The organism is Aminobacter sp. NyZ550, assembly GCF_025628925.2.
In the GTDB taxonomy this organism is placed as follows: domain Bacteria; phylum Pseudomonadota; class Alphaproteobacteria; order Rhizobiales; family Rhizobiaceae; genus Aminobacter; species Aminobacter ciceronei.
Genome location: NZ_CP114190.1, coordinates 111,538 through 166,796 on the forward strand (window position 1 = coordinate 111,538; position 55,259 = coordinate 166,796).

Here is a 55,259-nt window from a genome sequence, read left to right on the forward strand (position 1 = left end):
ATGATGTTGAGCGCGCCGAGTTGGGGATAGAAGGCCAGGAACATCGCCGGGATGATGGCGAAGTATTTGGCGATGTCGTTGGCGATGGAAAAGGTCGTCAGCGCGCCGCGGGTCATCAGCAGTTGCTTGCCGATCTCGACGATCTCGATGAGTTTGGTCGGATCGCTGTCGAGGTCGACCATGTTGCCGGCCTCGCGGGCGGCGACCGTGCCGGTGTTCATCGCCACGCCGACGTCGGCCTGGGCGAGGGCCGGGGCGTCGTTGGTGCCGTCGCCGCACATGGCCACCAGCTTGCCCTTGGCCTGTTCCTCGCGGATCAGGCTGAGCTTGTTCTCAGGTGTCGCCTGGGCGAGGAAGTCGTCGACGCCGGCTTCGGCAGCGATGGCGGCGGCCGTCATCGGGTTGTCGCCTGTTATCATGACGGTGCGGATGCCCATCCGGCGCAGCTCGGTGAAGCGTTCCTTGATGCCGCCCTTGACGATATCCTTGAGGTAGATGACGCCGAGCAGGCGGGCATCGCGGACAACCGCGAGCGGGGTGCCACCGAGCTTGCCGATTTCGTCGGAGATGGCCTGGATGCCACGCACCGCTTCGGCATCGACCCGTGCGCCCGAGGCCGAGGCGGCGCCCGACTTGACATGGTTGAGCACCGAGTCGACGGCGCCTTTGCGGATGGAAGAGCCGTCGAAATCGACGCCGCTCATCCGGCTCTGAGCAGTGAAGGGCACGAAATGGGCATGCAGCGAGCCCATGTCGCGGGCGCGGATGCCATAGCGTTCCTTGGCGAGCACGACGATCGAGCGGCCTTCCGGCGTTTCGTCGGCGAGCGAGGCAAGCTGGGCCGCGTCGGCGAGCTCCTGCTCGGTTACACCCTTGACCGGACGGAACTCCGTGGCCTGGCGGTTGCCGAGGGTGATGGTGCCGGTCTTGTCGAGCAAAAGCGTGTCGACGTCGCCGGCGGCCTCGACGGCGCGGCCCGACATGGCGAGCACGTTGAAGCGCACTAGACGGTCCATGCCGGCAATGCCGATGGCCGACAGCAACGCGCCGATGGTGGTCGGGATCAGCGTCACGAACAGCGCGACAAGCACGATGACCGGAATGTAGCCGCCGGCATAGGTAGCGAAGCTCGGGATGGTGGCGACGGCGAGCACGAAGATCAGCGTCATGCCGGCAAGCAGGATGTTGAGCGCAATTTCGTTCGGCGTCTTCTGGCGCTCGGCGCCCTCGACCAGCGAGATCATGCGGTCGAGGAAGGTCGAGCCGGCGGCCGCCGTGATACGCACGCGGATCCAGTCCGACAGCACCTGGGTGCCGCCTGTCACGGCCGAACGGTCGCCACCGGATTCACGAATGACGGGCGCGGACTCGCCTGTTATCGCGGCTTCGTTGACCGAAGCGACACCTTCGATGATTTCGCCATCGGAGGGGATGATGTCGCCGGCCTCGACCAGGACGACCTGGCCGACCTTCAAGCTGGTGCCCGGCACCATCTTGTAGGCGGTGCGGCTTTGGCCCTCGAGCAGCTTGGCCTGGGTTTCGGTGCGCGCCTTGCGCAGCGAGTCTGCCTGGGCCTTGCCGCGGCCTTCGGCGACAGCCTCGGCGAAGTTGGCGAACAGCACGGTGAACCAGAGCCACAGGATGATCTGGAACGAGAAGCCGAGCCCGCCCGCACCCGTGACCAGGTCCTTGATGAACAGCACTGATGTCAGCGCCGTGACGACGGCGACGACGAACATGACAGGGTTCTTGGCCAGGCTGCGTGGGTCGAGCTTCCTGAACGCGTCGCCTATGGCGGGAAGGATGATGCGAGCGTCGAGCAGGCTCGCAGATTTGTGGGCACTCATGTGAGAGACTCCAGTCGTTTGGTTTTGCGGCGCTGCATCAGAACGTCTGGCCGACGATCATGGCGAGGTGCTCGACGATCGGGCCGACGGCGAGCGCCGGGAAGAAGGTCAGGCCGCCGACAATCAGAATGACGCCGACAAGCAGGCCGACGAACAGCGGGCTGTCGGTGGGGAAGGTGCCAACGGAAGCGGAAACCGTCTTCTTGGTGACCAGCGAACCGGCGATGGCGAGTGCCGGTATGATGACCAGGAAGCGGCCCATCAGCATGGCGAGACCAATTGTTATGTTGTACCAGGGCGTGTTGCCGGTGAGACCGCCGAAGGCCGAGCCGTTGTTGGCCGCGCCCGAGGTGTAGGCGTAGAGGATCTCGGAGAAGCCGTGCGGACCCGGCGTGCCGACTGAAGCCACGGCACTCGGCAACAGCACGGCGATGGCCGTGAAGCCGAGCATGGCGAGCGGCAGGCACAGGATGGCAAGCACGGCCATCTTGATTTCCTTGGCCTCGATCTTCTTGCCGAGATATTCCGGCGTGCGGCCGACCATCAGGCCGGCGACGAAGATGGCAATGACGACGAACATCAGGATACCGTAGAAGCCGGCGCCGACGCCGCCGACGATGACCTCGCCGAGTTCCATGTTGATCAGCGGGATCATGCCGCCGAGGGCTGTGAACGAGCCGTGCATGGCGTTGACCGCACCGCAGGAGGCAGCCGTAGTGATGACGGCGAAGAGCGACGACAGGACGATGCCGAAGCGGGCTTCCTTGCCTTCCATGTTGCCGCCGTCGATGCCCAGCGCGTGCACCAGCGGGTTGCCGGCAGCCTCGGCCCAGTAGGTGATGGCGACGCCGGCGACAAACAGGATGCCCATGGTGGCGAAGATCGCCCAGCCCTGGCGCTGGTTGCCGACCATGCGTCCGAAAACGTTGGTGAGTGCAGCACCCAGCGCGAAGATCGAGACCATCTGGATAAAGTTGGAGATGGCGTTAGGGTTTTCGAACGGATGTGCGGAGTTGGCGTTGAAGAAGCCGCCGCCATTGGTGCCGAGCATCTTGATGGCGAGCTGCGAGGCGACTGGTCCCACAGCGATGGTCTGCTGAGCTCCCTCGACGGTGGTGGCAGCGATGTAGGAACCGACCGTCTGCGGCACGCCGAGCCAGACATAAGCGAGCGTGAGCACCATGCAGAGCGGCAAAAGCACGTAGAGCGTGGTGCGCGTCAGATCGACCCAGAAGTTGCCGATCGACTTGCCCGAGGCGCGGGCGAAACCGCGGATCAGCGCCATACCGATGGCGATGCCGGTGGCGGCCGAGACGAAGTTCTGCACCGTCAGGCCGGCCATTTGCACGAGATAGGACATCGTGCTTTCGCCGCCGTAGTTCTGCCAGTTGGTGTTGGTCATGAAGCTGACGGCAGTGTTGAAGGCGAGCTCGGGCGGCACAGCACCCATGGCTGCCGGGTTGAAGGGCAGCGCGCCCTGGAACCTCTGCATCGCATAAAGCAGCAGGAAGCCGGCGATGTTGAAAGACAGCATGGCGGCGGCATAGCCAGTCCAGTGCTGGTCCTCGCGCTCGCTGGTGCCGGCAAGCCGGTAGAGCACGCGCTCAACCGGGCCGAGCAGCGGCGACAAGAACGTGCGCTCGCCAGTAAAGACGCGGGTCATGTAGCCGCCGAGCGGCTTCACGAGCAGAATGATGACCGCGCAGAATGCGGCGATCTGTATCCAGCCATTGATGGTCATTTGAGAAGCTTTCCGTGCGAGCGCTGAGCGGTCAGAACCGTTCGGGGCGGATGAGCGCGTAGGTCAGATAGGCAAGCAGGAACACGGTCACTGCGCCGCCGAGGATGTATTCGAGCAACATTTGGCGTTCCTTCAGAGGATGTCGCAGGCTTTGACGTAGGCGAAGCACAAGGCGAAGAAGACCACGCCTATGGCGAGAACGAAGATGTCCATCTTCGAAAACTCCTGTTCCGTTGAAACCTTAAGCCGAGGGCGTAAGGACCATCCCCACGCGCCAAACGACGGCGTCAGGCATGCTGACGACGTTGGCCGGGTCTGGATTTCGCAAAGGAATATGGCTCCGAACCACATTAAGGTTCGAGAGAGCGGGGCGGACAAAGAAATAGGAATGCCATAAAGAAAACGACCCCAAGGCGTGAGCCTCGAGGCCGTCAATAATCAAGTCTGCAATTGCCGGTTCAACAGCGGCGGCAGTTGCTGGAGCCGGAGATCAGGCCAGGCCTTCAGCGCGCAGGGCCTTCTGCACGGCCGGGCGGGCAGCCACGGTGCCGAGATAGCGCTGGATGTTGGCAAAGGAAGACAGATCGATGCCGACATGCTTGGCCCAGCCGAGGATCGTCCAGAGATAGGCGTCAGCCGCAGTGAAGGCATCGCCCATCAGATAGGCGCGGCCGTCGAGCTTGCCGTCGACATAGGCCAGGCGCCTGGCGAGCAGCTCGCGGTTGATCTCCTTGGTGGCCTCGGGCGTGTTGGGCTTGAAGAAGGCGCCGAAGACCTTGTGCAGTTCGGTGGCGACGAAGGCCAGCCACTGCTGAACACGGTAGCGCGCCATGTCGCCGGCCTTGGGCATCAGGCCGCTCTCGGGCTTCTGGTCAGCGAGGTACTGCACCAGGACGGAGGATTCGGTCATCAGCTCGCCATCGCCGAGCACCAGCGCCGGCACATAGCCGTTGGGATTGGTGGCAAGGAAGTCCTGCTGGGTTTCAGTGGTCTTGGTCTTGCCGTCGACCTTGACGAGTTCGAGGTCGATGCCGACTTCGTTGGCGACGATGTGCGGGGCCAGCGAACAGGCGCCGGGCATGTAGAAAAGCTTCATGTCTTGGAGAACTCCGGATGGTGGTCGACCCTCACCTCGCATGCGCGTGCGGGGTGGCCAAGCATCCATCCGGTGAACACTCTGTTGCAGCCGGCGCAGACCCGTCAGCGAAAAGATCGCCGGGGCTCAGACCGTGACTGTCCTGAGCCTTTCGGCGATCAGTTGGGCGAGCCGCTCGGCGACCTCTTCCTTGGGCAAATCAGGCCATTCGTCGACGCCCGCCTTGCTCACGATCTTAACCCGGTTGCGGTCGCCACCCATGACGCCGCCTTCGTGGCTGACATCGTTGGCGACGATGAAGTCGGCGCCCTTCCTGGCCAGCTTGGCCTGGGCATTTTTGAGAACGTCCTGGGTCTCGGCAGCGAAACCTATGACCAGATAGGGACGCTTGGCGTGGTGGCCGACGCCGGCGAGAATGTCGGGGTTCTCGACCATCTGCAGCGCCGGCGGCCCCTCGCCCACCACCTTCTTGATCTTCTCATCGGCAGAGGCGGCTGTGCGCCAGTCGGCGACGGCGGCGACAAAGATGGCGGCATCGGCCGGTAGCAGTTGTTCGACCGCATCGCGCATCTCGCGCGCGCTTTCGACATGCACCGTCTTCACACCGGCAGGATCTGGAATGGTCACCGGGCCGGAGACGAGGCGCACATCGGCGCCGAGCCGGGCGAGCGAGGCGGCGAGCGCATGACCCTGCTTGCCCGACGAGCGGTTGGCGATGTAGCGCACGGGATCGATGGGCTCGTGCGTCGGGCCTGAGGTGATGATGATCTTGCGGCCCGACAGCGGCTTCGGCCTGATGTCGAGCAGTTCCTCGACCGCTCCGACGATCTGCAAAGGCTCGGCCATGCGGCCCTCGCCTGCCTCGTTGCTTTCGGCCATCTCGCCTTTCATCGGGCCGATGAAATGGATGCCGTCCTTTTCCAGCGTGGCGCGGTTGCGGCGCGTCGCCGGATTCGACCACATGCGCGGGTTCATGGCCGGCGCAAACAGCACCTTCTTGTCGGCGGCAAGCAGCACGGCAGAGGCGAGGTCGGAGGCATGGCCGTTGGCGAGCTTGGCCATCAGGTCGGCGGTGGCCGGGGCAACGACGATCAGGTCGGCCTCGCGCGCCAGCCTGATGTGGCCGACATCCTGCTCGTCCTGGCGGTCGAAGAGATCGGTGAAGACGTGGTCGGCGGTGAGTGCGCCAACCGACAGAGGCGTGATGAACTCCTGGGCGGCAGAGGTCATGACCGCCCGGACGGATGCGCCGCGCTCGCGCAACCGACGGATCAGGTCGAGCGACTTGTAGGCCGCGATGCCGCCGCCGATGATAAGCAGGATGCGCTTGCCGGAAAGGAACATGCTTGGCCCTCAAGCCGGCTTCAGCGCCGGCACGATGTCGGTATGGATGAAATCATCGCCCTTGAAAAGCGTTGGCACGTTCCGGGTTTTGGCGAGCAGCCGAGTACAGCAGTCGCCGAAGTTGAGATTGACCGCATGGCTCGAACCCTTCCCGAAGCGGCGATGCGCGTCTGACGCAAAAGTAGCGCCGACGGGGGGCGCATTCAATGCCGGCACTGCCAGCAATGCCGGCATTGTCCGATCAGAGCAGTTGCCAGGCGATGTAGACCAGCGTCAGCGCAATGACCCACAGCGCAATGCGACCGGAGCGGGTGTGGCGCGCTTCGGCCTTGCCGATGGCGCGCGCCGTCGCCTCGTCGAAGCGCAGGCCGTTTTCGGCCATGGCGTCGATCTCGCGCGACAGCCTTTCGGCGCGGGCGGAGAGGTCGGGGGCTTGGCGGGCCAGCGACAGAAGCGCGCCAAGACCGTCACGGGCATCGATCATCAGGCCGCGCGGGCCGAGATTTCCAGCGATCCAGTTGCCGACCACGGGTTCGGCCGTCTTCCACATGTTGAAGGCCGGGTCCAGCGTGCGGGCAACACCCTCGACGACGACCATGGTCTTCTGCAGCAGCACCAGTTCGGGCCGCGTCTCCATATCGAACAGCTCGGTGACCTCGAACAAAAGGGTCAAGAGCTTGGCCATCGAGATGGTTTCGGCCGGCTGGCCGTGGATCGGCTCGCCGATGGCGCGGATCGCCTGGGCGAAGGCCGCGACATTGTGGTGGCGCGGCACATAGCCGGCCTCGAAATGCACTTCGGCGACACGCATGTAGTTGCGGGTGATGAAGCCGTAGAGGATCTCGGCAAGGAAGCGCTGCTCCTTCTTGCCGAGACGGCCGGAGATGCCGAGATCGACGGCAACGATGTCGCCATTGGCGTCGACGAACATGTTGCCGGGGTGCATGTCGGCATGGAAGAAGCCGTCGCGCAGCGTATGCCGCAGGAACGACTGTACGAGCGTCGCGGCGATCGCCTTGAGATCGAAGCCTGCGGCGCGCAGCCCTTCGATGTCGTTGAGCTTGACGCCGTCGATCCACTCCATGGTGAGCACGTCGCGGCCGGTGCGCTCCCAGTCGACAGACGGCACGCGGAAGCCGGGATCATCCCTGGTGTTTTCGCCAAGTTCGGAATAGGCCGCCGCCTCAAGGCGGAAGTCCATCTCGATCTTGGTTGTCTGGGCCATCGTCTCGGTGATCTCGACCGGACGCAGGCGGCGGCTCGACGGAACGAAACGCTCCTGCAGCCGGGCTGCCAGGAAGTAGCTTTCGAGATCCTGGAAGAAGCGGCGGCGCACGCCGGGGCGGATGACCTTGACGGCGACCTTGCGCGGGCCTTCCGGCGTCGCAACTTCGGCCGGGTGGACCTGGGCGATGGACGCGGCGGCAATCGGCGCGCCGATGCTGAGATAGAGATCGGAGACCTTGCGGCCGAGAGAACCTTCGATCGCCTCGACGGCTTCCGACATCGGGAAGGTCGCCATGCTGTCCTGGAGCAACGCCAGGTCGAGCGCGATGTCGTCGCCGACGACGTCAGGGCGGGTCGCCAGGAACTGGCCGAGCTTGACGTAGGACGGACCAAGGCGGGCGACCGCCTTGGCAAGGCGATCGCTGCGCACGCTCTTGCGGGCGCGGCGCCGGGTCAGCAGGCGCGCCACCTGCCAGCCGATCTTCGGCAGGCCCTCGAGCTGGTCGCCGGGCAACGCCGCGACCACGCCTTCACGCACAAGCACCCAGCCCGCACGCGCGAGCCGGAACGACGCTCCGAGACTGCTCATCGCGCGCCGTCCGTCAAAGCTTCCAGCCCGAGTGCAGTGCTGCGATGCCGCCGGTGTAGTTGCGGAAGGTGACGCGGTCGAAGCCGGCGCGGGTGATCATTGCGGCAAAGTTCTGCTGGTTGGGGAACTTGCGGATCGATTCGACGAGATAGGCGTAGGGCTCGCCGTCGCCTGTCACGGCCTGGCCGATGCGCGGAATGGCATTGAACGACCAGGCTTCGTAGATCTTGTCGAGCAAGGGCATCTCGACCTCGGAGAATTCGAGGACCAAAAGGCGCCCGCCCGGCTTCAGCACGCGCCAGGCTTCCGACAGCGCCACATCGATGCGCGGCACGTTGCGGATGCCGAAAGCGATGGTGTAGGCGTCGAAGGTCTCGTCGGCGAAGGGCAGTTCCTCGGCGTTTGCCTCGACGAAATCCGTCTTGTCGGCAAGGCCGCGCTTTTCGGCGCGCTCGCGGCCGACGCCAAGCATCGAGCCGTTGATGTCGAGCACGGTGGCATGCGCGTTGCCATGCGAGGCGTCGACGATGCGGAAGGCGATGTCACCGGTGCCGCCGGCAACGTCGAGCACCTTCCAACCCGGACGCCTGGGCGGGTTGAGCCAGGCAACCATTGCGTCTTTCCAGATACGGTGCAGGCCGCCCGACATCAGGTCGTTCATCACGTCATAGCGGTCGGCGACCTTGTGGAAGACCTCGTTGACCAGGCCCTGCTTGTCGCCAGCTCCGACATTGCGGAAACCGTAGGAGGTTTCCATGCCGCCGACAGCCGTCGTCCGTTGTTCTGACATTTTGTTGTCCAATCAAATCCGGCGGGACCATAGCCGATCACACCAGCGGGCGCTATTGTTTGAGGCGCGGTTTTAGGCCGCGCCCGCGCCGACAACACAAGGAACAAGGAATGCCTTTGAAAGCCGAGCTGCACTGCCACATAGAAGGTGCGGCGGCACCCGAACTCGTCGTCCGCCAGGCGCAGAAATACGGCAAGGACGTCTCACCCTTCATCCAGAACGGCTCCTTCGTCTGGAACGACTTCACCTCGTTCCTTGCGGCCTACGACTTCGCCGCCGACCTTTTCCGCACCGAAGAGGACTACGCCCGGCTTTCAGAACACTACCTGACCAGCCTCGCCCGTGACGGCGCGATCTATTCGGAAGTATTCACTTCGCCCGACCATGCCATCAAAGCCGGGCTGTCGCCCAAGGCCTATACCGACGCGCTCGGCGAAGGCATGCTGCGGGCCAAGGCCAAGACCGGCATCGAGGGCCGGATGATCGTCACCGGCGTGCGCCATGTCGGTGTCGAATCGATCGAGGCGGCGGCACGCTTTGCCGCCAGGTGCAACCATCCACTGGTGACCGGCTTCGGCGTCGCCGGCGACGAGCGTATGGGCGAGTTCGAGGATTATGTGCGCGCCTTCGAGATCGCCCGCGAGGCCGGCCTCGGCATCACCATCCATGCCGGCGAACTGCTGGGCTGGGAGAGCGTGGCGCAGGCGCTCGACCACATCAAGCCATCGCGCATCGGCCATGGCGTACGCGCCATCGAAAACCCCGATCTGGTCAAACGCATCGCCGACGAAGGCATCGTGCTGGAAGTCTGCCCGGGGTCGAACATCGCGCTCAAGGTGTTCGACAGCTTTGCCGACCACCCCTTCCCCAAGTTCCGGGCGGCTGGTTGCAAGGTGACGTTGAGCTCCGACGATCCGCCCTATTTCTGGACCAGCCTGAAGCGCGAATATGACATTGCCACTGAGCATTTCGGCATGAACGACAAGGCGCTGATGGCGACGACCCGCACGGCGATCGAGGCCGCTTTCGTCGACAGGAAGACCAAAGCAGCACTTCTTGCCCGTCTCGACGGCCATAAACGCTGAATTTGGCCGACAAAACTGTGGTTCAAGGCTGGCGCGACATTGGTCGGCGGCGCGCCAGCCGATAGAATGGCCTGAATTACCCGAGTTTCAGGAGCGTAAGCCATGACCGTGACCGTCGTCGACCATCCGCTTGTGCAGCACAAGCTGACCATCATGCGCGACAAGGAAACCTCGACGGCCGGCTTCCGGCGGCTGCTGCGCGAGATCTCCCTGCTGCTCGGCTACGAGGTGACGCGCGACCTCGAACTGACCACCAAGATGATCGAAACGCCGATCGAGACGATGGAGGCGCCGACGCTCGAAGGCAAGAAGCTGGTGTTCGCCTCGGTGCTGCGCGCCGGCAATGGCCTGCTCGAAGGCCTGCTCGACCTGGTGCCGGCAGCCCGCGTCGCCCATGTCGGGCTTTATCGCGACCACGAGACGCTGGAGGCGGTGGAGTATTTCTTCAAGGCGCCAAGCGACCTCGGCGACCGCCTGGTGATCGTCGTCGACCCGATGCTGGCCACCGCCAATTCAGCGATCGCGGCGATCGACAAGCTGAAGGGCCGCGGCGCCACCAACCTGCGCTTCCTGTGCCTGCTGGCCTCGCCCGAAGGCATCGAGCGCTTCACCAAGGCGCACCCGGATGTTCCGGTGTTCACCGCCTCGATCGACCGCGAGCTCAACGAGCGGGGCTACATCATCCCCGGCCTCGGCGACGCCGGCGACCGTATGTACGGCACCAAATAGGCCTTAACCCACGGTTTACCGCCTTTGACATCGGGATGGCTGCGTTAAAGCCACGATCACCTTGTCGGGACTATCGTGACGCCTCAAATCAGGGCGTCACATGCTGCGCAAGCTCATCATATTCGGTGTCTGTGCCGGCGCATCCGCGTCGGTGCCCATGCTGTGGGACAAGGACGGTGAGAAGTTCAAGGCTTTGACCGAGATGGCGACGGGCACCATTACGCCGGCGCCCAAGCCCGTCGAAGTCAGTGCTGCGACTGCCTCCACCGCCGGACGCAGCGTCAAGATCGACGCCGACATGCGCGGCCATTTCACGGCAAGCTTCAAGATCAACGGTCGCTCGGTCGACGCAATGGTCGACACCGGGGCGACGCTGGTGGCGATCAACGTTTCGACCGCGCGCAAGGCCGGGGTGAAAGTCGCGCCGGGGGATTTCACCCAGCAGGTCAACACGGCAAATGGTGCTGCGCGCGCAGCGCTTTCGCGCATCGACAGGCTGCAGATCGGCCGGATCAGCGTCGACGACGTGCCGGTGGTGGTGCTCGAGGACAAGGCCCTCGACGGCACGCTGATCGGAATGAGCTTCCTGTCGCGACTCAAGAAGTACCAGGTCGAAAATGGCGCGCTGCTTCTGGTGCAGTGAGCCTCAGGCCGCGGTTTGCTGATCCGCAGTCCTGAAGTGGCCGGGCGGATGGCCGATAACGCGCTTGAAGGCGCGGCTGAAGGCAGCTTCCGAATCGTAGCCCAGCCGTGACGCCACGACCGAGATGCGCAGGCGGTCGCGGACCAGCCACTGCCGCGCCTGGTGCATCCTGACCTGAGTGACGTAGCGCGCCGGCGTTTCGCCGACGATCGCCGCGAAGCGGTCGGCGAAGCCGGAGCGCGATGCGCCCATCATCCGAGCCAGCGCCTCGACCGTCCAGTTGTGGCTCGGTTCGAGATGGATCGCGGCCAGCACTTTGCCGATCTTGGGATCCCTGACCGCGGCGATCCAGCCGCTGGAATCGCCGCAGCCGCGCTCGACCCATGAACGAATGATGATGGCGGCGAGCACGTCGGCGAGCCGGGCGACGATGCCGGCGGAACCGACGCGCTCGAGCTTGACCTCGCGGGCCATGGTTTCGAGCATGTGAGTGATACCGGGGTCATGCGCCTCGAGTTCGGTCGTGCGCATGACGTCAGGCATCATGCCGAGCAGCGGGTGCAGGCCGTCGAGGTTGAAATACATGCTGCCGCAGAACAGCAGCGTGCCCGGCCGGCAGCCCTCGGTCGAAAGACAGAAGACCTTCTCGCAGATCTGCTTGATCTCGTAGCCATTGATCGGCGACGATTTTGCGCCTGGCTCGCTGGCGATCACATGGGCCACGCCGCGCGGCAGGAGCACGGCGTCGCCGCAGCGAAGCTCGACCCATTCGCCCGAGGGCTGGCGCAGCCAGCACGCCTTCTGTCCGACGAAGTAGAAGCGTGCCGTTGCCTGGGCCGGGAATTCGATGTTCCACGGCTCCTTCAGCTCCCAGCGGCCATACTCGACGCCTTCGAGGCGCAAACCCCTGAGGATATCGGTCAGCGGGTCGGCGGCAAGTTTGGACGAACGATCATTCATACTGGCGTTTCTAGCATGGAAACGCCAAATCGTCACCCCCATGTTGCACCGCACTGCAATCGGAGAGCCTCCCAAATGAACGATATCGCAACCGCAACGCTGGACGGCATTCCGATCCAGAAAGCGAAGGCCGAGGAGCGCGCGGAACCCCTGTGGGGCGCCGTTCTGTCGTTGTCGCTCGGCGTGTTCGGCCTTGTGACGGCGGAATTCCTGCCGGCCAGCCTGCTGACGCCGCTGGCGCAGGATCTCGGCATCACCGAAGGCACCGCCGGACAAGCGGTGACGGCGACTGCCGTCGTCGCCGCGATCGCCGCGCCGACAATGGCGATCGCGACAAGGAAGATCGACCGACGGCATGTGATGATCGGATTGTCGCTGTTGCTGGTCGTGTCGAGCCTGCTCGCGGCAACCGCCTGGTCACTGCGGTCGCTTTTGTTCGCGCGTGTGCTCCTGGGCGTGGCACTCGGCGGCTTCTGGTCGATGTCGGCGGCCATCGCGATGCGGCTGGTGCCCAGCGAGGTGCTGCCGCGCGCCATGTCGATCATCCTGACCGGCGTTTCGGTGGCGACCGTCTGCGCCGCCCCCGTGGGCGCCTATGTCGGCGACGTCTGGGGTTGGCGCAGCGCCTTCATCATCGCTGCCGGCGTCGGTCTGGTCACGCTGATCGTGCAGTTCGCCACGCTGCCCAAGCTTCCGCCCATCAGCATCGCCAGCTTCGGTGCCCTGCGTGACGTCTCCCGCAACCCGATGATCCGCGTCGGGCTGCTGCTGGTCATCCTGACCGCGTCCGGCCATTTCGCCGGCTTCACCTATTTCCGAGCCTTTCTCGAGCAGGTGCCGGCACTCGGCATCGAGACCATATCGCTGATGCTGCTGGCCTTCGGCATTGGCGGCTTCTTCGGCAACCTCGCCGGCGGCTTCATGGCCGAGCGCAGCCTGCGGTCGGCGGTGACGCTGGCGCCGTTGCTCATCGCCATCTCGGCGCTGGCGCTGCTGTTGGCGGGTTCGTCGGCCGGGATCGCGGGCGTCGCCATCGCCGTGTGGGGCTTTGCCTTCGGCGCGGTGCCGGTGGGCGTGCAGACCTGGATGGTACGCGCAGCGCCCGACCAGGCTGAAAGTGCCGGCGGCCTGATGGTCGCGACCTTCCAGGTGGCGATCGCGCTGGGTGCGGTGTTCGGCGGCGTGCTGGTCGATACTGCAGGCGTCAACAGTGCCTTCATCTACAGCGGTGCCGCGACCCTGCTGGCCGCAATCGCCGTTGCCTGCTTCGGCAGGAAGCACGCAAGCTGACCTCAAGGGAGGTGACTTGCGCCGCGTGGCTTCCTAGCTGCGCGGCGCAATGCGTCTGGCGACCACCTTCGCCGCCACTGGCCTGGCTTCATCCAGCGTGTAGCAGGCAAGCACCGATGCGGCAGCCGTCTCCGCTGCAAGCGGGCTGCGGGCATGGATGCGGGCGAGCGCCTCACCGGCCCTCACTTCGGCACCGACAGGAAGCAGCCCGGTAATGCCGACGGCATGGTCGACCTTGTCCTCGGGCCGGGTGCGGCCGCCGCCCAGGGCGACGACCGCAAGGCCGATGTCACGGGTTGCGATTGCCGAGACGAAGCCGCCGCGCGGGGCTTTCACCACCAGTTCCACATCTGCCTTGGGCAGATATTTGGCCGCGTTCTTCACGAAATCCACGGGGCCGCCGAGCACAAAAACCATGCGGCCGAAGATGTCGGCGGCGGTGCCATCTTCGAGCGCCGTGCGTGCCCGCTGAAGCCCCTCGCGCTGCGCGCTCGCCCGGCCGGCGGACAGCAGCATGTCGGCGGCGAGCGCCAGCGTAACCTCTTCGAGGCGCGGGTCGCGGAAGCGGCCGGTGAGGAAATCGACGGCGTTCCGGACCTCGACCGCGTTGCCGGCGGCGGAGGCCAGCGGCTCGTTCATGCCGGTGATTAGGGCTGTGGTCCTGAGGCCCGCGCCATTGGCGACCTCGACGAGGCTGGTGGCCAGTGCCGAGGCGTCGCGCGCGCTTTCCATGAAGGCGCCGTTACCGATCTTGACGTCGAGCACCAGCGAGCCGAGGCCGGCAGCAAGCTTCTTGGACAGGATCGAAGCGGTGATGAGCGGCACCGATTCGACCGTCGCGGTGACGTCGCGAATGCTGTAGAAACGCTTGTCGGCAGGCGCGAGGTCTGATGTCTGGCCGATGATGGCGCAGCCGGCTTCGCGCACCGTGCGCCGGAACAGCGCAAGGTCGGGCTGGCTGGCGTAGCCCGGGATCGAATCCATCTTGTCGAGCGTGCCGCCGGTGTGGCCGAGGCCGCGGCCCGAAATCATCGGCACATAGGCGCCGCAGGCGGCAACGATGGGCGCCAGCATGAGCGAGACATTGTCGCCGACACCGCCGGTGGAGTGCTTGTCGGTGGCGGGACCCGGCAGGTCGGACCAGTCGAGCACATCGCCGGAATCACGCATGGCCGTGGTCAGCGCCACCGCCTCGTCGCGACTCATGCCGTTGAAGAAGACGGCCATGCCGAAAGCCGCGATCTGGCCTTCCGAGACGGCGCCAGAGGTGATGCCGCCAACGAAGGCGGCGATTTCGGCCGGGGCGAGAGCCTTGCCGTCGCGCTTGTGGCGGATGATTTCCTGCGGGAGCATCAGATGGCGCTCGCGGCCGGCGAAGCTTGGCGCTCAGCGTTCTCCGCGGTCGCCGCCCTGCCCTCAGCCATCGATCGGGCCCTTCTCGAACATCTTGCGCAGGACGGTGGCGAGGCGGCCGCCGCCGATGGGGGCCATGTCCTTGGTTTCGCGATGCGACAGCTCGGCCCCGGTCATGCCGGCGGCGAGGTTGGTGATGACCGAGCAGGCGAGCACCTTGAGGCCGAGGAAGCGGGCGATGATCGCTTCCGGCACCGTTGACATGCCGACCGCATTGGCGCCGAACATGCGGGCCATGCGGATCTCGGCCGGCGTCTCGAAGGACGGGCCGGAGAACCACATGTAGACGCCCTTGTGCAGGTCGATGCTTGCTGCCGCGGCGGCGGTCTCGAACGCCTTGCGCAGACCGGCATCATAGGCCTCGGTCATGCCGACGAAGCGGCGGTCGGTCGGCTCGCCGAACAGCGGATTGGCGCCGGCGAAATTGATGTGGTCCTCGATCAGCATGATCGAGCCGGGCAGCATGCCGGGGTCGACGGAGCCGGCGGCATTGGTCAGCACGAGCTGGGTGACACCGATGCCGGCGAGCGTCTCGAGCGCCGGACGCATGACCGAGGCATCGCCATGCTCGTAATAATGCGCGCGGCCGGCCATCATGATGACCGGCTGGCCACCGAACAGGCCGGCAACGAGCTCTCCGGCATGGCCGGTCACGCCGCTTCGGGGGAAACCGGGCAAGGCGGCGTAAGGGATGCGGACGGCGTCTTCGACCTCGTCGACGAGGCCGCCAAGGCCGGAACCCAGCACCATGGCGGTCGCCGGCGCAAGACCGTCGAGCTGCTCGACGAGACGATCGACGGCTTCCTTCATTTCAGGATCTCCCCCTGGAACCCGTAGGGCAGCATCTGGCCCATGGTGACAGTTTCGACGATGCCGGCATCGTCGCAGAGATAGAGTTTGGTGTCCGGACTGGTGAATTCGGCCAGGCGCTGGCGGCAGCCGCCGCAGGGTGTGATGCGGGCCATGCGCTCGGCAACGACGGCGATCTCGGTGATCTTGCCGCCGCCGCCCATGATGTAATGGCCAAGTGCGGTGGTCTCGGCGCACCAGCCCTCGGGGTAGGAGGCAACCTCGATGTTGGCGCCGGCGAAGATGCGGCCATCCTCGGTGCGCAGTGCCGCACCGACAGGGAACTTCGAATAGGGCGCGTAGGCCTTGGCCATGGCGGCGGTCGCCGCCTGGAAGAGATCATGCATTGTCTGTGCTCCAGAGGTGGATTTTCCGGGGACTTGCCGGGTCTATCCGAAGAAGGACTGTGCCTCCCACCTTCGGCGTGGAAAGAAGATTGCTGGTGACTTGGCCTGTATGTCGAGTCCCCTGAAGATTGTACTCGACAGTGAGCCAATAGCTCACCGTGTCTCCACCCCCAATATATGCCCTATCCACTATCGTGGCTGGAACAAGCGGCCAATCCTGCGAAGCATGGAATGCCAACCGGTTTTGTCGGGTGGCCATGATTAGGGCCAAAACGCAAAGTCCAACCAGCCCATAATGAAAATAGGCGGTCAAGTCAGACACAGGCTTCAGCGCTCCTTCACATAAGGCACGCCGCCGGCGCGTGGCGGGATGGCCTTGCCGATGAAGCCGGCGAGCAGGATGACGGTGAGGATGTAGGGCAGCGCCTGCATCAGTTGCACCGGCACCTTGCCGATGATCGGCAGGGGCGAGCCCTGCAGGCGGATCGACAGCGCATCGAGGAAGCCGAACAACAGGCAGGCAAACATCGCCGGCACCGGCTTCCATTTGGCGAAAATCAAAGCAGCGAGCGCGATGTAGCCCCGACCGGCGGTCATGTCCTTGACGAAGCCGGCGTTCTGGGCGAGCGCCATGTAGGAGCCGGCAAGACCAGTGAGGATGCCGGTGCAGATGACGGCGCGGTAACGCAGCCAGGCAACCGAGATGCCGGCGGTGTCGACGGCAGCCGGGTTCTCGCCGACGGCGCGCAGGCGCAGGCCGAAGCGGGTACGGAACAGAACCCACCAGGTGAAGGGCACGGCGAGGAAGGCGACATAGGTCAACAGCGAGTGGCCCGACAGCAGGCCGGAATAGAGCTGCCCGATAACAGGCACGTCGCGCAGTGTATCGGCGAAGGGCAGGTTGATTGCGCCGAACCGGCCTTCCGGCGGCAGCGACGGCGTGCGCCCGCCCTGCTGGAACCAGGCCTGGCCGAGGATGATCGTCGAGCCGGCGGCGATGAAGTTGATCGCGACGCCAGAGACGATCTGGTTGCCGCGATGGGTGATCGAAGCGAAGCCGTGGACGAGCGCCATGCCGACCGAAACCAGGACGGCGATGAGCAGGCCGATCCACGCCGAGGCGAAGACGGCGGCGGCCGCAGCACCGGCGAAGGCGCCGGCCAGCATCTTGCCTTCGAGGCCGATGTCGAAAACGCCGGCGCGTTCGGAATAGAGGCCGGCGAGGCAAGCAAGCAGCAGCGGCACCGAAACGCGGATTGTCGAGTTCAGGATGTTGATGAGCGCGTCGATGAATTCCATGTCAGGCGCGCTCCCCTTTGGTCGCCGTGATGCCGACGGATCGCGGGCTGAAGCTCGCGAAGATGCCCTGGATAGCCGGGCGGAACATGTGCTCGAGCGCGCCGGCAAACAGGATCACCAGGCCCTGGATGATGACGATCATGTCGCGCGAAATGTTCGGCATCTCGAAGGCCAGTTCAGCGCCGCCCTGGTAGAGCATGCCGAACAGGACCGCCGCCGGCACGATGCCGGCCGGGTGCGAGCGGCCCATCAGCGCCACCGCGATGCCGACGAAGCCGGCGCCGGAGACGAAATCGAGCGGCACGTTGTGCTGGTCGCCCATGATCGGGTTGAGCGCCATCATGCCGGCGAGCGCGCCCGAAATCAGCATGGTGACGATGATGATGCGGGTTTCCGAGATGCCGGCGTAGCGCGCCGCCTTCGAGCTGAAGCCGAAGGTGCGGATCTCGTAGCCGAGCTTGGTGCGCCAGATCAGCACCCAGACCAGGAAGGCCATGACCAGCGCCAACAGGAACGAGATGTTGAGCGGCGCCGAGGGCCGGACGGTGAGGCCGAATTCGGCGAGCAGCCAGCCGAGCTTGGGCAATTGCCCGCCTTCGACGAACTGGCGCGTCTGCGGCGCCATCGAGCCGGCCGGCTTCAGCACGTTGACCAGCATGTAGACCATCACCGAGGCGGCGATGAAGTTGAACATTATGGTGGTGATGACGATGTGCGAGCCGCGCTTGGCCTGGAGATAGGCCGGAATCAGCGCCCACAACGCGCCGAACAGTGCCGAGGCGATGATCGCCATCGGAAAGACGACCCACCAGGGCAGCGTGCTGTCGAAGGCAAGGACGACGATGGCGATGCCGAGGCCGGCGATATAGGCCTGGCCCTCGCCGCCGATGTTGAACAGGCCGCAATGGAAAGCGACCGCGACGGCCAGGCCGGTGAAGATGAAGTTGGTGGCGTAGAACAGCGTGTAGGCGAGGCCCTGGCCGCTGCCGAAGGCACCTTCGACAAGGATGACGGCGGCGCGCAGCGGGTTTTCGCCGACAAGCAGCACGACGAGGCCAGCGACGACGAAAGCGACGAGCAGGTTGATCAGTGGAATGAGCCCGTAGTCGGCCCAGGCCGGGAGTTTTGCGTAAGGCGTGCTCATTCGGCGGCCTCCTTGTGTTCGACGCCAGCCATCAGAAGCCCAAGCTCGCCTTCGCTGGTTTCGGGTCCGCGCTCGCCGACGACGCGGCCGGCAAACATCACCAGGATGCGGTCGGAGAGCGAGCGGATCTCGTCGAGCTCGACCGAGACCAGCAGCACCGCCTTGCCCTGGTCGCGCATGGCGATCAGGCGCTTGTGGATGAACTCGATGGCGCCGACATCGACGCCGCGGGTCGGTTGGCCGACGATCAGCACGCCGGGGTCCTGTTCGATCTCGCGGGCGAGCACGATCTTCTGCTGGTTGCCGCCGGAGAAATTGGCGGTCTTGAGCCGAGGATTGGCCGGGCGGATGTCGTATTTCTCGATCTTTTCCTGGGCGTCCTTCTGGATCGCGTCGAGATTGAGGAACGGTCCTTTGAGATATTGCGGCTTGTCGTGATAGCCAAGGATCGAGTTCTCGCTTTCGTCGAAGGCGAGCACCAGGCCGACATGGTGGCGGTCCTCAGGCACATGAGCCAGCCCACGGTCGCGCAATTCGCCGGGGTCGGCCTGGCCGGTCAGGTCGATCGGCTTGCCGTCGAGCATGACGGTGCCGGAGACGGCCTTGCGGATGCCCGAAACGGCTTCCATCAGCTCCGACTGGCCGTTGCCCGCGACACCGGCGATGCCGACGATCTCGCCGGCGCGGATGTCGAAGGAAACGTCGTCGACCATGGTGACGCCGCGCGCATCCTTGACCGTCAGGTTCGTGACCGAAAGCTTGACGGCGCCGGGCTTGGCCTCGCCCTTTTCGACGCGCAGCAGCACGCGGCGGCCAACCATCAGCTCGGCCAGCTCCTCGACGGTGGTTTCCCTGGTCTTGCGGGTCGCCACCATCGTTCCCTGGCGCATGACCGAGACGTTGTCGGTGATGGCCATGATCTCGCGCAGCTTATGAGTGATCAGAACCACCGTCTTGCCCTGCTCCTTCAGCTGCTGGAGGATGCGGAACAGGTGATCGGCTTCGGCGGGCGTCAAGACGCCGGTTGGCTCGTCGAGAATGAGGATTTCGGCGCCGCGATAGAGCGCCTTGAGGATTTCGACACGCTGCTGCAGGCCGACCGGCAGCTCTTCGATGAGCGCATCGGGATCGACCTCGAGGCCATATTCCTGTTCCAGCCGGCGCAACTCCGAACGCGCCTTGGAAATCGAGTTCTTGAGCAGAGCCTCGCCTTCGGCGCCGAGGATGACGTTTTCCAGCACCGAGAAATTCTCGACCAGCATGAAGTGCTGGTGCACCATGCCGATGCCGGCGGCGATGGCATCGTTGGGTGTCTTGATGCTGGCCGGCTTGCCGTTGACGCGGATTTCGCCGCTGTCGGCCTGATAGAAGCCGTAGAGGATCGACATCAGCGTCGACTTGCCGGCGCCGTTTTCTCCAATGATGCCGTGGATCGTCCCGCGCGGTATCTCGAGCGCGATGTCGCGGTTGGCGCGGACAGCACCAAAACTCTTGTTGATGCCGATCAGTTCGATAGCTGCTTCCGCCATACGACCGTCCCACCTCAGGTTCTTATGTTCTTGTTATGGCTTGCCGAAAGAGCTAGCACGCCGATACTGCCCTGCCAATCGGCTCGCCTGGTGACCCCAAGGAATTGACCGCGCTGTGGCCGATTTCGAGGCAACGACCGATATGACGGCCCAATGAGGATCGCCCCAATGAGGATCGACCATGACCACGCCAGATGACCGGCTGACGACGCTCGAAATACGCGCCGCTGAGCAGGAGCATACGATCGAGGAGCTTTCCGGCCAGATCGCCGAACAGTGGAAGACCATCGAGCGGATGCAGAAGAAGCTCGACGCCCTCACCGAGCGCTTCCTGGTGCTCGAGGAGCAGACGGCACCCGACACGCCGGTGACCAAGCCGCCCCACTGGTGACGCCGCGCCAGAGCCAAGCGTCAGGCCAGACCCGCCGCTTCGGATGGTTGCCACAGCTCGATCGGATTGCCCTCAGGATCGTGAATCCGGCAGAACCGGCCGACCTCGGAGTCCCACTCCGCCCGCGTTTCCACCGCGATGCCGGCTGCCTTCAGCTCGGCCATCGCGGCATCGAGGTCATCGACGCGCAGGTTGATCAGCCATTGCTGCTCTGGACGGCCGAAATATTCGGTGTCGCGACTGAACGGCGCAAGGATCGTCGGCCCCGCCTGCTGCTTCCAGACAGCGCGCGAGATGTCTGAAATGCCGAGGTGCTGTTCGTACCAGGCAGCGAGCGCCTGAGGATCCTTGGCGCGAAAGAAGAAGCCGCCAATTCCGGTCACGGTGAACATCGATTGCCGTCCCGAGGACTGGCCCACAATGATCGACGCCGCCGGACCAGGGTCCGGCGGCGCGTTTCATTCAGGCAGGGATCAATAGGGGCACTTGTCGTCCGAGGTGTAGTCATGCACCTGGATGGTGCCGGCGATGATGTCGGCCTTGGCCTTTTCGACGGCTGCCTTCATCTCGTCGGTGACGAGCGCCTTGTTGTTATCGTCCATGGCGTAGTCGACGCCACCTTCCTTGAGGCCGAGATTGTTGATGCCGCCTTCGAACTTGTCGTTCTTGGCATCCATGAAGGCGTTGTAGACGGCGACGTCGACGCGCTTGAGCATCGAGGTCAGCACCTTGCCCGGCTGCAGGCCGTTCTGGTTGGAATCGACGCCGATGCCGAGCTTGCCGCCGTCAGCAGCAGCCTGGAGCACGCCGACGCCGGTGCCGCCGGCCGCGGCGTAGATCACGTCAGCGCCCTGCGAGATCTGGGTCTTGGTGATTTCGCCACCCTTGGTCGGGTCGTTCCAGGCGGCAGGCGTGTCGCCGGTCATGTTCTGGATGACTTCGGTCGCACCGGCAGCCTTGGCGCCGCCGACATAACCGCAGCCGAACTTGCGGATCAGCGGAACGTCCATGCCGCCGACGAAGCCGACCTTCTTGGACTGCGAGGCAAGGGCTGCCATGACGCCGACGAGGTAGGAGCCTTCATGCTCCTTGAACACGATCGACTTCACATTGGGCTTCTCGACGACCATGTCGATGATGGCGAACTTGAGGTCCGGATAGTCGGCAGCGACCTTGGCGAGCGCCTCGGACCAGGCAAAGCCGGCCATGACGATCGGGTTGCGGCCATCCTCGGCGAAGCGGCGCAGGGCCTGGTCGCGCTGCGAGGCGTTGGAGACTTCGAACTCGACATAAGGAATGCCGGTTTCGGCCTTGAACTTCTCGGCGCCGTTGTAGGACGCTTCGTTGAACGACTTGTCGAACTTGCCACCGAGATCGTAGAGCAGCGCCGGCTGAACATCAGCGGCGAGCGCCGGAAGGCACATGGCGGTGGCCGCCAGAAGGCCGAGGACGATACGTTTCATGTGATCCACACCCTGTCGGTTGTCTTTTTTGCAATCGCCGCGCGAGCCGTTCCTCCGGCTGCCGCACGGCCCATGGCGAGGATCTCTCCCCCCGCGCATGGCCATATCTTGCACGGGCCAAGACAAAATTCACGCGGAATCTTGACCTTTTGGAAAAATGCACAGGCATCGCAAATGGCGTCTGAAACGAATGTCTAAACGGCCGCCTTGTCGGGGATCGCGCAAGCAACGCCGGTGCCCTTGAGGCCACAATAGCCATAGGGATTCTTGGCAAGGTATTGCTGGTGATCGTCTTCGGCGAAGTAGAACTGAGGCGCTGCGGCGATCTCGGTGGTGATCTTTTCGCGTCCGGCAGCCTTGAGCGCTGCCTGATAGGCATCGCGCGAGGCAACCGCCTCGGCCTGCTGGCTGTCGGAGAAGGTGTAGATCGCCGAACGGTAGGTGGTGCCGACGTCGTTGCCCTGGCGCATACCCTGGGTCGGATCGTGCGCCTCCCAGAAGATCTTCAGCAACTCGCCGTAGCTGACCTGTGCGGGGTCGTAGACCACCAGCACGACTTCGGCATGACCGGTAAGGCCGGTGCAGGTCTCCTGATATGTCGGATTGGGCGTGAGCCCGCCGGCATAGCCGACTGCCGTGACCCACACGCCGGGGATCTGCCAGAACAGGCGCTCCGCACCCCAGAAGCAGCCCAGGCCGAACAGCGCCTGCTCGAAGCCTTCGGGATATGGCCCCTTGAGCGGGCGCCTGGAGACGTAGTGCTTCGATGCGGTCGGAATCGCCCGCGCGCGGCCGGGCAGCGCTTCGCCAGACGTCGGCAGCTTGAGCTTCTTGTTCAGCATGTCGCTCAGGAAAAACATCTGCCTTCCCTCCTCGTCGTTGCGTCGAAGCTTGCTGGCGTCGCGTCAGACCTCGCCGGTGAAGCGGCCGGCGCGGCGCCGGTGGCCGATTGCGTAGAGCAGGAAGGCGAGCACGGCAAAGACCGCGAAGCCCGGCTGGTTGAGCACCGGCACGACGACGCTGTCCCAGACAGCCGGGCCAGTCTTGTCACGGACGAATGTCTCGGTCGCGGCGAGGGTATCGGGCGAGGCCGTCGACCAACTGGTATCGAGCGGCGTCATCACCAGCCGTGACACGGCGACGGTGCGGGTGGCGTCGAGCACGGCCATGATGACGGCGACCGAAAGCGCTATTGCGGCGGCAAGACGGAACACGAAGCGGATCATCGGCGGTCCTGGATATCGATTATGAACGAGAAATAGGCCGCGCCGCCGGTGGGTGCAATCGAAGACACGGCTAATTGACAGACGTTTGCGGCGGGACTGGCGGCTTCGGCTTGCGGCGATTGGCCCGCCAGACGGCGAAGATGCCGCCGGCAACCGCGCCGACCAGCAGGCCGCCGAGGCCGATCAGCACGACGAAATAGCCGCAGGCGCCCTCGAAGCAGCTCATATCGGTGGCTTCGGAAATGCCCGTGCCCAGCGCGAGCCCGACACCCGCGCCAAGTGCTGCACCGACGATGACGCCGAGGATGGCGGCGACGATCGAAACCAGCAGACGGGGCCGCTCGTGCGGGCCGCTGCTCAACAAGGCTTGTGGCTGGTCCTGTCGGCCAACCAGCCAGATCATGGCAAGGCCGATGGCGACCTCGCCGCCGTCCCAGGCAAGACCGACGAGGCCAAAGGCGAAATTCGGCATGACAAGAACATAGACCTGCTTGAGGACGAGGAAGGCGATGATCGCCCATTGCCAGATGGTGAAGGCGCGCCGGAACCTGCGATCGCGATTGTAGGCGAGCACGAGCAGGTAGATGCCCCAGCCGATCGTCACCGCGCTGAAGGCGACCGAGACATAGATCAGCCCCAGCACTGCCGACGGCATCGAGAAATCCAGCATGATGGCGAAGCTGGCGTCGATGCCGCGCGCGCTGAGCGCCATGACAAGGCACAGCCAGGCCACCGGCAGCCAGCGCCAGATGTCCCAGCCGGACGGTTCGCTCTCTGACGACATCGAATCTCCCCCTGCCCTTCAAAGCAGTTTGTGACAGAGCGCCAGGCACTTGCAAGAAGGGCGGCGACGGTGCCAGCAAGGCGCCTCGTCGCTGCGGATCGTGGCTTTGCCGGCGCTGCGCAGCACGACGATCGTTTTGCCTGATAACATTTGCCACGTCAGCGCTTGGCAAGCGGCGCAGGATCGACTAGATGAGCCCCGCAGCCGGACGCTAATGTGTTCGGTGGCAGGCGATGGGTGCCCGGCAGGTTGGCTGCACCCGAATGACGGCTCGACGAGCCGACGCCAAGGAGATGCGCGCACTCCCAACCTGCCCGGCATAACCAGCCGGCGCACAGCGCGCATGCGGAGAGGTGGCCGAGTGGTTGAAGGCGCACGCCTGGAAAGTGTGTTTACGGGAGACCGTAACGCGGGTTCGAATCCCGCTCTCTCCGCCAGACTTTCACGAAGTCATTTGTTTTTGTTGTATTTTTCTGAACATCCTGATTACCATCCCACACATTATCCCACATTATTTCAGGATTGCACTGGATCGCTCCGGACGTCCCAATTCAACTTGGAGCGGATCGCACGCGAAAATCGAAAGACAGCTTTGCGCCTCGTCTCGGCCGCAGAGATAAGCTTTGCCGTTGCCCGAAAGCGGACACTACCGGCGCCCTCGCTGAAGGTCGCGGACCATCGGCCCGGATCGCGCCGTGGGTTTATTCCTCGAAGCTCTCGGTTCCACCGGCGGATACGATGCAGGATTTTCGGTTTCTTTCGACGTGTTGCGGCCAGATGAACTTCAGTTCAGGTCCTTGTCTCGGCAGTACCTGCGCTCGCGAGCGGGACGCTTGCCTCGAATCCGGTCTGGCAGCCTGGGCGCGGCGACCTGAGCGTCAGCGCGCCACCCATGCGGTCTGCGATGGTCGAGACGATGGACAGGCCGATACCGTTCCCGCGGCCCGCCGCGCCGCTGCGCTCGAAGCGGTCCGCTAGCCTCGCCAGTGTCTCAGCGGGCACGACGGGGCCGTCGTTGGACACCGTCATAAGGCCGTTGGAGGAAAGGGCCACCTCGACGGGGGAAGACCGGCTTCCGTGGCGCAGCGCGTTCTCGACCAGGTTGCGGCAGAGGATTCCGACCGCGTCGGGATCGGCGGCTGACATGACGGGCGTGTCGGGCAGCCTGAGTAAGATGCGCCCAGTCGACTCGTTCCGGCGCATGTCTCCGATCACGACGTCCAGTGTATCGCGCAGGTCGGACTCCCGGTCCAGGTTCAGCCGTCCTCCCTCCGCCCGCGCCAGTTGCATGAGCCGCTCGGCGCGCGCCGTCAGCCGCTTCAACGTCGCCTCGATGTCGGCTCCGCGCTGGGCCGTCTGAGGCTCGGCGGTTTCCTTTCGGATGCGCTGGGCCTGGGCGATCGCTCCGGCGAGCGGTGTCCTGAGTTCGTGGGCAGTGTTGGCGGTAAGGCTGCGCTCCGCCTCGAACGCTGCTCGAAGCCTCTCGATCAGTGCGTTCATGCTAGCCGCCATCGGGGCGACCTCGCTCGGCAGGTCGCCGGAGGCAACCGGGGCGAGGTCTTTCTCGCTGCGGGTCTCCAACTGGTCCCGGAAGGCCCGCAGCGAACGGGTGCTCTGTCTCACCGCGAAGGCGACAGCCGCAAACGCGGTGGGAATCACTAGCAGGACGGGCAAGCCGAGGCCCATCTGCATTTCGCGAATAACCGCGTCCTGATGTGCCAGCGACTTCGCAACCGTGATGCGGATCGTGCCCTGCAGAGCTTCTTCGCTGTAGAGGCGGTGCGTTGCGGTCCGGCCGAAGCCCGCTCCTGTATATGGCGGGAAGGTGGAGAGGTCGGCCGCGTGTGACCGGAGCAGGACCTTGCCCTTGTCGTCGCGGACCACGTAGGTGAAAAGCTCGTCATGGCTTCGGACCGCTCCGAGTCTCTGGCTGGCAGTGTCACCATCCTCGCGCCCGACGATGTCAAGGACGGCAAGCGGAAGCAGGCGCTGCGCGGTTTCCTGCAGGGAGGAATCGAAGACTTCTTCGATCTCGTGCCTCAGCAGGACGGCGGTAGCCCAGGCTGCGGCGATCCAGACCACGAGCAGGACTGCTCCGAGCGACAGAAGGAGCCTACCCTGGAGGCTTCGCGCCCCCCTCATGCCCGCGCAAGCCTATAGCCGAGGCCGCGCTCGGTCTCGATGAGGTTGGTGCCCAGCTTCTTCCGAAGGCGGCTCACATGGACCTCGATCGTGTTGCTCTCGATCTCGACGTCGAAGTCGTAGAGCTTCTCCTCCAGCTGCGGCTTAGACAGGAGCTGGCCGGGACGCGCCAGGAAGGCCTCCAGCAGTGCCCATTCGCGCGAGGTAAGCTGAACGGGCTTGCCCTCCCGGAGCACGCTCCGCCGCGCGAGGTCGATATTGAGCGCACCATGCCGGATGATAGGGTTCGGGTTGCCCGAATAGCGGCGGGCGACGGAGCCGATGCGGGCGGAAAGCTCATCGAGGTCGAAAGGCTTCACGAGATAGTCGTCCGCTCCGGCCTTTAGGCCCTCGATCCTGTCGGAGACCTGGTCGAGCGCGGTGAGGATGATGATGGGCGTGACGTCCCCCGAATTCCTCAGCGCCTTGAGGAAGACGATGCCCCTTCCGTCGGGCAGCATGAGGTCGAGCAGGATGAGGTCATAGCCCGCGCTCGCCATCACGTCGCGTGCCCCGTCTAACCTGATGACTCAGTCGACCGAATGGCCGTCCCCAGCGATTTGGTCGCGCACGGCGGCGCCCAGCACGGCGTCGTCCTCTACAAGCAGGATTCGCATGTTCACACCTGTTCCGCTGCCGTTGCCTTTACTATCAGATTTTCCTGACGGGTTGCTGAAGCGAATAGAGGGCTAACTTCAGGGTGCCGTAAGGTTGGCCCTGCAGGTTCAGCGCAAATCCAGGTGAACGGAGTAATTCGCCATGCGGCTCGTCCTGACAATTCTCGCATTCGTCGCGGCCTTCCCGGTCGGCAGCGCGATGGCCGATGACGAGTGCTTCGTGCCGATGGCCGACTGGAAGCCGAGGGAGGCCGTTGCCGCCCTGGCGGCGCAGCAAGGCTGGACGGTGCGACGGATCAAGATCGATGACGGCTGTTACGAGATCGACGGTACCGATCTCAGGGGGCAACAGATCGAAGCGACAGTTCATCCGGCAACCCTCGAGATACTGGAAATCGAACACAGGGACGGCGATCGGCGTCGCGAGGGAAAAACCCACAATAACGATCAATGACCTGCCATCGCCCGCGACGGAGTCGCACAGAACCCCGCCCACCGGGTCGGGGTATGGGACCGCTTGTCCGCATCTTCCACTGGTCGGTGCCTTCGCCACGGCTTGGCTCACCGCCGAGGAGATACAGCCGGTTCACGAGTTCGCGGGCTAAGTGGTAGCGGCGCTGGTCGGCTTCCGCATCGCTTTCGCAATCGTGTGGGGTCTTGTCGGGAGCCGCTACGCCCGTTTCGGTCAGTTCGTCCGGAGTCCCGCCGCCATGCTCACCTACGTCGCCCATGTCGCCAGGGGCGAGAGGTGCGCTACCTGGGCCACAACCCGGCAGGCGCGGCCATGATCATCACACTGCTCGTGACGTTGTCCGGAACGGCCTTCACAGGATGGCTCATGGAAGAGCCGGCCCGCGCCGCAGCCGCAACCCACCTGCTGCAGTTCGTGGCCCCGGTGCTTGCGGACGATGACGACGGCGAGGGCTTGGCCAGGGAGACGTCGACGCGGAAGGCGAGGCCAAAGGGCCACTCAAGGAGATCCCCAAGACGCTGGCGAACGCCATGTTGCCCCTTGTCGCCTTGCACCTCGGGGGCATGGCGCTCGCGACGTTCCGCCACCGGGAGAACCTTGCCTGCACCCTGGTTACGGGCCGGAAGAGACCTGCTGGTCCTGGCGATATCGTCTGATCCCTCGTCCGGACAAGCAGGTGCTTTCCGAGGCCTCGCCATTGCGGCGGGGCCTTTAGATTCCTGACGGCAAGCTGAAGCAGAAACTCCGTTTCCGTCAGGAAGGGATCAGGCGAGGCCTTCAGAACGAAACCATCAGAAAAGGAGACCCTGCCATGAAGAAGACATTCACCATCCTGTTCGCATCGACTGCGCTGGCCGTGGGCGCTGGCATTCCGGCGTGGAGCGCCATGCATGACGCAGCGCGGCCTCACGCATCTCGCGAGACCGTCGAGGACGCTTCCGATGAGGGCGCCAACCTGCTGTTCGCCAGCGATGACGGCCGCCTTGACCGGGATCATGGACCCCGCCTCGGCCGTGGCGACGATGACGACGGTCATCACGAAGGCGATGACGACGACGACAGCGACGATGATGACGACGGATACCGGGGCGGTGCCGCGGTCGGACCCGCTCGGGCGGGCACAGTTGCCCCGCCGAACAACGGCCTGTTCGGCAGCGGCGCAGCGCCGAAGGTCAAGGTGAACTGAGCCACCCGCCACCTTTCCCGCAAATCCTGGAGACTTCGTCATGAGAACGATATTCGCCGCCCTGGCGCTCACCACCGCACTCACCCTTCCCGGCATAGCGATGGCGCGGCCGGTGACGCTGACGACCACCCTGAACAACTACGGCGGCGATGGAGCCTATCTCGCCATCTATGTCACCGATCCAAAGGGCGCCTATGCGGGCACCCTCTGGATGGCGGGGGGCAAGTCCAAATACTACGAGCATCTCAGCGACTGGTACCGAGCGACGCGCGGCAACATCGCCGAGATCAACGGCATAACGGGGGCCAGTGTGGGGGCCGGTCGCAAGCTCGAGATCACGCTCGACCTGGCTGACGCGCTTTTCGACGCCGGCTACACGCTGCACATCGATGCCGCGGTCGAGGACATGCGCGACAGCCCCAACGAAGTCGCGGTGCCGCTCACGTCCAAGGGCGCCGGCCAGTCCGTCAAGGGCCGACGCTACGTCGCCAGCTTTGGCTACGGCATGTGAGGGCGGACGCATGATCCGAGCTCTTCACCGCTGGCCTGGGCTTGTGGCTCTGGCCTTGGTCTGCCTGCTCGCGCTCAGCGGGGCCGCCCTTTCGGTCTTCCCGGCGGCGGAGCGGCTGGGCGCGCCGCAGGCTGAAGCTACGATGAGCGTTGCCGATCTCGCGACCCGCATCCATGTCGTCTATCCGGGGGTGGAGCAGATTAAACGCTCCCCCTCGGGACGCATCACGGCCTACTGGTTCGACAACGGAACGCCGGGTTCGGCGGTGGTCGATCCTGCCACGGGGGCGGGTGTCGCCTCTGCCGACGCGAACCCGGTCGAACGCTGGCTGACGAACCTGCACCGCTCGCTGTTCATGGACGACGCCGGCCGCTTCGTCTCGGCTGCCGGGGCGGTAGCCATGCTCGTCCTTGCCGTCTCGGGAACGATGCTCGTCGCCCGCCGCGCCGGAGGCTGGAGGCGGTGGTTTGCCCCGCTGCGGGGGCCGATGACGGGACGCATTCATGCCGAGCTCGCGCGCGGGGCCGTGCTCGGCCTCCTGCTGTCCTCGGCGACCGCGATCTGGATGACGGCGTCGACCTTCGGGTTCCTTCCGGACCAGGCTGTCGTCCCGGATTTGCCGTCCACGGTGAGCGGGGATACAGGCATGCCCCTGGCCGGGATGCCCATGCTCGTCTCAACCCCCGTCTCCAGCCTGCGCGAACTCAGCTTCCCCTATCCAGGCGATGCGAGCGACGTCTTCACGCTCAAGACCGACCTCGGCACGGGGTACCTTGACCAAGGGACGGGAGCGACGCTGGGCTGGTCCAACCTGAGTGGCTGGGAGCGTGCCTCCGAAACAATCTACATGCTGCATACCGGACAGGGTGCCGCGGTGCTCGGCCTGCTGCTCGGACTGATGGCGCTCGCGGTTCCTGTGATGGGCGCTACGGGCGCCGTCATATGGCTGGCAGGACGCCGCGGGCGACCGCGCATCCGCGGCAACGTCCCGCCGTCGCGCGGCGAGACGGTCATACTGGTTGGGAGCGAGGGCTGCAGCACCTGGGGCTTTGCAGCGACGCTGCACGATGCGCTCACTCGGGCCGGGCATCCGGTTCACGTCGCGCCAATGTCGGCCTTCGATCCGGCGCGGACCCCCGCTGCTCGCCGCTACGTGGTCCTCGCTGCGACCTATGGCGACGGCGATGCCCCGGCGTCAGCGAAGGGGTTCCTCGACCGCCTGGCCAGGCTGTCCGTCGCCCCCTCAGCGCCGCTGGCGGTGCTAGGCTTCGGTGACCGCGGCTTCCCGGCCTTCTGTGGCTACGCCCAAGCAGTCGAGGCGGCGGCGAAGGCGAAGGGATGGCCGACGCTGCTTCCGCTGGACACGGTGGACCGCCAGTCGCCCCAGGAGTTCGCGCGATGGGGGCGTGCGCTCGGCGAGGCGCTGGCAATTGAACTGGAACTCGACCATCGGCCCGTCCGCCCCGAGACAACTTCCCTCAGGCTCACCTCGCGGCGCAACTACGGCCAGGACGTCCAGGCGCCCACGGCGATCCTGCGTTTCGCGGTACCACGCCTGTCCCTCTGGCAGCGCCTCACGCGGAAAGGATTCGCCAGGTTCGAGGCGGGAGACCTCCTCGGCGTCGTGCCGGAGGGCTCGACCAATCCGCGCTTCTATTCGCTGGCATCGGGTAGCGGCGACGGCTTCGTCGAGATCGTGGTGCGCAAGCATGTCGGGGCCTGTGTTCAGGCGCGCTGATGGCACTCGAACCGGGCGACACGCTTGCTGCCTTCCTCCACCGCAACCCGGCCTTCCATGCGGGCACGGACCGTGCTCCGCTGATCCTCGTCGGAGCGGGCACGGGGCTTGGACCGCTGGCGGGCTTCATCAGGGCCAACAGCGGGCGCAGGCCGATTCACCTGTTCTTCGGCATGCGTCATCCGGAAAGCGACTTCCTGTACCGTGAGGAACTGGAAGCCTGGGCGGTCGAAGGCAGGCTCTCGCGCCTGTCCACCGCGGTTTCGCGCGGCATCCGGCCCCACTACGTGCAGGATGCTCTCGCTTCCGAACACCGGCAGGTCATCGGCGCGATCCGCAACGGCGCGTGTGTGATGGTCTGCGGCGGCCGGGACATGGCGGCAGGGGTCGCCGAGGCGATGGCACGGATGCTGGAGCCCCTCGGCATGTCGCCAGCGATGCTCAAGGCGGAGGGACGCTATGTCGAAGACGTCTACTGAGTTCGTGCGCCACGCGCTCAACGGGCCGACCATGGGCACGCGCTGGTCGGCTCTCTTCTTCGCGCCACCAGGGTTCGATGCCGAAGCCGCCCGCAAAGCCCTCCAGACGGCGGTCAACGAGGTCGACGCGCAGATGTCGACATGGAAGCCCGACAGCGACCTGATGCGGCTCAACCGTGCGCCCGTAGGAGAACGGGTGCCTGTTCCGGCCATGATGATGGAAGTTCTGAGGCTGGCGCTGGCGGTCGGCAAGGCATCGGGCGGTGCTTTCGACATCGGGGTGGGCGATGCGGTGACAGCCTGGGGCTTCGGCCCATCCGCCGCTGCGCCCAACCTCATCCGCACCGCCATGACGCCGCGCCGCATTCCCGCGCATGTGGCGATCGAGGCGGGCGACGGGGAGGTACGCACGCGTGTGCCCATTGCGCTCGACCTCAACGGCATCGCCAAGGGCTTCGGGGTGGACCGGCTGGCCGAAACGCTAGCCACCCTCGGAGTCCGTGACGCACTGGTCGGCATAGACGGCGAAATGCGGGCCATGGGACTGAGGCCGGACGGCGAGCCCTGGACGGTCGCCGTGGAACTGCCCGATCCGGACCGGCGGGCGCCGCATTCGGTCCTGTCCCTGCAGGACTGCGCCGTGGCCACCTCGGGCGACTATCGGCATTGGGTCGAAGTGCAGGGACGGCGACTGTCCCATACGATGGACCCGCGCCGGGGCGCGCCGCTCCTTGATGCACCTGCCTCCGTCACAGTTCTTGCCCCGTCCTGTGCCGCCGCCGACGCCTGGGCGACGGCCCTGATGGTGCTCGGCCCCTGCAAGGGCGGGGAACTGGCGCGGAAGGTCGGGATCGATGCGCTGTTCCTGCTTCGGGGCGAAGGAGATAGCATCGACGCATGCCGCGTCGGGCGGGTATTCGGGGACGAACAACCGGCGACCGGAAACGCAGAGGGCTGATTGCATGGAGCATTCGAACGGAGACCGGTTGAAGACCGCGCTGTTGCTGGCTGCCCTGGGCGGGCTCCTGGGTGGGCTTGCCCTCTACTTCGGCGGACGGCCGCACCTGGCCTCGACGGTCTGGCTTGTGGGCGTGCTCCCCGTGCTCGCCGCCCTGCTCCTGGAGATCCTGCGCAGCCTGTGGCGCGGCGAAATGGGGCTGGACATCGTCGCCGCACTTTCGATGTCGGCCGCGCTCCTCTTCGGAGAAACTCTGGCGGCGGCTGTCGTCGCGCTGATGTATTCCGGCGGCACCTTTCTCGAAAGCTTTGCGGAAGGGCGGGCGCGCCGCGAGATACGCGACCTGCTTGCGCGTGTGCCACGCACTGCGACCCGGCATCGGAACGGCGGCCTGGAAGAAGTTCGGCTCGACGACATCATGCCCGGCGACCGCCTGCTTATCCGTCAGGGCGACGTTGTCCCGGTCGACGGCACGGTGGCGTCCGCCTCTGCCTTCCTCGACACGTCCGCCCTGACGGGCGAATCCCTCCCGATCCGTGCGGAGAACGGAGGCGATGCGATGAGCGGTTCCACAAACGCAGGCGACGCGTTCGACCTCGTCGCGACGCGTCCTGCAAAGAACAGCACATATGCGGGCATCGTACGGCTCGTGGACGACGCCCAGCGGTCGAAGGCGCCCATGTCGCGGCTGGCCGATCGCTGGTCGCTCGGCTTCCTGCTGGTCACGGTCGCCATAGCCTTCGCCGCATGGTGGTTCACTGGAGACCCTATCCGGGCAGTCGCGGTCCTCGTGGTGGCCACGCCATGCCCGCTGATCCTGGCGGTTCCGGTGGCGCTTGTGGCGGGCCTTTCGCGGGCGGCGCACTTCGGCGTGCTGATCAAAGGCGCGGGTCCTCTTGAGGCCATGGCCAGGACACAGACGCTCATCCTCGACAAGACCGGCACGCTCACCGACGGCAGGCCGCAGATCGTAACGATCGACAGCTATAGCGGCATGGACCCCGACGAGGTTCTTCGATTGGCCGCGGCGCTCGACCAGGCCACGAAACACCCCGTGGCGCAGGCGATCGTCGCCGCGGCACGGGAGCGCGGCCTGTCGCTCCCGGTTCCGACGAATGTGGCCGAAGCTCCCGGCGAAGGGCTGACAGGCAAAGTCGACGCCAGGTCCGTTGTGGTCGGCGGGCACGGGTTCGTCACCGGCCGTGTTGGCGAGGCTGCAGTGGAGCATCCGGCACTCGCCGCCGGGTCGCTCCTCGTGGCAGTTGGTGTCGACGGGCGGCTGGCGGGCGATCTGGTTATGGCAGACCCACTTCGTGAGGGGACGCAGGACATGCTGGCCAGGTTAGGGGATAGGTCGGATCCTGCTGGCGACAGGCGACCGTCAGGAGGTGGCCGAGCGCGTGACCCAGGGCCTCGGGCTCGACGGCATCCGTGCCGGTCTCACGCCCGACCAGAAGGTGCTGCTGGTGCTTAGCGAACGCAAGCGCGGCCCGGTCATGATGGTTGGCGACGGCGTAAACGACGCTCCGGCTCTCGCCGCGGCCGATGTGGGCGTCGCCATGGGCGCACGTGGTGCGGCCGCCTCTGCCGAGGCAGCCGACGTGGTCCTGTTGGTTGACCGCGTCGACAGGCTCGGACCCGGGATCGAGATCGCCCGCGGCGCTCGCCGCATCGCGCTGGAAAGCGTGATCACAGGCATAGGCTTGTCGGTGATGAGCATGGTCGCGGCGGCGCTGGGCTACCTCACGCCCGTCCAAGGGGCGCTCATTCAGGAGGCGATCGACGTGGCCGTGATCCTCAACGCGCTCCGTGCGCTTCGCATCTCTCCGGCAGAGACATGGTCACCCAGGTCTACCGCCACCGGACACCAGCCGACCCTATTGTAAGGAAACCAGACATGAGCCGCCTTTCGCACTCCGAAATCCACATGGTCCACCGCATCGGCTGGCTGCGTGCGGCCGTGCTCGGCGCTAACGATGGCATTGTGTCCACGTCGAGCCTCGTGGTGGGTGTTGCGGCTGCCGGATCTGGCTCGATCGAAATCCTCATCGCCGGCCTTGCTGGCCTTGTGGCCGGAGCGATGTCCATGGCGGCGGGTGAGTATGTCTCGGTGAGTTCCCAGACCGACGCCGAGAACGCCGATCTCACCCGGGAACGGCGGGAGCTTGCAGAAACGCCAAAGGCCGAGCTGGAAGAGCTGACGCGGATCTATGTCGACCGCGGGCTCGACAGGGAACTGGCCGAGCGGGTCGCAGTCCAGCTGACCGAGCGAGATGCGTTGGGGGCGCACGCCCGCGACGAACTCGGCATTTCCGAAACGGTCACCGCCCATCCCGTGCAGGCAGCTGTCGTATCGGCCCTGACCTTCGCGGCGGGCGCGGTCATTCCGGTGCTGGTGGCGCTCGCCTCCCCCGTTGAGACAACCAGTGTTCTCGTAGCCGGAACCACCGTGGTTGCGCTTGCCATCCTCGGTGGCCTCGGCGCTACGGCCGGAGGAGCGGGCGTGATGCGGGGGGCGGTCCGCGTTACTTTCTGGGGTGCGCTTGCCATGGGCGTCACCGCCATGGTCGGTGCGGTCTTCGGAGTGAGTGTCGGCTAGACCCACACAAGAATACATTGTGGGCGCGACCGTGTAGTTTCCGCCATTCTGTCAGGACTTTGAAGCACGAACGGGATGTCGGCCACTACTCAGTGGGACTGAATTTCCTTACCACGTTCCAAATTTGATAAGAATCAAGGGACGGGACGAGGCAATCTGTAGGACTTCTGCAATCTCGGCGGAGACCGGAGCGTGCATGCAAGTCCGTGAACGAGAGGCAACGAATCCAGCGACACAACCTCAGGCCCCCGTGTTCGTGGCCAGGGGGTTGACCAAAGTCTATGGATCAGGCGATGCGCAAGTCATAGCGCTGAAGGATGTCAATCTCGATATCCGGCTAGGCGAATTCATCGTTCTTCTTGGGCCCTCCGGCTCAGGCAAATCGACCTTACTCAATATTCTCGGCGGGCTGGATGCTCCAACGTCAGGAACGGCAACCTGGCGGGACCACGAACTGACCGGCGCCGGCGACGAGGAACTCACGACCTACCGGCGCGAGCATGTCGGGTTCGTGTTTCAATTCTACAACCTGATACCGAGCCTCACCGTTGAAGAGAACGTGCGGCTGGTCGCGCAAATCGCCAGCAACCCTATGAGGCCAGCCGAGGCGCTTGAACTCGTTGGGCTGACGCATCGCGCCAGTCACTTTCCCTCGCAACTTTCGGGCGGCGAGCAGCAGCGCGTTGCGGTGGCCCGCGCTATCGTGAAACGGCCGGACATCCTGCTTTGTGATGAACCGACCGGCGCGCTCGACGTAGATACCGGCCGACTGGTTCTTGCAGCAATCGCAAAGGTCAACGCGGAACTAAGCACGACGACCGCGGTCATCACCCACAACTCCGCAATTGCTGGGATGGCTGATCGCGTGTTGCGATTAAGCGGTGGGCGCATCGTCAAGGAGGAACCGAATCCGAAACGAATACGGGCCGAGGACGTGACGTGGTGAACGTGCTCGATATCAAGGTCCTGCGCGATCTTTGGTCGATGCGGCTTCAGGTCCTCAGCATCGCGCTGCTCGTTGCCGCCGGCGTCGCCGTCTTTGTAATGTCCCTGTCGAACTACCTGGCGCTGGTAGGCGCCATGGAGGCGCACTACCGCAATGAACGGTTCGCCGACGTTTTTGCGAGCATTACGCGCGCGCCGCTCGTCATCGTCGACCGGCTGCGCGAAATTGACGGCGTCGGCATTGTGGAACCGCGCGTCGCGAAGGCAGTGCGCGTAATCCGTGAGGACACAAACCTCCCGATCTCGGGGCGCGTTATCTCGCTTCCAGCCTCGGGGCAGCCGTTGCTCAATCGCCTCCATCTCGTGCGGGGACGTTGGCCCGATCCGCTGCATCCGGAGGAGATAATCGTCAACGCGGCTTACGCCGAGGCACGCGCCGTGCGGACGGGTGACACCATCGATGTGGTTCTGAACGGGCGATTGCAGGACTTCCGAGTGGTTGGCTCCGCCCTGTCGCCCGAGTTCGTCTTTGCAACACGCGCCGCCGTGCCACTGCCGGACGATCGGAACTTTGTCGTACTGTGGGCCAGTGAGGATGCGGTAGCCAGCGCATTCGACATGCAAGGCGCATTCAATGACGTGTTGATGACACTGGCACCTAACGCAAGCGTGCCGCATGTCCTGGAAGAGGTCGATCTTTTGCTCGCACCATACGGCGGAACGGGAGCCTACGATCGGAGTGATCAGCCTTCGCACCGCTTCCTGAAAGACGAACTGGCGGAGCAGGAAACCTTGAGCATAGTGATGCCGTCGGTCTTCTTCGGCATCGCGGCATTCCTGCTCAACGTCGTCGTCGGCAGGATGGTCGAGGCGCAGCGGGGACAGATCGCTTCGCTAAAGGCACTGGGGTTCAGAAACCTCACCATTGCGCTTCACTACTTTAAACTGGTTTCCGCCATTGCGTTGCTGGGAACGGCGATAGGTCTTGCCCTGGGGCGCTGGTTTGCGGTTGGAGTCGTCGGAGCCTATCGCGCCTTCTTCCGTTTTCCGTTGCTGGAGGCGCAGCTTGAGCCGTGGCTGCTCGTTGTTGCGATGCTTGTCAGCGTCGCCGCGGCTAATCTCGCGGCGGCGACGGCGGTATATCGGATAGCCATGCTTGCTCCCGCCGAAGCCATGCGACCCGGAACGCCGCCCGCGCTACGCACATTTGGCTGGCTGCAGACTATTGGAAGCAAGCAAATCCCGCTCCAGTATGTCATGGCGGCGCGCACCATCCTCGGACGGCCGTTGAGAACGCTCTTGACAACCGTCGGCATCGCTCTGGCCATTCCGCTGGTTCTGTTCGGGCTCTATTGGTTCGATGCAATCGACCACATGATCGATGTGAGCTTCGGGCGCATCGAGCGTGGCGATGCATTCATTACCTTTACGGAACCTGTCTCGGCGGATGCGCTCTACGAACTGCAAGCGATCCCCGGCGTGCTGAAAGCTGAGTTCCAGCGAGTCGTGCCGATCAGATTGCGGGCCGGCCACCGAACCTATCGCACATCGGTCACGGGTCTGGAATCTGGCTCTGAACTCAAGATTCCGAGAGACAGCGCGCTGCAGCCAATTGCCGTTCCCTCCGACGGCATCATGCTCAGCCGGACAATCGCGCGGCAGCTTGATCTCGACCTGGGCGACAGTGTCACGATCGAAGTGCTTGAAGGAAACCGGACCGTGAGGGACGCCGCCGTTCGCAAGATATCGGACGATATCCTTGGGGCATCGGTGACGATGGAGCGCACGGCACTCAATCGCTTGATGCGGGAGGGTGATGTCGGCAATGTCGCGACCCTCAGGATTGATCCGCGCCAATCCGAACTGCTCTGGTCCAGTATAAGATTGATGCCGAAGGTCGAGGGAAGCTCCGTGAAGGCCCTGTGGCTTGCGTTGTTCAACGAGACGATCGGTGGAATGGTGCTGGTCGGGGCGCTAATTCTTGCGGGGTTCGGAATGCTGATTGCGATAGGGGTAGTCTATAACAGCGCCCGCATCGCCCTGCAGGAGCGCGCCTGGGAACTGGCTAGCCTCCGAATAGTGGGGCTGACAAGGCGTGAGGTATCCGCTGTCATTTTCGGTGAGCTCGCCGTGGAACTCATTGTGGCCGTTCCTGCTGGGCTCCTTATTGGATGGTACTTGATCGAGTTGATCGCGTCGGCGCGTGCGAGCGAGTCATTTCAGATCCCCGCTGTGATCGATCCAAGCAGCTACGCCATAGCGGCGCTTTTGGTGATCGGTGCAGCTGTCACCAGTTTCATTGCGATTCGCCGACGGATCGACACGCTCGATCTGGTGGCAGTCCTGAAAGCGCGGGACTGAATATGAAGCTTCGAACAACTTCGATCGTCGGCGGACTGGTATTGGCGCTTGCAGCGCTTGGCCTCTACTGGATCCTGATGCCGCAGCCGATCCTTGTCGAAACCGGCGAGGTAAAGACCTCACACTTCCAGGACGCGATCGAAGAGGACGGCCGCACGCGCGTGCGGGACCGCTATCTGGTGTCGGCCCCTCTGTCCGGACGCCTACAGCGGCTGGCGCTCGAGGCGGGTGATGCCGTGCAGGCGGGGCAGATGCTCGCGACCATCACGCCGCCTGTTTCTCCGCTTCTTGATCCTCGCGTGCGGCTGGAACTCAAGGCCCAGGTCGGCGCCGCCGAAGCGGCAGTCGAGGAGGCGGAATCGCTTCACGAGCAGGCCAAAGTGCTTCTGGCCCAAGCCAGTGCAGACCTCGAACGCACCAGATCGCTCGCCAAGCGGAATGTGGCGCCTGCGGCGCAATTGGAGCGTGAGGAGTTCCTGTTTCGCTCCGCGGAGAGACAGGCGTATGCAGCCGAGCGCCGCTGGCACGCGGCGACACATGTTCTGGAGCAGGCTCGCGCGGCATTGACGTCCGCAGGCAACTCGGAGGCTAGCGAGGCTTTCCCGGTATCTTCCCCCATAAACGGTCGGGTTCTCAGGATACTCCAGGAGAGTGAGACCACTGTCGCGCAGGCCGCCCTATTGGTCGAGCTGGCCGATCCTGGAGATCTCGAAATCGCGGTTGACGTTCTGACGACCGATGCCACCCGCATCAGGGAGGGCGACAAGGTGATCATTGAGCGATGGGGCGGTCCCACCGATTTGCAGGGGGCCGTGCGACGCGTCGAGCCCTCCGGCTTCACCAAAGTCTCCGCGCTCGGCGTCGAAGAGCAGCGCGTCTGGGTCGTCGTCGACATAACCTCGACGCCGGAGATGTGGACCAGCCTGGGGGACGGCTACCGTGTCGAGGTCAGGATCGTGGTCGACGAAATCGACCAGGCAATCGTCGTGCCGATCGGAGCACTGTTCCGGCGCGGCGATGCCTGGAGCGTCTTCGTTGTGGAGGGGGGCCGCGCGCAGTTCCGAGAGGTAGAGATTGCGCGCCTCTCGACTCGCATTGCCGCCGTGGCGCAGGGCGTTCGTCCGGGCGAAATCGTCGTCGTCTATCCGCCCTCCAGCCTTTCCGACGGGAGTAGGATCAAGCTCCGGTAAGAGGAATCGGCCGCGCGCCACCCACGCCGCATCCTTTTGATCCAGGTCAATGCATGGGAAGTCGAGTTGGCTTGTTGTGAGGACAACGACAAGGGGCAGACAGCATGCACACTCGATCTTCCTCCGAGATACAGGTCTGGGATCCATTCGTCCGAATGGCCCATTGGCCCTTGCCCTTGGGTTCTTCGTTGCCTACCTGACGGAGGACGTGATGACCGTGCACGTCTGGACGGGCTACGTCGTCGGCGTGCTGGTTCTTGCACGTATCGTGTGGGGATTTCTCGGCCCGCGCCATGCGCCATCGGCATAACGGCCTGCTGCCTTCGTCTGTCTCACTTGCACGGCTGTTAGTGCCTTTCCAGGATGTCGCCCCTGGCTTTTCACGCTCCGCCCAACTCGTTACCCCACATTATAACCCACAAACTATCAGCGATGGCGGCGGATCGCAATGGACGCCGCAGGACGGGCGCAATAGAAATCTACAGAGTATCAAATAGTTGTTGGACTGTATTGGATTGAGCTGCACGCTAGTTGGGCGGGCGCTCTCTCCGCCAGCAACTTTGATCACCTAGGCCGTTGATCTTATATCTGTTTCTTACTTCTTGCCGGCTGCGCGCTCGCGAACGGTAGACGGACCGGCGGCAAGCTCGGTGGCTTCCCTTTCCAGCCGCAGAGCGCGCAAGCGCAGCGTCTTTTCCTCGCGCTGCTGAACGACCGCGTCAATCTCCGAGTTGATCCGGTTGCGGGCAAGAGATTGCGATTGCGTCTTGCCGAAGGCTGACTCGGCTTGCTCTCGTGCCTTGCTCCGGGAATCAGTCATGCTTGTTATCCCTACATTCTCGAAAAGAGGACTGAACGCTGCCAACAAAAAAGCCAGGCAAACTGCCTGGCTTTTGTAAGTCGATCGCGCCCTGTGACGGTGCCAGTACATCCGTGGTCACCGAAGGGCACCAAGACCGATCAGGCGGCCTGCAACTGGCCGGCAGACATCTTGCCCGACTTGTTGTCACGCTCCATCTCGTAGGCGATCTTCTGGCCTTCGACGATTTCACGCATGCCGGCCCGCTCAACCGCGGAAATGTGGACGAACACGTCCGGACCGCCGTTGTCAGGCTGGATGAAGCCGAAGCCCTTGGTAGCATTGAACCATTTCACTGTGCCAGTGGTCATAACAAACCCCTTTCATGGCAATATTCATCGACAACCAAGCGATTGCGTGGCTGTTTTACATCGCGATTTTATTTGAAGGGATGTTCGTTGGCGCACAGCGATTTTGCGCAATAACAAAAATCGAACAAGCAAATATCGACAGGCGGATTTTATATTTATTGGCTGTCGATGTCAATTTTATTATTCTGCTCTCCAGGACAGACGTTTCTCCGGTTGGAAATTCCAGTTTCAACGGGATGCGCGACCCCCGGTGAGGCCGGCCTCCCGATTGACGGTCAAACATCGTGCGCCGACGCATCAGTCACCCCCGGGCGAGCCACCACCACTATTTCAGCAAGACGACAGCCTCGACCTCGAACAGCATTGGGTCGACGGCGAGTTTGGGGACGGGGATCAGCGTCTGGGCCGGTAGCGTGTTGCCGAACATCGCCTTGACGCTCTCCGTCAGCACGCCGAGCTTCGACATGTCGTGGTCGACGACGTAGACGGTGAGCTTGGCGACCTGGTCGGGCTTTGCGCCGAGAGCGTCGAGAGCGCTACGCAGATTGGCATAGGCCTGCTTCACCTGAACGGAGAAGTCGGGCGACAGGCTGCCGGTGGCGTCCTGGCCGCCCTGCCCCGAGATGTAGGCGACACGCGCACCCGCGGGAACGATGACCGCCGTGCTGTAGCCGTTCGGCGTCGGGTCGTAGAGGTTCTCGGGGTTGACGATTGTCAGCCTGAGATCGCTCTCGTTGGCCGTCGTAGCGGTGGGAAGTGACATGGTCATGGTGATTAGGCCTCCGACAAGCAGATGCTTGATGTTGCGTGACATGATTTTTCTCTTTGGTTCCGCGGCCCGCCCTGGCGGCCGCATGATCGAACTCGGCCCATCGTCGTCAGGATGACTCGTACGGTGTGCGATTAGTCCTATGGTACATTGTACTAGTCAACTGCCGGGCATCGACTTTCCTGACGTCGACTGCCAAAGTCGAGGCTCACGGAAATCAGGCGACGGGCAGAACTCCGCGCCGTGATGACGGCAACTTATTGATTTCAGGGCCTTTCGATTGCGACGTCCGCCTGCAAAACGAATGTCGGCAGCGAATTCAGAAGTCGTGGCGCAAGGGGGGACGACGGATGGCAGGCAAACGCAGCGGCAAAAAACGGCCTCAGCCCGGCAAGTCGCCAAGACCGACGCGCGAGCCGCGCGGCGAGCCGCCCCTGTCTCTGGAACGCATCGTGGCGACCGCGGTGGATCTGCTGGACACCCAAGGCATCGACGGACTGACGATGCGCCGGTTGGCCGATCGTCTCGGCTCAGGGGTGATGAGCCTCTACTGGCACGTCGACAACAAGGAGGACGTTTTCGACCTTGCGCTCGACAAGGTGCTCGAATACCGCGCGCCGTCCGACAGGGCCGAACCCCAGGGGTGGCGGCAAGAGGCCGTACATGTGCTCGAGGGCTGGCGCGCCAGCATGCTGCGCCATCCCTGGTCGGCATCGCTATTGCCCCGCCGGGCACTCGGCCCGAACATCCTCGGTCGCCTGGAATTGCTTGCCAACGCCTTGTCCAAAGCAGGTGTAGCGGATGCAGATCTAAACGTCGCGATCTGGTCACTGTGGAACCACGTGATGGGCTCGACCATCACCCGGGCGAGCTTCGAACTCACCGACGACGACCAGGCCGCAGCACAGCAACGCCTCGCCGGACTCAGCGAACGCTATCCCACGATCGAACGCTCCCGCCTGTTGCTGGACAGCGATTGGGACGGCGCCTTCCGCAAGGGCCTCGACTATCTGCTCGATGGTCTTGCCCCAATACGATGAACGCTGGTTCCCGCTAGCGCAGCATGCACCAGTTCTTGGGCAGATGTTTTGGTCTGGCCATGGACAGGCCGGCGCGGAGGGCCTCGTCGAGGTCCGGTGTGACGTATGCCGTCTCCGGGCCACCACCGAAATGATTGACCCGATGGCTTCCGCCCCTCTTGCTCATGAGAATTCCAACCAGCCGTAGCTGTTCCTGTACTTCCCGATACCTCATTGTCTGCAATCCCGCCGGAGAACCCCTCAGTCATATGAGTGAGCACTAAAATTACATGATGAGCAAGGCTTGGGTTAACAAATGGTAAACCCCAGGCTGCATCCGAGGCCAAGACATCGTCCCTTTCGTCGAGAGGATACTCGGCCTTTGCTCCGTCTCACATACGATCGCCAGCGTGAAGAGCACCTTGCGTATACCGGGGATGGGCAGCCAGCCAGTTCACGCTACGCCACGCTGCATTGTTGCGTCGACAGAAACGGCACCCGGCTTGCATCACCCCACTGGCTTCAATTGAAAACGCTATTTGCTGATGCGGAGAGGAACTCTGCGCTGCCCAGCGGGTTGAAGTGCTGGAGCGAAGATCCAGAACCACCTTTTCGCTCTATCAGCGGGGCCTGCCGCGACCCCCTCCCGGCAGGCCTTCGCTGTTCCAGCACGCGCGCGTTTCAGCTATCTCGCGTAGCGAAGCTTTTTCAGCTACCCCGGCACGCCGCCCCGGTCACGCGGGTCGCGGCGACGTTCCGTCTGGATGCGGCCTCTTGGACTTCGGAAATAGCGAGAACAAAATTATCGATAAGCGGATCGATAAATCGCGGATACCTGCCCAACATGCCCTACGGTAATTCTGGACCTGGCCCTGGCGACATAGCCAAGGGCGCTGAACACCGGGCAAACCAAGCCTTCCAGTGCTGTTCAGGGAAAAGAAAACTGCTGGACGAAAACCAGCCCCGTGGGGAATTACCATGATCCGGAAAAATGTGAGGAACTCTCTTTCTGCCTGTGCGCTGCTTGCCGCGTGGGGCATTGCAGGCCAGGCCGCCCAGGCGGCTGAGGTGACGGTCGCCGTCGGCGGCGGCGTGATCCAGGAGGTCGGCCGCGAGACCCTGTGGGGACCGGCGGCCAAGACGCTCGGCAACACCGTGCGCGAGGAAACCATCAACGACGCCTATGCCTCGGTGAAGCTGCAGGCGGCGGCCAATGCGGTGAGCTTCGACCTCGTACAGACCAACGCCTTCCAGGCTGAAAAGGGCGGCCGCGAGGGCCTGTTCATGCCGCTCGACTACAGCGTCATCGACTCCAAGGACTTCATCGAAGGCACGGCGCAGAAATACTGCATCTCGGCGCTGATCTTCTCCTGGGTCATGGCCTGGAATACCGACGCCTACAAGGACCAGGCGCCGCAGAGCTGGGCCGACTTCTGGGACGTCGAGAAGTTCCCGGGCCGCCGCGCCATGCGCAACGACGCCGAGGCGCAACTCGAGATCGCGTTGCTTGCCGACGGCGTGTCGATGGACAAGGTCTACGAGGTGCTGGGATCTGAGGGCGGCATGCAGCGCGCGCTCGACAAGATCGAGCAGTTGCGTCCGCACATCGCGGTGTGGTGGAATTCGGGTGCCCAGCACGCGCAGCTGATGAAGGACAAGGAAGTGGACATGTCGGTGGGCTGGAACGCCCGTTTCGAAGCCGCCAAGAAGGACGGGGCCAAGATCGACTACACCTTCAACCAGGGCGTCATGAGCATGGATTGCTGGGCGGTGCCGGTCGGAGCCCCGCATGCCGCCGAAGCGATGAAGATGATCAACGAGATGTCCAAGCCGGAAGCCCAGGCCAAGTTTTCGGTCGGGGTGAAGTATGGCGCGGCCAACAAGCGTGCCTACGAGACCGGCCTCATCCCCGACGACGCCTCGAAGAAGCTGCCGACCTATCCCGACAACGCCGCGCACCAGCTTGCCCAACGCAATGAATGGTGGGTCGAACATGTCGGCGAAGCCCAGCTCGGCTTCCAGGAAATGATGTCGCGCTGAGCGCGGCAGGAACAGGTCGGCTCAAGCGACATGACAAGTGCTGCGTTCATCGAAATCCGCAATCTTTCGAAAGCCTACGGATCCTTCCGCGCCCTCAACGACGTCGGCCTCGACGTCGGGCGCGGCGAATTCCTGAGCATTCTCGGCCCCTCGGGCTCCGGCAAGACCACGCTTCTGATGGCGCTTGCCGGGTTCGTCAGGCCTGATCGCGGACAGATTTCCGTCGATGGACGCGACCTTGTCCGCCTGCCCGCCAACAAGCGCGGCATCGGCGTGGTGTTCCAGAACTACGCCCTGTTTCCGCACATGAATGTTGCTGCCAACGTCATGTTTCCCCTGCGCGTCCGCGGCATCGGCCGCGCAGAGGCTGCCGAACGTGCCAGAAAGGCGCTCGACATCGTCGATCTCGCCAACATGGCCGAACGTGACATCGCCACGCTGTCCGGCGGGCAGAAGCAGCGTGTGGCGCTCGCCCGCGCCGTGGTGTTCGAACCCCGACTGATGCTGATGGACGAGCCGCTGTCGGCGCTCGACAAGAACCTGCGCGAGCAGATGCAGTATGAGATTCGGAAGCTGCACGACCGGTTAGGGCTGACCACCGTCTATGTCACGCACGACCAGCGCGAGGCGCTGACGATGTCGGATCGCATTGCCGTGATGCGCGACGGTGTCATCCGCCAGCTCGGAACACCGGCTTCGTTGTATCATCGGCCGACGTCGCGCTTTGTCGCCGAGTTCCTCGGCGAGGCCAACATTCTCGAACTCGATGCGGTGGAAAGCTTCGTTGCCCCGGAGCGGGATGCCACTGGTGCTGGCCGCAAGCTGATGATCCGCGCCGAAAGACTGTCGCTTTCCGATGCCAGCGGCCACGACCATGTATCACTCAGCGGCACGCTGACGCGCTCGGTGTTCCAGGGCGACAGCTGGCTCATCTCCGTCGATCTGGCGAACGGCGGAGCCGTCTCGGCGCGCATCGCCGCTGCCGAGGCGGCGAATTTCAACCTCGAGGCGCTGGCCGAAGGTGCGCCGCTCAAGCTGCATGTGCGGCGCGATGCGCTGATCCCGGTGATCGACGCATGAGCGCGCCGGCTATGACCTTGCCGGCGGCAGACGGCGCCTTCGACAACTCAGCCCTCTTGCGGCGGGACCGCAAATTGGCGCAGATCGGCCTCTTCGGTCTGGCGCTGCCGGCGGTGCTGCTGGTCACCATCGCCATCGTCGTGCCGCTGGCGGCGATGTTCTGGATATCGATCGCCCCGGCCCGACGGCTCTGTGTCGCTCGACACCTATCTCAGGATCCTGAGCACTCCGGTCTATACGCGCTCGGTACTGACCACCTTCCAGGTCAGCGGCATGACGGTGCTGACCTGCATGCTCCTGGGCACGCCATTCGCGCTGGTCATGGCCAGCGCCGGCCAGCGGCTCGCTTCGATCCTGCTGCTCGTGGTGATGTTGCCGTTCTGGACGGCGCTTCTGGTCCGCACCTACGCGCTCTCGGTGCTGTTGCAGCGCAACGGCCTGGTCAACAGCTTCCTCATCGACACCGGGCTGGTGTCGGAACCCTTGCCGCTGATCAACAACTTCTTCGGCACCATCGTCGGCATGACCCATGTGATGCTGCCGCTGTTCATCCTGCCGGTCTATGCCGCGATCAAGCAGATCGACCACAACATCATCCGCGCCGCAGCCAGCCTCGGCGCCAGCAAGCTCCTGACCCTGCGGGCGGTGATCCTGCCGCTGGCCGCCAACGGCATCTTCGCCGGCGCTGTGCTGGTGTTCGTCCTCAGCCTCGGTTTCTACGTCACCCCCGCCATCCTCGGCGGCGGCCGCGTGCCGATGACTTCGACCCGCATCGAACAGAACGTCTCGGTGCTGTCCGACTGGCCGGCGGCAAGCGCGCTCGGCGTGCTCTTGCTGTTGTCCGTCGGGCTGGTGTTCCTCGTCACGTTCCTGCTTCGCCGCAGCATCAAGGCCCTCGGAGGCAGCGCCAATGTTTGACGGTTTCGATGTCTCCTGGCCGCTGCGCCTGGCGATCGGCATTTTCACCGCGCTGGTGGCGACCTTCCTGTTGGCACCTTCGCTGATCGTGGTGCCGATGTCGTTCTCGGCCTCCGAACTGCTGCAGTTCCCGCCGACCGAATTTTCGCTGCGCTGGTGGCAGCAGTACTGGCAGTCCGACCTGTGGATGCCGGCGACCAAGACCAGCCTGCTGCTGGCCACCGTCACCGCCGCGGTTGCCGTGCCGATCGCCTTTGCTGCGGCTTACGCCACGACGCGTTCGCTCGGCTGGGCGAGGCTGCCGCTCTATGGCGTTCTCCTGATGCCGGCCACCGTGCCGCCGATCCTCGTCGCCATCGGCCTGTTCTTCGTGCTGGCCCGCCTGCATCTCGTCGGCTCGTTCCCGGGCCTTTGGCTCGGGCATACGGTGATCGCCATTCCGACGGCCTATGTCATCCTGTCCGCCGGTTTTGCCCGCTTCGATTTCACCCAGGAGAAGGCCTCGCGCAGCCTTGGCGCCGGCTGGTGGCGGACGATGATTTCTGTCGTCATCCCGCAGATGCGTTTCCCCTTGCTGTCGGCGGCGTTGCTGTCCTTCCTGACGTCGCTCGACGAAGTGATCGTGTCGATGTTCGTCGGTGGCGGCGCCAACACGACGCTGACCAAGGTGATGTTCCTCGGCCTGCGCGACCGCGTCGACCCTCAGGCCGCAGTGATCTCGACGATCTGGATCGTGCTTGTCGCCATGGTCGTCACGGTGGTCTTCGGGCGCCAGCGGCAGGAGCCGTCGTGACCGGCAGGCGGTGGGCACGGGCGCTGACGGCTTCCGCGCCGACAGCTTTTCTGCCAAGCTGATGGCCGTGGTGGCGACAAGTCGGTCTTGTGCAGTCCGCCGAGAGTGTGATGACCATGCCGCTGACAATTGACCGAACCCAACCGAAGGCCGTGGTGTTCGGCTGCGCGGGCACCAGCCTGAACGCTGCCGAACGCAGCTTCTTCCGCGCCGCCCAGCCCTGGGGCTTCATCCTGCACAAGCGCAATTGCGCCGACCCTGCACAACTGCGCACTTTGGTGGCGGAACTGCGCGAAAGCGTTGGCCGCAGCGACGTGCGCGTGCTGATCGACCAGGAGGGCGGCCGCGTCGCCAGGCTGGCGCCACCGCACTGGCGCGCGCCCCCGCCGGCCTCGCTGTTCGCTCAGATCGCCCGCACCGACGTCAAGCGCGCGCTCGATGCCGTGCGCCTCAACGCACGCCTCGTCGCGGCCGAACTGTTCGACCTTGGCATCGACATCAACATCGCGCCTGTGCTCGACCTGCCGATCGGCAAGGGCGACCTGGTGATCGGCGACCGGGCGCTGGGTGACACGCCTGAAATGGCGAGCATTCTGGGTCGTGCCACCTGCGAGGGGCTGCTGGCCGGCGGCGTACTGCCGGTGATCAAGCATATCCTCGGCCATGGCCGCGCCCGGCAGGACAAGTCGGAGGCGCTGCTGGTGGTCAATGCCTCGCTCGACGAGATGCAGTCGGCCGACTTCGTGCCGTTCCGTTCGCTGCAGGACATGCCCTGCGCCATGGCAGCCCACGTCATCTACCGGGCCATCGACCGCGACGCGCCGGCCACCGCCTCGCGCACCGTCATCGACGAAATCATCCGCGGCATGATCCGCTTCGACGGCGTGCTGATGAGCGACGACGTCTCCGACATCAGCCGCACCCATGCGCTCGACGCGCAGGTCAGCGCCTCGCAGGAGGCCGGTTGCGACGTCATCCTGCACGGCAGCGGCGACATGGACGAGATGCAGCGCGTCGCCGATGCCGCCATGCCGCTGTCGCAGAACGCGGTCGAACGCTTGCACCGGGCCGAACGCATGCGTCGCCGGCCGTCCGCAATCGATCTCGCGGAAACCGCGCGCAAGCTGGAGGAACTGCTCAAGCCGCTTGGCGCGCGGGCACGCCAGTCCGGAGCGACGCGTTCGTCGGAGATCGTCGGCAATGTCGCCAAGAAGATCGAACGCGACATCGTGCTCGGCCGCATCCTGCCCAAGGAGCGGATCATGGAGGACGAGCTGGTCTACGGCCTCGGCGTCAAGCGCCACGTCGCACGTGCCGTACTGCAGGAACTGGCGCGGGCCGGGCTGGTCAAGCTCGAACCCTACCGGGGTGCTGTGGTGCGCCACCTGTCGCCGGACGACTTGGTCAAGCTGCACGACGTGCGCCAGCTTCTGATCGCCGCCGCCGTGCAACGCATTCGCCTGCCGGTGTCGCCGGTGCTGATGAACAAGCTCGAACATGCCAGGCAGATCCATCGCTCAGCGATTTCGGTCGGCGATCTCGAGCTGGCTTATGTCCAGGACCGCGCCTTCCACGATCTGTTGCTCGAAGCGACCGGCAACGAGTTCATTGCCCGCTCGATCCATGATTGTGATGCCGGCATGCGCAGCATCGATGCCGCGAGCCTGATGGCCGACACCCTCGTCGAGCCGTCGCTCGCCGAACATGACGAGATGGTGAAGGCGCTGGAGGACCAGGACCTCGAGCGCCTGGGCAAATTGTGCGCGGCGCATTTCGACCGGCCGTTCGCCCATCACATGGCGAACGGCGTCCGGCACTGACTTCAGAACCTGCCGCCGACCCCGTTGGCGGCATGGAACGGCGCGCGCCGATCATACCAGGGGCGGGCCCGTTCAAGTGATGCCGCGAGCTCGATCAACGCGGCTTCACCGGCCGGTGGGGCGACAAGCTGGACGCCGAGTGGCAGGCCCGAACGGTCCATGCCGAGCGGCAGCGACAGTGCCGGCTGTCCCGAGACATTGAACGGCATCATGTAGACCGTGTCCTCGCCCATCGCCGAGGCGTCATAGGCGTCGATGTCCTTGGACATGTCGTAATAGCCGAGCGGGCGGGTACCCTGCGGCAGGACCGGCAGCAGCACGACGTCGTAGCGCGAGGTCAGCGTGGCGATGTGGCGGGAATGCCGGCGCATCGCCTCGATGTCGCGGCTGTGCTGGATGGCGCTGGTCGCCCGACCGTGTTCGATCGTCGTCCAGATCGTCGCCGACATGTCGGACGGCTTGTTGGGAACACCCCGCGCCCGGGCATGATCGTCAAACTGAGCCGCGGTCTGGACCCGGATCATGCCGGTATAGGCACGCCACAGGCTCTCGAAATCATAGTCGAAATCGAACGGTTCGACCTCGTGCCCGAGCGCGCCACAGAGCCGCGCCGCATCGCAGACGGCCTCGTCGACGACGATGCTGTTGGCATCGCCACGTGGGTTGTTGAGGCTGAAGCCGATGCGCAGACGCCGATTGGAGGGCGCAGTGCTGTCGAGGAACGACGGGCGCTCCCTGATGTAATAGGGCTCACCCGGATAACCGCCCTGCAAGGCGTCGAGCATGGCCGCTGTGTCGCGCACCGTTTTCGACACGCATGAGGACTGTCCGCCGCCGAACCAGAAGTCGGCCGCCTCGGGTCCCGGCGAAATCCGGCCGCGCGACGGCTTGAGGCCGACCAGCCCGTTGATCGCCGCCGGTACACGGGTGGAACCGGCGCCGTCGCCGGCGTCGGCGAGCGGAAGATATCCCGCCGCGACCGCCACTGCCGCCCCGCCGCTCGAACCGCCCGGTGTCCTGTCGAAGGCCCAGGGGTTTCGCGCCGGGCCATGCATCGGCGACTCTGTCGTCAGCGACCAGCCCCATTCCGGCGTGTTGGTCTTGCCGAGCAGGATGAAGCCGGCGTTCTTGGTCCGCTGGGTGATCAGCGAATCCGACTGGGAAACAGTGCCGGCGAAGGACGAGATGCTGTTTGTCGAGGGAATGCCGGCCCATGAGGTATGCAGGTCCTTGGCCAGATAGGGCACGCCGGCAAAGGGTCCGGCGGGCGGCGCGGTCTCGGCAAGGGCGAGCGCCTTTTCGAAACAGCGGATGACGACGGCATTCAGCACCCCGTCGAGCGCTTCGATGCGGGCGATCGACGTCTCCAGAAGTTCGCGGGAGCTGACCTCGCGGCGGCGCACCAGATCGGCAAGGCCAAGCGCGTCGTAGTCGTCGAACTCCTTGAACGGCCCGATAGGCGAGCGCGACATGGGCGTCTCCGTTCAGATGCCGAGCACGCGCAGGAAGGCGCGGCTGTCGCGGATGACGTCGTCAGCCGGGATCTCCCAGCCGAACAGGTGCGATTCATATTCGACCGAGGCGGAACCGGCGTAGCCAAGGCGCCGCAAGGTGTCGGTGACGGCCTTCAGGTCGACCTCGCCGGTGCCGAGCGGCACGCATTTGAAGTCGGGATAGAGGCCGACCGAATCCTTGACGTGGAGATTGCTGATGCGGTCGAACAGCAGCTCCGCCGCCCTGACCGGATCCTCGCCGCGCAGCTGGAAATGGGTCGGATCGAAAGCGACGCGGACATCAGAGCCGGGGATCGCCTTGAACAGGTCGAGATATTCGTCGGCCTTGGCGACGATGTGCATCGAGCAGCCTTCGATGCCGAACTTGACGCCGCGATCCCTGGCGTGGTCGCAGACCTCCTCCAGGGCGGCGGCCAGGTACTTTCGCGCCGTCGCGATGTCGATGCCGCCGAAGGCGCGGCCGGTAAAGACCCAGACCATAGGCGCGCCGATGTCGCGCGCCAGGTCTACCGATGCCTTGAGATAGTCGATGCCGGCGCGGCGTTCCTCCTGTTTCTCCTTGGCGAGATGCAGGCAGGCGCTCAGTGCCGAGATGTTCATGCCGGCAGCCGAAATGGCGCGGGCGACCTCGGCCCGGCCTGCCGCATCGAGTGCCGGCGTCACATGCGGCACGAAGCCGTTGCTCCACAGGTCGCCATTGAGCTCGACCGAGCTGTAGCCGGCCTGCGACAGCTTGCCCGCCAACTCAGTGACGGGCAGCTGGTGCAGGAAGGTGCTGTAGAAGCCGGCGCTGATCATGACCGGCCCGCCTTGGCATCGTAGCCGTGGCCCTCGAAATCGGGAAATGCGAAGGGCGCGTCGTCGGCCAAAGGCAGCGACACCCAGGCGCGGGCAATCTGCGAGCTGTAGGCGGCATGGACCAGCTCGGTGGCGCGGGCGCCGTCGAAGCCGGTGGCGCCGATGCCGTCGCGTGTGCCGGAGAGGATTTCCTCAGCCATGCCGGCGAGTTGCTCGGCATAGGTGTCCCATTCGTTGCGCGGCGGCCAGATCGACAGCCAGCCGTCCCAGGCATGGCGGTTCTGCTTGGAGCGCGCAGTGGGGTAGACGGCCTTGCTGATCGGTTCCGGCAACTCGTTCATCGGCACCGTGGTGTTGATGGCGAGCGGCACGTCGAAGAAGGGCGAGCCGGCATTGGTCCAGAACGACAGCGAGCCCTTGGTGCCGTAGAGTTCGGTGGCATCGCCGAGCACCGGCGAATAGCGGTCGGCGATGAAGGAGCCGCGCGCGCCCTTGTTGGTGCGGACCATCAGATGGACGTTGTCGTCGACGACCGGCGGGATGACGCAGTGGCTGACATCGGCCACGACTTCGGCATAGTCGTCATCGAGCAGGTAACGCAGCATGTCGAAGCGGTGGATCAGGTTGTCGTTGGTGGTGGCGCCGCCCGACCGTTCGAGATCCCAGCGGAAGTTGGAGCCGTCGACCCAGTTGTCCCATTTCGCCGAGAACACGGTGCGGAAGGAGAACACTTCGCCGATCAGACCGGCCTCAATGGCGAGTTTGGCCATGCGAATCTGATTGAGGTAGCGCTGGTTGAAGCCGGTCTTGAGCACGATCTTGTGCTCCTCGGCGATCCTGGCCATAGCGATCGCGTCGGGATAGGTGACGGCCAGCGGCTTCTCGCACAGCACATGCTTGCCGGCACGGGCGCAGGCCTCGAAGTCGCGGCGATGCAGGTTGTTGGGCGTGGCCATGATGACGATGTCGACGGACGGATCGGCGAGCATCTTGTCCAGGCTGGTGTAGATGTTGGCGCCGCCATAGGCGTCGGCCAGCGTCCGGGCGCGCGCCTCATCGATGTCGCAAACCGCGGCGAGCCTGGTCGAGACACCAGCCGCAACGGCCGGCGCATGGCCGTCGTGGACAATATTTCCGGCCCCGTAGAGCCCCACTCCCAATTGACGTGACATGGCAGTTCTTCCGTTTTCTCTGGCCGCAGGCCGGCATTCCCGCTCGACAGGTCGAGCAAGCGCTTGCCGGTTCGGACCGGGTTTTCAGTTGAGGTTTGGCGCGGCGCTCAACGCGCCGCGATGACGGCGATTTCGACCAGGTTCTTCGGCCGCGCCAGCGGCGATCCGACGGTGGCGCGCGCCGGCGTGTTGCCTTTGGCGACCCAGGCGTCCCAGACCGCGTTCATCTCCTCGAAGGTGGCCACGTCGGTAAGCCAGATGTTGGCCGACAGGATCTTCGACTTGTCGGTGCCGGCCTCAGTGAGATAGGTGTCGATCTTGGCGAGGATCTGCCGTGTCTGCTCGGCGACGGACGGCACCGGATCGGTGGCCGTCTGGCCGGCGAGATAGACCGTGTCGCCGTGGATGACGATCTGCGACATGCGCTCGCCCTGGCGCAGCCGTTCAATCTTGCTCATGTGTTGCTCTCTTTCATTATGTGCCGGAAGTCGTTGGCTCCGGTGACCAGGAAATTGTTGGCATGCTCGTAGAGGAAGCGGCAGCCGCCGCGGACGAAGGCGGCGACCGTGTCGCGCGTCACCAGCGTTCCCGGCACCTTGCCTGCGGCGCGGATTTTGGCGGCGCAATCGAGGACGAGGCGCTTGACGTCGGGATGGTGGGTCTGGCCGTTCAGGCCCATCGAATGCGACAGGTCGTTGGGGCCCATGAAGAACGCGTCGACGCCTTCGACGGCGACGATGGCATCGAGGTTGGCGACCGCCTCGAGCGACTCGATCATCGCCACCACGACGGTATCCTCATGGTTCTGCGGTCGGGCCCGGCGGACCGCCGCGACGATGCTGCGGGCGCCGTCGGCATCGTCGACATGCGGCACGATCAGGCCGCCGGCGCCGGCGTCGAGGTAACGCGTGAGCAGATGGTCGAGATTGGCTTCCGGCCGGACGATGGACTGCAGGCCGGCGGCACGCGCCGCGCGGCACATGTCCTGTACGGTCTGGATCGAGGCCGTGCCATGCTCGCAATCGATGAACACGCCGTCGATCCCAAGCCGGCCGAGGAACTCGGTCAATGCCGGCGAGGGATGGTCGGGGTTGAGGACGACGACGGGTTCGTCCCGCAGAAGGCGTTGCTTGAACGGATTGGCCATGATGCGCCCCTCAGCCGATGGCGATGGAAAAGACATGGCCGATGCCACGGGGAAGCGGATGCGCACGCCAGCTGTCGCCGGCATCGTCGCTCAGGAAAACCTGGCCGAACTTGTCCGAGCAGACGAGCCGCTTCGGGTCGGTCGGGTCGACAGCCATGGCAAAGACGGTGCTCTTCAGGGGCGCGCCGAGATCAAGGCGCTGGAAGCTCGCGCCGCCATCTGTAGAACGGAAGAAGTCGCCCAGGTCGCCATCGAAATCGTTGCCGGCGCCGAGATAGATCGTGTCAGCCGGGCCCTGGCCGAGGACGCGGCAATAGGAGCCCTTTTCGCGCAGTGCCGGCACCGGCAGCTTGCGCCAGCGGCGGCCGTGATCGCGGCTCTGGAAAGCGCCGACACGTGTCGTCACCGACACCTTGCCCTCGGCATCAACAAGCACCGAATGCAGGTCGACGGCATCCTCGACGACATAGAGCCCGTCGAGCGCCTGGCGCCAGCTGCGGCCGCCGTCCTCCGACATGATCAGGCCGCCGATCTCGATGCTGGCGTAGATCCTGTCCGCATTGGTGGGGTCGACGGCAATGCGGGTGATGCGCCTTGGCATGCCGGCCGTGATGTCGGGGTAGCCGACCGAGACGTCGAGGCTACGCCAGCTGCGGCCATTGTCGGTCGACTTGAAGATCGCCGGCGGCTCGTAGCCGGCAAACAGCGTGTCCGGCTCATGCGGATGACGGGTCAGCGACCACACTGCGAACTCCGGCTTCGGCGCGTCGAGCCGGGACCAGCTGTCGCCATAGTTCGTGCTGCGGAAGATGCCGTCCTGCGCGGCGGCGAACACTTCGCCCGGACGTCTGGGATCGGCGAGCAGGGCGAATGTCTGCGGTACGGCGGGAAAGCCTTTCTCGATCCGCTCCCAGGCGCCGCCATCGCGGCTGCGCAGCAGGCCTGAGCTCATGAAGCGGCCGGGATCGGTGTCGCCGGCGAGCCCGGCATAGAGGGTGATGGTCATTGTCGTGGTCGCAGCCTGGATGAAAGGGGTCAGTAGCTTTCCGGGTCGGTCGAATAGTCGACGACGGGCGCATCCTTGACGCCGAAGGCCATGGCCAGCGCCCGGATGCCGTTATGCTCGTGCGCCGGCTTGATCGAGTGCCGCGCATTGGGCGGAATCGTGACCAGGTCGCCGGGGCCGATCTCGCGGGTCTCGTCCTCGATGGTCATCAGCGCCCGGCCGGAGAGCATGAAATAGAACTCGTAGGTGGGGTGGTGGTGGGTGTTGACCTCACCGCCGGCGCGGATCTCGAACTCGCTGATCAGTTCGAGATGGCCGCCCAGCGTCGCGTCCCGCATCGCGCGCGGCGGCACCAGCCACCACACCGGCGTGGTGCCCTGGTGCTCGAGTGTCGGTCGCGTGAAATCGCTCGAGCGGATGTCCATCGGAGCGCTCCTTTAGCCGGCCAATGCTGATCTTGTTGTCTGGGCCTCGGGGCCCTGCGATGGACCGGACCTTACGAACGGCCCTCGGCGCTGGCCAGAAATGGGTTATCGCCAACTTTATTGATAAGCCGCAGCGCGCTCGTGCGAACGTCGAAGGCGGTCAGCCGAGCCTCCGATTTCCCTGCGCCTCAGCCCTTTCGATCGCGCCTCGTCCTCGACGCATGAATTCTGGTGTGTCATTCTCATGTTTCTTGGGCGCTTTTCTTGATTAAAGAAGTCAACAATGTTAGAGGCCCGGCACGACACCTGCCTTTGAGTCATTTGCGTGCGATCGGAGACTGCGGACATGAGAAGCATCTGGGGCATCACAAGCACCGGGACGGCTTTCGGGTCGCAAGCTCAGTATCGGTCCGGACGCATCATGGCAGCGGCGCTGTACATCACGCTGAGCGCGGGCGCGGCTTTCGCCCAGCAGACCGCGCCGGCTGAGGTGGAGCCCACGGCACCCGCAACGAGCGCTCCAACAGCTCCAGCAAATCCGACGGCAGCCGTCGCCACGCCGACC

At 64.5% G+C, this 55,259-nt stretch carries 53 protein-coding genes, 1 tRNA gene and 3 pseudogenes (2 of these 57 only partly in view); 25 read left to right on the forward strand and 32 right to left on the reverse strand.

Annotated features, from left to right (window positions below; translation table 11 throughout):
- The 5 genes from kdpB to coaBC form a co-directional block, all read right to left on the reverse strand.
- Positions 1–1,847: the 5' portion of a potassium-transporting ATPase subunit KdpB gene (kdpB, locus tag N7E70_RS00570; protein ID WP_269441433.1), read on the reverse strand. Its footprint begins 226 nt before the window's first position; only the first 1,847 of its 2,073 coding nucleotides appear in the window; it begins with the start codon at positions 1,845–1,847; its stop codon lies beyond the left edge, outside the window.
- Positions 1,848–1,884: 37 nt separating this feature from the next.
- Entirely contained in the window at positions 1,885–3,588 is a 1,704-nt protein-coding gene (gene kdpA, locus N7E70_RS00575; RefSeq protein WP_263005158.1) for a potassium-transporting ATPase subunit KdpA, read from the reverse strand.
- Between the two features lie 31 nt (positions 3,589–3,619).
- Entirely contained in the window at positions 3,620–3,709 is a 90-nt protein-coding gene (kdpF, locus tag N7E70_RS00580; protein ID WP_067954606.1) for a K(+)-transporting ATPase subunit F, read from the reverse strand.
- Between the two features lie 369 nt (positions 3,710–4,078).
- The gene (gstA, locus tag N7E70_RS00585; RefSeq protein WP_182573551.1) at positions 4,079–4,684 is read right to left on the reverse strand and encodes a glutathione transferase GstA; all 606 of its coding nucleotides are present in this window, start codon (positions 4,682–4,684) and stop codon (positions 4,079–4,081) included.
- A 126-nt stretch (positions 4,685–4,810) separates the two neighbouring features.
- Complete coding sequence (gene coaBC, locus N7E70_RS00590) at positions 4,811–6,028, reverse strand: bifunctional phosphopantothenoylcysteine decarboxylase/phosphopantothenate--cysteine ligase CoaBC (RefSeq protein ID WP_263005164.1); 1,218 nt, start codon at positions 6,026–6,028, stop codon at positions 4,811–4,813.
- A 42-nt stretch (positions 6,029–6,070) separates the two neighbouring features.
- On the opposite strand from coaBC, the gene N7E70_RS00595 reads away from it, so the two are divergent.
- On the forward strand, positions 6,071–6,202 hold the full coding sequence (locus N7E70_RS00595; RefSeq protein WP_269441434.1) for a hypothetical protein: 132 nt from the start codon (positions 6,071–6,073) through the stop codon (positions 6,200–6,202).
- Positions 6,203–6,269: 67 nt separating this feature from the next.
- Here N7E70_RS00595 and ubiB read toward each other — a convergent pair whose 3' ends face one another.
- Together ubiB and ubiE are read right to left on the reverse strand one after the other, a co-directional pair.
- Entirely contained in the window at positions 6,270–7,844 is a 1,575-nt protein-coding gene (gene ubiB / locus N7E70_RS00600; protein ID WP_067954614.1) for a 2-polyprenylphenol 6-hydroxylase, read from the reverse strand.
- Between the two features lie 13 nt (positions 7,845–7,857).
- The gene (ubiE, locus tag N7E70_RS00605; RefSeq protein WP_067965765.1) at positions 7,858–8,634 is read right to left on the reverse strand and encodes a bifunctional demethylmenaquinone methyltransferase/2-methoxy-6-polyprenyl-1,4-benzoquinol methylase UbiE; all 777 of its coding nucleotides are present in this window, start codon (positions 8,632–8,634) and stop codon (positions 7,858–7,860) included.
- Positions 8,635–8,744: 110 nt separating this feature from the next.
- Between ubiE and N7E70_RS00610 the strand changes: the two genes are divergently transcribed.
- The 3 genes from N7E70_RS00610 to N7E70_RS00620 all read left to right on the forward strand — a co-directional run bounded on the left by N7E70_RS00610 (position 8,745) and on the right by N7E70_RS00620 (position 11,091).
- Positions 8,745–9,719 (forward strand): adenosine deaminase, encoded by a 975-nt coding sequence (locus N7E70_RS00610; protein ID WP_263005173.1) that lies wholly within the window; start codon positions 8,745–8,747, stop codon positions 9,717–9,719.
- Between the two features lie 102 nt (positions 9,720–9,821).
- Positions 9,822–10,448: a uracil phosphoribosyltransferase gene (gene upp, locus N7E70_RS00615; protein ID WP_067954623.1), complete on the forward strand. Its 627-nt coding sequence runs from the start codon at positions 9,822–9,824 to the stop codon at positions 10,446–10,448.
- A gap of 100 nt (positions 10,449–10,548) precedes the next feature.
- Entirely contained in the window at positions 10,549–11,091 is a 543-nt protein-coding gene (locus N7E70_RS00620; RefSeq protein ID WP_263005178.1) for a retropepsin-like aspartic protease family protein, read from the forward strand.
- A 3-nt stretch (positions 11,092–11,094) separates the two neighbouring features.
- On the opposite strand, the gene N7E70_RS00625 is transcribed toward N7E70_RS00620, so the two are convergent.
- Positions 11,095–12,051 carry an AraC family transcriptional regulator gene (locus N7E70_RS00625; protein ID WP_067954635.1) on the reverse strand — a complete coding sequence of 319 codons (957 nt, stop codon included), beginning with the start codon at positions 12,049–12,051 and terminating at the stop codon, positions 11,095–11,097.
- A 75-nt stretch (positions 12,052–12,126) separates the two neighbouring features.
- Here N7E70_RS00625 and N7E70_RS00630 point away from each other — a divergent pair, with 75 nt between their 5' ends.
- Positions 12,127–13,341, forward strand: a complete 1,215-nt coding sequence (locus N7E70_RS00630) for an MFS transporter (protein ID WP_263005181.1) — start codon at positions 12,127–12,129, stop codon at positions 13,339–13,341.
- A 33-nt stretch (positions 13,342–13,374) separates the two neighbouring features.
- Here the strand turns inward: N7E70_RS00630 and deoA are convergent, their stop codons facing one another.
- From deoA to N7E70_RS00660, 6 genes are all read right to left on the reverse strand, one after another.
- Entirely contained in the window at positions 13,375–14,694 is a 1,320-nt protein-coding gene (gene deoA, locus N7E70_RS00635; protein ID WP_263005183.1) for a thymidine phosphorylase, read from the reverse strand.
- A gap of 63 nt (positions 14,695–14,757) precedes the next feature.
- Positions 14,758–15,564 (reverse strand): purine-nucleoside phosphorylase, encoded by an 807-nt coding sequence (locus N7E70_RS00640; protein WP_154384679.1) that lies wholly within the window; start codon positions 15,562–15,564, stop codon positions 14,758–14,760.
- On the reverse strand, positions 15,561–15,950 hold the full coding sequence (cdd, locus tag N7E70_RS00645) for a cytidine deaminase (RefSeq protein ID WP_263005184.1): 390 nt from the start codon (positions 15,948–15,950) through the stop codon (positions 15,561–15,563). Before cdd ends, N7E70_RS00640 begins: the two co-directional genes overlap by 4 nt.
- Positions 15,951–16,277: 327 nt before the next feature.
- Complete coding sequence (locus tag N7E70_RS00650) at positions 16,278–17,249, reverse strand: ABC transporter permease (protein ID WP_263005185.1); 972 nt, start codon at positions 17,247–17,249, stop codon at positions 16,278–16,280.
- Between the two features lies 1 nt (position 17,250).
- Positions 17,251–18,393: an ABC transporter permease gene (locus N7E70_RS00655; RefSeq protein WP_263005186.1), complete on the reverse strand. Its 1,143-nt coding sequence runs from the start codon at positions 18,391–18,393 to the stop codon at positions 17,251–17,253.
- Positions 18,390–19,922 (reverse strand): ABC transporter ATP-binding protein, encoded by a 1,533-nt coding sequence (locus tag N7E70_RS00660; RefSeq protein WP_263005187.1) that lies wholly within the window; start codon positions 19,920–19,922, stop codon positions 18,390–18,392. Before N7E70_RS00660 ends, N7E70_RS00655 begins: the two co-directional genes overlap by 4 nt.
- A 181-nt stretch (positions 19,923–20,103) precedes the next feature.
- On the opposite strand from N7E70_RS00660, the gene N7E70_RS00665 reads away from it, so the two are divergent.
- Entirely contained in the window at positions 20,104–20,313 is a 210-nt protein-coding gene (locus tag N7E70_RS00665) for a SlyX family protein (protein ID WP_067954658.1), read from the forward strand.
- A 20-nt stretch (positions 20,314–20,333) separates the two neighbouring features.
- Here the strand turns inward: N7E70_RS00665 and N7E70_RS00670 are convergent, their stop codons facing one another.
- The 5 genes from N7E70_RS00670 to N7E70_RS00690 all read right to left on the reverse strand — a co-directional run bounded on the left by N7E70_RS00670 (position 20,334) and on the right by N7E70_RS00690 (position 23,786).
- Positions 20,334–20,705 carry a VOC family protein gene (locus N7E70_RS00670; RefSeq protein ID WP_263005188.1) on the reverse strand — a complete coding sequence of 124 codons (372 nt, stop codon included), beginning with the start codon at positions 20,703–20,705 and terminating at the stop codon, positions 20,334–20,336.
- An 81-nt stretch (positions 20,706–20,786) separates the two neighbouring features.
- Entirely contained in the window at positions 20,787–21,776 is a 990-nt protein-coding gene (locus N7E70_RS00675) for a BMP family lipoprotein (protein ID WP_067954662.1), read from the reverse strand.
- A 194-nt stretch (positions 21,777–21,970) separates the two neighbouring features.
- The gene (gene msrA / locus N7E70_RS00680) at positions 21,971–22,636 is read right to left on the reverse strand and encodes a peptide-methionine (S)-S-oxide reductase MsrA (RefSeq protein ID WP_263005189.1); all 666 of its coding nucleotides are present in this window, start codon (positions 22,634–22,636) and stop codon (positions 21,971–21,973) included.
- A gap of 45 nt (positions 22,637–22,681) precedes the next feature.
- Positions 22,682–23,002, reverse strand: coding sequence for a hypothetical protein (locus N7E70_RS00685; protein WP_067954665.1), 321 nt, complete (start codon positions 23,000–23,002; stop codon positions 22,682–22,684).
- A 70-nt stretch (positions 23,003–23,072) separates the two neighbouring features.
- A complete protein-coding gene (locus tag N7E70_RS00690) occupies positions 23,073–23,786 on the reverse strand; it encodes a hypothetical protein (RefSeq protein WP_263005190.1) in 714 nt (237 codons plus the stop codon).
- Between the two features lie 347 nt (positions 23,787–24,133).
- Between N7E70_RS00690 and N7E70_RS00695 the strand changes: the two genes are divergently transcribed.
- Positions 24,134–24,223, forward strand: a tRNA-Ser gene (locus N7E70_RS00695).
- Positions 24,224–24,575: 352 nt separating this feature from the next.
- On the opposite strand, the gene N7E70_RS00700 is transcribed toward N7E70_RS00695, so the two are convergent.
- Both N7E70_RS00700 and N7E70_RS00705 read right to left on the reverse strand, forming a co-directional pair.
- Positions 24,576–25,868 carry a sensor histidine kinase gene (locus tag N7E70_RS00700; RefSeq protein WP_263005191.1) on the reverse strand — a complete coding sequence of 431 codons (1,293 nt, stop codon included), beginning with the start codon at positions 25,866–25,868 and terminating at the stop codon, positions 24,576–24,578.
- 56 nt (positions 25,869–25,924) lie between these two features.
- Positions 25,925–26,584: pseudogene (locus N7E70_RS00705) on the reverse strand (response regulator transcription factor).
- 142 nt (positions 26,585–26,726) lie between these two features.
- Between N7E70_RS00705 and N7E70_RS00710 the strand changes: the two are divergent.
- The 10 genes and pseudogenes from N7E70_RS00710 (at position 26,727) to N7E70_RS00755 (ending at position 39,023) form a co-directional block, all read left to right on the forward strand.
- A complete protein-coding gene (locus tag N7E70_RS00710; protein WP_067954670.1) occupies positions 26,727–27,038 on the forward strand; it encodes a PepSY domain-containing protein in 312 nt (103 codons plus the stop codon).
- 829 nt (positions 27,039–27,867) lie between these two features.
- On the forward strand, positions 27,868–28,242 hold the full coding sequence (locus tag N7E70_RS00715; protein WP_263005192.1) for a hypothetical protein: 375 nt from the start codon (positions 27,868–27,870) through the stop codon (positions 28,240–28,242).
- 40 nt (positions 28,243–28,282) lie between these two features.
- Complete coding sequence (locus N7E70_RS00720) at positions 28,283–28,753, forward strand: DUF2271 domain-containing protein (RefSeq protein WP_154384612.1); 471 nt, start codon at positions 28,283–28,285, stop codon at positions 28,751–28,753.
- Between the two features lie 10 nt (positions 28,754–28,763).
- A pseudogene (locus tag N7E70_RS00725) lies at positions 28,764–30,970 on the forward strand (PepSY domain-containing protein).
- Positions 30,951–31,928 (forward strand): FAD:protein FMN transferase, encoded by a 978-nt coding sequence (locus tag N7E70_RS00730; RefSeq protein WP_263005193.1) that lies wholly within the window; start codon positions 30,951–30,953, stop codon positions 31,926–31,928. Before N7E70_RS00725 ends, N7E70_RS00730 begins: the two are co-directional and overlap by 20 nt.
- A 4-nt stretch (positions 31,929–31,932) precedes the next feature.
- Positions 31,933–33,814: pseudogene (locus N7E70_RS00735) on the forward strand (heavy metal translocating P-type ATPase).
- Between the two features lie 11 nt (positions 33,815–33,825).
- Positions 33,826–34,527, forward strand: a complete 702-nt coding sequence (locus N7E70_RS00740; RefSeq protein WP_263005194.1) for a VIT1/CCC1 transporter family protein — start codon at positions 33,826–33,828, stop codon at positions 34,525–34,527.
- Between the two features lie 196 nt (positions 34,528–34,723).
- Positions 34,724–35,473: an ABC transporter ATP-binding protein gene (locus N7E70_RS00745; RefSeq protein ID WP_263005195.1), complete on the forward strand. Its 750-nt coding sequence runs from the start codon at positions 34,724–34,726 to the stop codon at positions 35,471–35,473.
- Positions 35,470–37,833 (forward strand): ABC transporter permease, encoded by a 2,364-nt coding sequence (locus N7E70_RS00750; RefSeq protein WP_263005196.1) that lies wholly within the window; start codon positions 35,470–35,472, stop codon positions 37,831–37,833. Before N7E70_RS00745 ends, N7E70_RS00750 begins: the two co-directional genes overlap by 4 nt.
- Positions 37,834–37,835: 2 nt before the next feature.
- Positions 37,836–39,023 carry an efflux RND transporter periplasmic adaptor subunit gene (locus N7E70_RS00755; protein ID WP_263005197.1) on the forward strand — a complete coding sequence of 396 codons (1,188 nt, stop codon included), beginning with the start codon at positions 37,836–37,838 and terminating at the stop codon, positions 39,021–39,023.
- Positions 39,024–39,618: 595 nt separating this feature from the next.
- On the opposite strand, the gene N7E70_RS00760 is transcribed toward N7E70_RS00755, so the two are convergent.
- The gene (locus N7E70_RS00760) at positions 39,619–39,843 is read right to left on the reverse strand and encodes a hypothetical protein (RefSeq protein WP_263005198.1); all 225 of its coding nucleotides are present in this window, start codon (positions 39,841–39,843) and stop codon (positions 39,619–39,621) included.
- 140 nt (positions 39,844–39,983) lie between these two features.
- Entirely contained in the window at positions 39,984–40,193 is a 210-nt protein-coding gene (locus N7E70_RS00765) for a cold-shock protein (RefSeq protein WP_115729494.1), read from the reverse strand.
- Positions 40,194–40,207: 14 nt separating this feature from the next.
- Between N7E70_RS00765 and N7E70_RS00770 the strand changes: the two genes are divergently transcribed.
- The gene (locus tag N7E70_RS00770; RefSeq protein WP_263005199.1) at positions 40,208–40,447 is read left to right on the forward strand and encodes a hypothetical protein; all 240 of its coding nucleotides are present in this window, start codon (positions 40,208–40,210) and stop codon (positions 40,445–40,447) included.
- A 71-nt stretch (positions 40,448–40,518) separates the two neighbouring features.
- Here N7E70_RS00770 and N7E70_RS00775 read toward each other — a convergent pair whose 3' ends face one another.
- Positions 40,519–41,007 (reverse strand): RidA family protein, encoded by a 489-nt coding sequence (locus N7E70_RS00775; RefSeq protein ID WP_263005200.1) that lies wholly within the window; start codon positions 41,005–41,007, stop codon positions 40,519–40,521.
- 305 nt (positions 41,008–41,312) lie between these two features.
- Here N7E70_RS00775 and N7E70_RS00780 point away from each other — a divergent pair, with 305 nt between their 5' ends.
- Positions 41,313–42,002, forward strand: a complete 690-nt coding sequence (locus tag N7E70_RS00780) for a TetR/AcrR family transcriptional regulator (RefSeq protein ID WP_263005201.1) — start codon at positions 41,313–41,315, stop codon at positions 42,000–42,002.
- Between the two features lie 13 nt (positions 42,003–42,015).
- Here the strand turns inward: N7E70_RS00780 and N7E70_RS00785 are convergent, their stop codons facing one another.
- Entirely contained in the window at positions 42,016–42,168 is a 153-nt protein-coding gene (locus tag N7E70_RS00785; RefSeq protein WP_245431856.1) for a hypothetical protein, read from the reverse strand.
- A 791-nt stretch (positions 42,169–42,959) separates the two neighbouring features.
- On the opposite strand from N7E70_RS00785, the gene N7E70_RS00790 reads away from it, so the two are divergent.
- From N7E70_RS00790 to N7E70_RS00810, 5 genes are all read left to right on the forward strand, one after another.
- On the forward strand, positions 42,960–44,021 hold the full coding sequence (locus N7E70_RS00790) for an ABC transporter substrate-binding protein (protein ID WP_263005202.1): 1,062 nt from the start codon (positions 42,960–42,962) through the stop codon (positions 44,019–44,021).
- A gap of 30 nt (positions 44,022–44,051) precedes the next feature.
- The gene (locus N7E70_RS00795; protein WP_067954706.1) at positions 44,052–45,101 is read left to right on the forward strand and encodes an ABC transporter ATP-binding protein; all 1,050 of its coding nucleotides are present in this window, start codon (positions 44,052–44,054) and stop codon (positions 45,099–45,101) included.
- A gap of 192 nt (positions 45,102–45,293) precedes the next feature.
- Complete coding sequence (locus tag N7E70_RS00800; protein ID WP_263005203.1) at positions 45,294–46,019, forward strand: ABC transporter permease; 726 nt, start codon at positions 45,294–45,296, stop codon at positions 46,017–46,019.
- Positions 46,012–46,812, forward strand: a complete 801-nt coding sequence (locus tag N7E70_RS00805) for an ABC transporter permease (RefSeq protein WP_067954711.1) — start codon at positions 46,012–46,014, stop codon at positions 46,810–46,812. The genes N7E70_RS00800 and N7E70_RS00805 overlap by 8 nt, the downstream gene beginning before the upstream one ends.
- A gap of 110 nt (positions 46,813–46,922) precedes the next feature.
- The gene (locus N7E70_RS00810) at positions 46,923–48,632 is read left to right on the forward strand and encodes a glycoside hydrolase family 3 N-terminal domain-containing protein (protein ID WP_263005204.1); all 1,710 of its coding nucleotides are present in this window, start codon (positions 46,923–46,925) and stop codon (positions 48,630–48,632) included.
- 2 nt (positions 48,633–48,634) lie between these two features.
- Here N7E70_RS00810 and N7E70_RS00815 read toward each other — a convergent pair whose 3' ends face one another.
- The 7 genes from N7E70_RS00815 to N7E70_RS00845 all read right to left on the reverse strand — a co-directional run bounded on the left by N7E70_RS00815 (position 48,635) and on the right by N7E70_RS00845 (position 54,694).
- On the reverse strand, positions 48,635–50,104 hold the full coding sequence (locus tag N7E70_RS00815; RefSeq protein ID WP_067954713.1) for an amidase: 1,470 nt from the start codon (positions 50,102–50,104) through the stop codon (positions 48,635–48,637).
- A 12-nt stretch (positions 50,105–50,116) separates the two neighbouring features.
- On the reverse strand, positions 50,117–50,944 hold the full coding sequence (locus N7E70_RS00820; protein WP_067954715.1) for a sugar phosphate isomerase/epimerase family protein: 828 nt from the start codon (positions 50,942–50,944) through the stop codon (positions 50,117–50,119).
- Complete coding sequence (locus N7E70_RS00825; RefSeq protein WP_083948239.1) at positions 50,941–52,116, reverse strand: Gfo/Idh/MocA family protein; 1,176 nt, start codon at positions 52,114–52,116, stop codon at positions 50,941–50,943. Before N7E70_RS00825 ends, N7E70_RS00820 begins: the two co-directional genes overlap by 4 nt.
- 107 nt (positions 52,117–52,223) lie before the next feature.
- Positions 52,224–52,574, reverse strand: a complete 351-nt coding sequence (locus N7E70_RS00830; RefSeq protein ID WP_067954718.1) for a RidA family protein — start codon at positions 52,572–52,574, stop codon at positions 52,224–52,226.
- A complete protein-coding gene (locus N7E70_RS00835) occupies positions 52,571–53,263 on the reverse strand; it encodes an HpcH/HpaI aldolase family protein (protein ID WP_067954720.1) in 693 nt (230 codons plus the stop codon). Before N7E70_RS00835 ends, N7E70_RS00830 begins: the two co-directional genes overlap by 4 nt.
- A gap of 10 nt (positions 53,264–53,273) precedes the next feature.
- Positions 53,274–54,269 carry a sialidase family protein gene (locus N7E70_RS00840; protein WP_067954722.1) on the reverse strand — a complete coding sequence of 332 codons (996 nt, stop codon included), beginning with the start codon at positions 54,267–54,269 and terminating at the stop codon, positions 53,274–53,276.
- A 29-nt stretch (positions 54,270–54,298) separates the two neighbouring features.
- Positions 54,299–54,694: a cupin domain-containing protein gene (locus N7E70_RS00845; RefSeq protein WP_067954724.1), complete on the reverse strand. Its 396-nt coding sequence runs from the start codon at positions 54,692–54,694 to the stop codon at positions 54,299–54,301.
- Between the two features lie 421 nt (positions 54,695–55,115).
- Between N7E70_RS00845 and exbB the strand changes: the two genes are divergently transcribed.
- Positions 55,116–55,259, forward strand: partial view of a tonB-system energizer ExbB gene (gene exbB, locus N7E70_RS00850; protein WP_263005205.1) — the start only. The gene runs 990 nt beyond the window's last position; the window shows 144 of its 1,134 coding nt (coding positions 1–144); its start codon is at positions 55,116–55,118; its stop codon lies beyond the right edge, outside the window.

What these genes read in the sequence shown, in the direction of transcription:
- N7E70_RS00840 (WP_067954722.1), bottom strand. Translation starts at nt 54,269, where the DNA reads ATGACCATCACCCTCTATGCCGGGCTCGCCGGCGACACCGATCCCGGC.
- N7E70_RS00730 (WP_263005193.1), top strand. Translation starts at nt 30,951, where the DNA reads ATGTCGAAGACGTCTACTGAGTTCGTGCGCCACGCGCTCAACGGGCCG.
- N7E70_RS00660 (WP_263005187.1), bottom strand. Translation starts at nt 19,922, where the DNA reads ATGGCGGAAGCAGCTATCGAACTGATCGGCATCAACAAGAGTTTTGGT.
- N7E70_RS00670 (WP_263005188.1), bottom strand. Translation starts at nt 20,705, where the DNA reads ATGTTCACCGTGACCGGAATTGGCGGCTTCTTCTTTCGCGCCAAGGAT.
- kdpF (WP_067954606.1), bottom strand. Translation starts at nt 3,709, where the DNA reads ATGTTGCTCGAATACATCCTCGGCGGCGCAGTGACCGTGTTCCTGCTT.
- N7E70_RS00790 (WP_263005202.1), top strand. Translation starts at nt 42,960, where the DNA reads ATGATCCGGAAAAATGTGAGGAACTCTCTTTCTGCCTGTGCGCTGCTT.
- msrA (WP_263005189.1), bottom strand. Translation starts at nt 22,636, where the DNA reads ATGTTTTTCCTGAGCGACATGCTGAACAAGAAGCTCAAGCTGCCGACG.
- N7E70_RS00760 (WP_263005198.1), bottom strand. Translation starts at nt 39,843, where the DNA reads ATGACTGATTCCCGGAGCAAGGCACGAGAGCAAGCCGAGTCAGCCTTC.
- N7E70_RS00765 (WP_115729494.1), bottom strand. Translation starts at nt 40,193, where the DNA reads ATGACCACTGGCACAGTGAAATGGTTCAATGCTACCAAGGGCTTCGGC.
- N7E70_RS00690 (WP_263005190.1), bottom strand. Translation starts at nt 23,786, where the DNA reads ATGTCGTCAGAGAGCGAACCGTCCGGCTGGGACATCTGGCGCTGGCTG.
- kdpA (WP_263005158.1), bottom strand. Translation starts at nt 3,588, where the DNA reads ATGACCATCAATGGCTGGATACAGATCGCCGCATTCTGCGCGGTCATC.
- N7E70_RS00795 (WP_067954706.1), top strand. Translation starts at nt 44,052, where the DNA reads ATGACAAGTGCTGCGTTCATCGAAATCCGCAATCTTTCGAAAGCCTAC.
- N7E70_RS00640 (WP_154384679.1), bottom strand. Translation starts at nt 15,564, where the DNA reads ATGAAGGAAGCCGTCGATCGTCTCGTCGAGCAGCTCGACGGTCTTGCG.
- N7E70_RS00810 (WP_263005204.1), top strand. Translation starts at nt 46,923, where the DNA reads ATGACCATGCCGCTGACAATTGACCGAACCCAACCGAAGGCCGTGGTG.
- N7E70_RS00770 (WP_263005199.1), top strand. Translation starts at nt 40,208, where the DNA reads ATGGCAATATTCATCGACAACCAAGCGATTGCGTGGCTGTTTTACATC.
- N7E70_RS00595 (WP_269441434.1), top strand. Translation starts at nt 6,071, where the DNA reads ATGGATGAAATCATCGCCCTTGAAAAGCGTTGGCACGTTCCGGGTTTT.
- N7E70_RS00630 (WP_263005181.1), top strand. Translation starts at nt 12,127, where the DNA reads ATGAACGATATCGCAACCGCAACGCTGGACGGCATTCCGATCCAGAAA.
- cdd (WP_263005184.1), bottom strand. Translation starts at nt 15,950, where the DNA reads ATGCATGATCTCTTCCAGGCGGCGACCGCCGCCATGGCCAAGGCCTAC.
- N7E70_RS00780 (WP_263005201.1), top strand. Translation starts at nt 41,313, where the DNA reads ATGGCAGGCAAACGCAGCGGCAAAAAACGGCCTCAGCCCGGCAAGTCG.
- gstA (WP_182573551.1), bottom strand. Translation starts at nt 4,684, where the DNA reads ATGAAGCTTTTCTACATGCCCGGCGCCTGTTCGCTGGCCCCGCACATC.
- N7E70_RS00665 (WP_067954658.1), top strand. Translation starts at nt 20,104, where the DNA reads ATGACCACGCCAGATGACCGGCTGACGACGCTCGAAATACGCGCCGCT.
- N7E70_RS00820 (WP_067954715.1), bottom strand. Translation starts at nt 50,944, where the DNA reads ATGATCAGCGCCGGCTTCTACAGCACCTTCCTGCACCAGCTGCCCGTC.
- N7E70_RS00805 (WP_067954711.1), top strand. Translation starts at nt 46,012, where the DNA reads ATGTTTGACGGTTTCGATGTCTCCTGGCCGCTGCGCCTGGCGATCGGC.
- N7E70_RS00610 (WP_263005173.1), top strand. Translation starts at nt 8,745, where the DNA reads ATGCCTTTGAAAGCCGAGCTGCACTGCCACATAGAAGGTGCGGCGGCA.
- N7E70_RS00655 (WP_263005186.1), bottom strand. Translation starts at nt 18,393, where the DNA reads ATGAGCACGCCTTACGCAAAACTCCCGGCCTGGGCCGACTACGGGCTC.
- N7E70_RS00830 (WP_067954718.1), bottom strand. Translation starts at nt 52,574, where the DNA reads ATGAGCAAGATTGAACGGCTGCGCCAGGGCGAGCGCATGTCGCAGATC.
- N7E70_RS00815 (WP_067954713.1), bottom strand. Translation starts at nt 50,104, where the DNA reads ATGTCGCGCTCGCCTATCGGGCCGTTCAAGGAGTTCGACGACTACGAC.
- N7E70_RS00745 (WP_263005195.1), top strand. Translation starts at nt 34,724, where the DNA reads ATGCAAGTCCGTGAACGAGAGGCAACGAATCCAGCGACACAACCTCAG.
- N7E70_RS00835 (WP_067954720.1), bottom strand. Translation starts at nt 53,263, where the DNA reads ATGGCCAATCCGTTCAAGCAACGCCTTCTGCGGGACGAACCCGTCGTC.
- N7E70_RS00720 (WP_154384612.1), top strand. Translation starts at nt 28,283, where the DNA reads ATGAGAACGATATTCGCCGCCCTGGCGCTCACCACCGCACTCACCCTT.
- upp (WP_067954623.1), top strand. Translation starts at nt 9,822, where the DNA reads ATGACCGTGACCGTCGTCGACCATCCGCTTGTGCAGCACAAGCTGACC.
- N7E70_RS00685 (WP_067954665.1), bottom strand. Translation starts at nt 23,002, where the DNA reads ATGATCCGCTTCGTGTTCCGTCTTGCCGCCGCAATAGCGCTTTCGGTC.
- ubiE (WP_067965765.1), bottom strand. Translation starts at nt 8,634, where the DNA reads ATGTCAGAACAACGGACGACGGCTGTCGGCGGCATGGAAACCTCCTAC.
- N7E70_RS00620 (WP_263005178.1), top strand. Translation starts at nt 10,549, where the DNA reads ATGCTGCGCAAGCTCATCATATTCGGTGTCTGTGCCGGCGCATCCGCG.
- coaBC (WP_263005164.1), bottom strand. Translation starts at nt 6,028, where the DNA reads ATGTTCCTTTCCGGCAAGCGCATCCTGCTTATCATCGGCGGCGGCATC.
- N7E70_RS00825 (WP_083948239.1), bottom strand. Translation starts at nt 52,116, where the DNA reads ATGTCACGTCAATTGGGAGTGGGGCTCTACGGGGCCGGAAATATTGTC.
- N7E70_RS00740 (WP_263005194.1), top strand. Translation starts at nt 33,826, where the DNA reads ATGAGCCGCCTTTCGCACTCCGAAATCCACATGGTCCACCGCATCGGC.
- N7E70_RS00845 (WP_067954724.1), bottom strand. Translation starts at nt 54,694, where the DNA reads ATGGACATCCGCTCGAGCGATTTCACGCGACCGACACTCGAGCACCAG.
- N7E70_RS00675 (WP_067954662.1), bottom strand. Translation starts at nt 21,776, where the DNA reads ATGAAACGTATCGTCCTCGGCCTTCTGGCGGCCACCGCCATGTGCCTT.
- N7E70_RS00775 (WP_263005200.1), bottom strand. Translation starts at nt 41,007, where the DNA reads ATGTCACGCAACATCAAGCATCTGCTTGTCGGAGGCCTAATCACCATG.
- ubiB (WP_067954614.1), bottom strand. Translation starts at nt 7,844, where the DNA reads ATGAGCAGTCTCGGAGCGTCGTTCCGGCTCGCGCGTGCGGGCTGGGTG.
- N7E70_RS00755 (WP_263005197.1), top strand. Translation starts at nt 37,836, where the DNA reads ATGAAGCTTCGAACAACTTCGATCGTCGGCGGACTGGTATTGGCGCTT.
- N7E70_RS00785 (WP_245431856.1), bottom strand. Translation starts at nt 42,168, where the DNA reads ATGAGCAAGAGGGGCGGAAGCCATCGGGTCAATCATTTCGGTGGTGGC.
- N7E70_RS00715 (WP_263005192.1), top strand. Translation starts at nt 27,868, where the DNA reads ATGAAGAAGACATTCACCATCCTGTTCGCATCGACTGCGCTGGCCGTG.
- N7E70_RS00650 (WP_263005185.1), bottom strand. Translation starts at nt 17,249, where the DNA reads ATGGAATTCATCGACGCGCTCATCAACATCCTGAACTCGACAATCCGC.
- N7E70_RS00625 (WP_067954635.1), bottom strand. Translation starts at nt 12,051, where the DNA reads ATGAATGATCGTTCGTCCAAACTTGCCGCCGACCCGCTGACCGATATC.
- deoA (WP_263005183.1), bottom strand. Translation starts at nt 14,694, where the DNA reads ATGCTCCCGCAGGAAATCATCCGCCACAAGCGCGACGGCAAGGCTCTC.
- N7E70_RS00710 (WP_067954670.1), top strand. Translation starts at nt 26,727, where the DNA reads ATGCGGCTCGTCCTGACAATTCTCGCATTCGTCGCGGCCTTCCCGGTC.